Genomic DNA, 57,671 nt, shown 5'->3' on the forward strand with positions numbered 1-57,671 from the left:
TATTAGGTAAAGTTATTATAAACTCCGTGTAATTATTTTCTTCGGACACAAAACTAATTTCACCGGAATGTTCTTTAACTATTATATCATAACTAAGTGAAAGTCCAAGCCCCGTGCCTTCTCCAGTTGGCTTAGTTGTAAAAAATGGATTAAATAATTTGTCTTGAAACTTGAGTGGAATTCCATCGCCATTATCTCTTATTATTATCACAACTTTGTTACTTACATTTTTTGTTGAAACTTTTAGAATTGGCGAAAAATCTTTACCAACTTTTAATTTTTTCTGATTTGCTGCATAACATGCATTGTTAACTATATTTAAGAATACTCGACTTATATCTTGCGGCACAACATTTATTTTCTGAAGTAATTCATCATAATCTTTTTCAATGGTAATGTTAAATTCTTTATTCAGTGCTCGCATACCATGGTAAGCAAGATTAACATCCTGTTCAAGAAGTACATTTATATTCGTTAAAGTTTTTTCTCCTGAAGTTCCTCTAGAATGCAAAAGCATACTCTTAACAATTGAGTCTGCACGTTTTCCATGATGATTAATTTTCTCAATATTTTGTTTTAGAGTCTCAGCAATTGCTTTTACTTCCGTTTTGTTCTCTTTTTCAAATTCTTCAAGCATTTCTGCAATTAGATCATTGCTCACTTCCGAAAAGTTATTAACAAAGTTTAAAGGATTTTTTATTTCGTGTGCTATACCGGCAGTAAGTTCTCCAAGCGATGCCATTTTTTCGGAATGTATAAGTTGTGCCTGTGTGGTTTTAAGTTCTGTATATGCTTTTTCAATTTCTTTCGCCTGTTCAAGATCTTTTGTCTTCCTATCATTTTCAAGTTGAAGTAACTTTTTATTTTCTATTTCTTTTCTTCTATCAAGCTCAAACCTTCTAACTCCTCCAAGTATTCCTATGAATCCTAAAAAATAAAAAGTATACGCCCACCAAGTCTGCCACCAAGGCGGTAGAATTTTAAGATTTAGTGTAACTCCTTCTTCATTCCAAACTTCATTATTGTTAGAAGCTTTTAGATGAAAAACATACTCGCCATGCGGAAGATTAGGATAAATTGCACTTCTTTGATTACCAACATATCTCCAGTCATCTTCATAATTTTCTAATTTATATGCAAATTGATTTTTCTTAGGATCAACAAAATGTGCGGCGAAATAATCGAATTCAATATCATTTTCGTCATAGTTTAAAGTCAAATTCTGTATTTCATAAATTGGTTTTCTAAGTAAAGAGTTTTTGCCTGGTTTAATCGATTTACCAAATAATTTTAAATCAGTAATTGAAATTTTGGGAGGAATAAGGTTATTCTGTATTTCATTAGGATTAAAAACCGTAATCCCATTTGATCCTCCAAAAATAAATAAACCATTTGATGTCTTTAATGCAGAACCATCTGCAAATTGGTTTGAATGAATTCCATCAACAACACCAAAATTGCTGAATTTTTTTTTCTTCAAATCAAATCTCGAAATTCCATCAAATGTACTTAACCATAAATAACCATTTTCTTCATCCGCTAAGATTCCCTGCACAGAATGTGATGGTAATCCATCTTTTTGAGTAAATGATTCTATTGATCCGGTTTTTTGATTGTATTTATTTAAACCTCCTAACCATGTTCCAATCCATACGGTATTATCTTTATCGATATATAACGAATTTACATCTTGAGTTGTTAAAGAGTTTGAAGCATCTTTTGAAAATCCAATTCTTGAATACAATTTGGTGTTAACTTCATATTTAAATAAACCATTATTTGTTCCAATCCAAATGTTGCCATCTTTACCTTTAGTTAAAACTGTAACTGAATTACTTGTAGCATCACCAATCCCTAAAACCTCAAAATTTATATTAGTTGTTGTTTCATTTAATTCATTGTATATATTAAGTCCAGTAGCTGTTCCGAACCAAATTGCATTGTTATTTACCTCTAAAGCAGTAAATACCAAATTATTACCCATATCTATGGGTAATCTTAATTTTTCAAATTTCCACTTAATCGGATCAACTTCATAGAATCCATTGCTTCCTCCCAAAAGAATTTTACCTTTTGATGTTTTTATGATATTGAATATTTCAAAATTTTTTGGAAGTACCTCTCTCTTAAATGTTCCTTCATTAGGATTAAATTTTACTATGGTTGCTCTATCACTTTTAAGCCATATTTCATTTTCTTTATATTCGAATATTGTACTAACCCATCCTGGTGATATACTATTATTATCGTCAACTTTTCCGGTGTATGATTGGAAATTATTTTTTACAATATCGTATTTGCTAATTCCGGCATCACCATTTGCTATCCAAATTGATCCTGAATTATCTAATATGACATCATTAGTATTGGGTGAATGTAACGCTGAGTTGTTTTGCGGATTTACTTCAGAAACCGATAATTCTTTTGTTTTAATATTAAAATACATCAATCCATAATTAGTTGCTAAATAGAGATTTTTTTTCTGATCATAGGTTATTTTATTAATATCTAAGGATTTATTTTCATTCAAATATTTATTAAATACTGAAAAATCTTTATAAGTACTGTCTTTAACATTATAATAAATAAGTCCATTATAATAAGTGCCCAACCATAAATTATCATTATCATCTTGTAAAAAAGATATTACAAGGGTCCGCTCTTTCAACGGATACCATTTAACATAATTTTTGCCATAGTCATATTCTGCAATTCCTTTTTCACCTGAAATCAAATACTTATCGTTCCCAAGTACTGAGATTTGAGCAATAGCTTTTGTTGAATCATCATTAACCGGTTGAATTTCCTTTACTGAATTGGATTTTGTATCAATTAAAAATAAACTGTTTTTTATATTCGAATAATGAAAATCAATAGTACAACATAAAATATTCCCATCCGTAGTTTCCACCATATCAAAAATTGCAAACAGTCTTTGATATTTTTGTGAAAAATTAGAAAAGCTAAATAGTCTAAAAGAATTTTGGTTCCGATCATATTTTGTAACTCCTCCTACAGAACCGATCCATATATTTCCTTTTGAATCTTCATATAATGAAGTAGTTAACGGTTCCTGTAAAAAATTTGTATCCGTTGGTACAACTGTAAAATTCTTAAATTCATAACCGTCATATCTCGTAACTCCATTAGAGGTTCCAATCCAGATGTAGCCAAGATGATCTTGCATTATACATCTTACAACATTAGAAGAAAGTCCGTCCTGTTCTGTAAAATGAGTAAACTTATCTTTTATTTGTTGGCTATAAAGTTGAGATATTATAAGCCAAATTATTACGATATATTTTTTGGATATCAAATTGCTTAAACTCACTATTTATTATTTCTAATCTTTTTATTATCAAATATTTCTGTTACCGATAAATCTTAATTTTCACGATGACTTGAGCTCATTGAATTTTATATTCTTAATGTTATTTTATTCTAAAGGTAAATGAATTTTAAACTCTGTGCCTTCGCCTTGCTTTGTTTTTACGCCAAGCTCGCCATCGTGTACTTTTTTTACAATATCATAACTAAGTGATAATCCTAATCCTGTTCCTTCTCCGGTTGGTTTGGTAGTGAAGAAGGGTTGGAAGATTTTATCTAAAATATCAGCAGGTATTCCATTTCCGTTATCACCTATTCTAATTTCAACTTTATCCTTTAAATTCTTTGTTATAACTTTTAACATTGGAGAGAAATCTTCTTTGTTCTTTTTCTTTTTATCATAAGCTGCATAACAGGCATTGTTAATAATATTCAAAAAAACTCTGCTGATATCCTGTGGAATTACATTTATCTTTTCCAACTTTTCATCATAATTTTTTTCTATTGTAATGTTAAATTCTTTGTTTTGTGCCCTCATTCCGTGATAAGCAAGATTAACATATTGATCTAGCAAATCATTTATATCAGTTAAAGTTTTTTCTCCTGATGATCCTCTTGAATGCATTAACATTCCTTTGACTATGGAATCTGCACGTTTTCCATGCTGATTTATTTTATCAAGATTTTGCATTAAAACATCTGCTATTGATAAAGCTTCACCTTTATTGTCATTTTCCAATTCTAACTTCATTTCTTCAAGTAGTTCTTGACTAATTTCAGAAAAGTTATTTACAAAGTTTAAAGGATTTTTTATTTCATGTGCAATGCCTGCCGTTAATGCACCTAATGATGCAAGTTTCTGCTGCGTTACAAGCTGCTCCTGCGTTTTGATAATCTCTTCATTTTTTTCCTGAAGAGTTTTTATTAACTGTGCCTTCGAAATTGCAGATACGGCATGCTCACGGAATTTATTAAGTATTCTTGCAGTTGAGGGATTAAATGCATTTTTATCAGCGAAACTGTCAAATACCACGTAAGCCTCTAAACTATTATCCCACTCTACTGCCATTGCAAGCATTGACTTTGCTTTACTAAATGCTGAGAGTCTTTCATCACCGAATAAATTATCTGTGTTGCTAATAATGTAAATACCTTTTTCAATTTCCTCAGAATTATCAGAGTATCTTTTTTTCAAATCTTCAGGAAAGAATGTTATTTTTTCCAAATCATTTACCTGATACCCAGTTGTAAAAGCAACATGAAATTGATTGTCTTTATGGTCAAGCAAGAATACCGCTGCTTTCTCTGCCTGAGGAATAAACCTAACGGTTTGCTCAAGCAGTGAATTGAACAATGTTTCAAGATCTTCAGCAATATTAATAACGCGCACTAACTTATCAACAGTTTCAAGCTCTTCAGCTTGTTTTTTAATGAGATCAGCTTCACGTAATTTTGCTTTATTACGTTCAATATTTATCAGCCTTTTACGTTGGATTCTATCAACAATAAAAATTCCCAATGCTATAATGAAAGTATAAATAAGAAATGCCCACCAAGTTAAATACCAAGGCGCTAATATTTTGAAAGCGAATAAATCTTCCTGTCCAATTTTTCCGTAAATATTTTTAGATCGAACATGAAAATTGTAATTGCCATTTGAAAGATTTGTATATACTTTCTTTGTTTCATTAGTCCAATTAGACCAATTCTCATCATTACCTTCAAGAAAATATTGATATTCATTAAATTCGGATTTTTCGAAACTCAGTGCTGAAACTTCAAAGGTTACATTATTTTTTGAAAATGGAAGAATATTATTTTCGTGTAATTTACTATGCGTTCCGTTATAAATAAGTGAATCATTATTAATCTGTACTTTACGTATTAATGTTTTGAATTTATAATTAATATTTCGATGCAGAGAAGGATCATAAATTATCAATCCTTCGTCATTACTTATCCATAATATTTCTTTGTTTGAGGTTGAGTCATAATCAGAATATATTTCAATAATGGAATTCAGATCAATGCCTTTGAGCTCTGGTTCCGGCTTCCAAACATATTTATTTATTTTATCCGGAATGGCTTTTCCCATTTCCAATTCGCCATTTATTTCAGCGACCACCCATAAATTATTTTCTAAACCATTTTTTATATACTGAATTGTCGTTGTTGAATTTGATAATGTTCTGCCAAGTGTTGTATCTGGAATAAATTTTTTAGTAATTTCCGAATACGTAAATGTTCCTCGATTTGTCGTTAAGATCATTTTATTGTTAATGTCATATATTTCCCAAGAATCAACTTGGAAGCCGGTTTTATCATCAAAATATTTGTAAATTAATTTTACGTCGGAATCAGTTGCTAAATTTTCAAAATCACCGGTAATATGTATTATTTTTCCATGAACACTCCTAAGCCATAGACTGTTTTTATTATCTTCAACAAGCGAGTATATTTCTTCATCAACAATTGGCGTTAGCAAAATTTTATATTTTCCATTACTGTTTTTTTGAAGAATTGAAATACCGGTTCTGTGACAAATATAAATTCGATTAGGAAAGTATTTGGATTGTACTAATTTATATGAATCATTTTCTGTTAACATTTTGGAAAACTTTTCTTTATCAACTATTGCAAGTCCCATATTTGTACTAGCCAAAAGATTACCATTATCAATATAAAATGAATTGCCAGGTTTGTTGCTGCCATTTACAAGTTCAAAAGCTGCGTTCTTATTATTAAAATACATTATGCCCATACTGTTTGAAGCATATATTCTATCTTTAAAATTCACAACAGAATTAATTGAGGTATTGAAAAAATATTTAGGAGAAATAAAATAGAATGGAGCATTAATTTCACAAAGTGCAATTCCATTATCTGCAGCTATCCATAATCCATCGTCAAAATCCGAATAAACATCAAACACAACATTTGTCGGAAGTTCGGAGTTTTGATTAATTATTTTGATTAATTCACCTTTGTTACTTACAACTACTACTCCACCACGTTGTGTTGCAAAAGCTATTGCTCCGTTTTTAAGAATGCAAGCATTATAGATTTGGTTATTAATTAAATATTCATCAACACTTGTTTTGAAGTTCGATACGGTTTTTCCATCATAAATGAAAATTCCGTTAAAATTTGTTGTTATAAGAATTTTATTACTTTGATTTGAATTTTCATCAGTAAAAAGAAGCATATCAAAAACACCGATTGATGAAAAATAATCTCCATTAGAAATTAATCTTAATGAATCACCCTCAATTTTCATTAATCCAACATCTTGATTTCTTGAATATATTTTATCATCAATATTATATAATCTGAATGCATAAACTGAATCCCAAGATGTAATTTTATTATTATCCCATCTATAAATTTTATTTTTAGTTTTGAAAAAGACACCTTCTGAGTTTACTGCAACATCCCAAATCTCATCATTTTGTTGATATTGATTTCCGAATGATTTTAACAAAGATTTGAACTTCATTTTTCCTATTGAGTCGGGTTCAAGAAAACCAATATCAGTACCGGCAGTAAGATATATTTTGCCATTATTATCTTTAACTATTGCTCTAACTATTTGCGATCGCGGAGTTTTTATATTGCGCCACGAAGCACCATCAAATTCCAGAACGCCTTCATTATTTCCAAAATACATTACGCCCCTATTATCTTGAACAATACTCCAATTCGCCGGATTTGATTTGTATTCTTTAGGGCTGTAATATTTTAGAAAAGGTTGTGCAATTAAATATAATTTGTTACTTTCATTTTGACCGAATGATGTTAAGAATAACGGAATAATAATTAGTATTAAATTTAGTAAATAACGTTTCTTAATAATCATTTACTTCTCAAGTTCTATAAATTTGATTGGAAGTTTACAGTAATTGTTTTTTTGTAGAAAAAAATTAAGATGTCACCTCAAAGTAAAATGACATCTTTATTAAGTAATAAATTTATTTGCTCAAAATTATTTCAATGGTTTAAGAGTTATATCACGGAAATATTTTGTTCCGATATAAGTTCTCATATCAAACCGCATATCTGTCATTTCACGCATTTTTTCTTGATCGGAAGTTTTATAATGCATTTCACTTATTTTATCCATTTTATCCTCGTCGGCTTGGTTATAATCAAGTGCAACACCAAAATTCTTGTACAATGCTGCAAATGCAATATCCCAATCTTCAGGACTTGATGGTGTATTTAGAAGAATATAATAACCTTCAAGTAATCCTTGCTTTTTTGCTTCTTCCTGAACTGGTAAAAAGTGAGTGCGAAGATATTTCATGTAGTTATCAAACTGCCCAGGTTTTGTTCTATAAAAACTTACAACACGTACATTGCCCTCTGTATAATGCTCTTGTCCGAATAAACTAACGGAGAATAGAATCATGATTAACGATAGTAGAGTTAAGATTTTTATTTTTTTCATTTTTTCCTCTTTGTGAAATATTTAATTAATTACGATTAAGAATTTTTAACAAAATTTAGTTCAACATTATTGTGTTTTAGATGTTCTTCCGCCATGATCTCCGACTAAAAACCATTTACCGTCTTTTTTCATCAATATATCTGTCCATTTTCCAGCTGTTGGCTCTTCCTTTCCGGTTTGATTATTTTTTTCTATTTGTGAATAAAAATAATTGGCAAATGCAAAATCACCTTTAACCCAAACAGTTACTGGAGTTAAAGTATATAGTACAGTAGTATTATTTTTAAATTCATTTGTTATCCATTTAGAAGTATTAGATTTATTTTGAGGAACAACTATTTGATAGCTCCACCCAATATAACTTTCATCAAAATATGACAGAAATCCTTGTGCATCTCCCTTTGATGAAACTTCCCAATATTTTTCTACTCCAGCCCAAACTTCTTTTTGCTCCGAAGTCCAAGATTGTCCATTTATACTACTTATAATTCCAATTAAAAATATGCTTAGTATAATTATGTTCTTTTTCATTTAATTTCCTTTAAGATATTTTATTAAAATTTCTATTTACTAAATTTTACTTCTCTGTAAATTTCATCCGAGTGTTTTCCGGTAAAATATTTATTATAAGCTTTGTTAAATTTTTCTCGATCTTCTTTAGTCGTCCAGCTTTCTTTAAATAGTTCTTCTAATTTCTGCATTGCTTTGGGTATATCTTCCCAAGTTTTTATTTCTGTTATTTCTAATATGTCTCGGTTGTTATTTCCCCACCAATGTCTTATAGTTTTGTGACTAATTACATATGGGTTTTTATCCCAAACCTTTGTTTGAAATTGATGAGTAAGTGAATCAAATTCAGTGGCGCTTCCATCTTCGGGGAAAGCTGCTTCAAGATTTTGAATTATAAAAGCATTTCCCGTTTGTTGGGCAAATGTTGATTTACTCGAAATTGAAATAATTAAAAAAAGAGTGATTGTAAGAATGTGTTTCATAGAACTATCTCCTTTATTTTTTGGATTTTTTCTTAATTTGTTTAATCTTTGCATCTAATCTTTAAGTTTTATTGATCCATTTGCTAATTCAATATTTCCATCATTTTTATATAAAATGGAATGCGTATCACCTTGATAGAAATCTGCAAACATAACAACTAACGTACTATCAACTTCTACCCAAGATTTTATTATTGTTTTATTATCAATATGAATTGTTTTGGTTTTTTCATTATTTATTTTTTTACTTTTAGAATCCTTCCAAGAAAGTGTTGAATCAGTTGTGATCATTATTTCAACGGTAAATAGGTCATATTCAATAATCATTTCTTTGCCAATTATATTTTGATATGTCAAACTCAATTCTTTGTTTTCTAACTTTTCAATTGAGTTATTTTCCTCAGCTATTGCATCATAATATTCCCATTCAAACTCAGTATTTTGTTTATAGAAAGGTTTTCCAAACATTATAATTTCGGCTAATTTTCTTTCATCGGTTTGTGCAGATAAAGTGGAAAATATTGCTGTGATTACAAATATTATGAATAAAGTTGAATTAACTAATTTCATTATTGTACCTTTCGTATTATTTCTAAATATTTATTTTAAGAATTTTAATTACCGCTTAACCACTGCTCAAAACTTTTATTTGTTTCACCAAAAGAATAACTCCAGTCCGGCAGAAGTCTTAAACCGCTATTACTTTTCCAAATAAAATTTACAGCTTCATTAATATCTTCAGTATTTACTATTTTGATTAAAAACATTTCGAATTCAGATAGGTTTTCATTTTTCATCTCACAATTAATATTTTGAGCAACTAAAGTATTTTGAATTATCTCAGCTTGTCTTAAATCATAAGTCGCCCAAACAATTCCATTATTTCCGTTTAGATAATCTTTTTCATTATATGAGATAACAAATTCTATTTTACTGCCAAATGGTAAAATTGGCGGATTTTCATTACTAATTGTTTTCCATTCAATTGATTTTTGAGGATCAATTTTAATTGTTCCGAAATTGCTATAAATTCCATTGATTGTAATTGATTTCACAATTTTCTATCGATTCTTACATGTTGAATGTTGGAAAACTCATTACAAAAGTAGCTTGAAATATTACGGATATCTTGTACTATTTACGCAAAAGTGTGGATTATTTGTTCAAATTGTTTTTTTTTGTAGAAAAATCTTTGTTTGGAAAGGAATTTAAGTTCAAATGATGAAGCAATAATTTTTATACTGTACTTTTTTTATATTCTGATGGACTAAAACCAAATTGTTTTTTGAATGAACGTGAAAAATATGCTTGATCGCTAAATCCGACCATATAACATATTTCTGCTACATTTCCGACATTATGTTTTAACAAATCCGCAGCTCTCTGCAAACGAAGTGATCTTATTAATTGTCCAGCTGGTTGATCAATTAGTGCATTTAATTTTCTATTTAGTTGCGAAATACTCATATTTACTTTAGATGCAATATCTTCAATTGTAAAATTTTCATTTTTAAAATTGGATTCAATAAATTTTAATACATTTTCCAAAAATTTTTGATCTACAGAAATTTCTGTGATTTCTGAAGGCTTTAGAATTGTGGATTTACTAAATTTCTTTCTTAATTGTTTGCGCTGATAAATTAAATTTTTTACTCTAACAATCAATTCTTTAGCACTAAATGGTTTGGTTAGATAAGCATCAATTCCGGTTTCCAAACCTTCTATTTTATCATCTAAAGCAGCTTTTGCTGTCAACATAATTATTGGAATATGGCTTGTTTTATCATTACTGCGAATTTTTTTACAAAATTGATAACCATCTATTTTGGGCATCATTACATCTGTAATTATTAAATCGGGAATTTCAGCTTCAGCTTTTTTAATTCCCTCTTCTCCATTTGATGCTTCAAAAATTTTATATTCATTTTCAATTTGCTCTTTTATATATGATCTCACATCTGAATTATCATCAACTATTAAAATAATTTCGGAATTTTTATTTTGTGAAATATTTTCCATCTGTGAATTAATTATTTCAACTTTTCCTTCTTTAAGAATTTCAATATCATTTTGATTTATAAATTTTGTGGAAAAATCGACCAATTGTTCTTTTTTCAAATTTAAATCGCCTATAGGAAGTTCTATTGTAAATTCCGTCCAATAATTTTCTTCACTTTCAACATTAATTTTTCCGTTATGAAGTAGAATTAATTCATTTGCTAAAGCTAATCCAATTCCGGTTCCTTCAAATTCGCGAGTGTTTGAACCTTCAACTTGATAAAATCGATCGAAAATATGAGGTAAGTGCTTTTTACTAATTCCTTTTCCGTTATCTTTAATTTTTATTAAAACTAAAGAATTTCCTCTTAAACTTAAACTAACCGAAACTTCGCCACCGGATTTTGTAAATTTTATTGAATTCGAAATAAAATTATAGAAAACTTTTTCCATTCTATCCGGATCAAAAATTACTGGAATGTTTTCTAAATCAGATTTGAATTTTAAACTAATTTTATGTGTTTCTGCAATAGATTCAAATGAATAAAATAAACTTTTTAGAAAAGAAACAATATTATGTTGTTTTGCTTCAAGTTTCATACTTCCGGCTTCAATTTTTGATAAATCCAATAACTGATTTATTAAATCTAAAAGTCTTCGTGCATTCCTATTTGCAACGTGAAGTTTTCCTTTTTCCTTAGTTTCAATATTTGAAGAAAGAACACTTTCTATTTGTCCCAAAACTAATGTAAGTGGAGTTCTAAATTCATGAGAAATATTTGCAAAAAAGTAAGATTTTAGCTGATCGAGTTCTTTTAGTTTTTCAAAAGCTGCTAATTCGAGTTCCAAAGAATGTTTTTTGCGAATTCGTTTTAACTCATAATTTCTAATAAGAAATAATATTCCCAAAAATATAAATGCATAAATAAGATATGACCACCAAGTTAAATACCAAGGAGGAAGAATTGAAAAAATATATGAATCTTCGGTTCCAATTTTTCCATAAATATTTTTGGATTTAACACGAAAAGTATAATCTCCGCTTGAAAGATTTGTATATTCCTTTATATTTTCATTACTCCATTCCGACCAGTTTTTTTCATATCCTTCAAGCAAAAATTGATATTCATTTTGTTCAGGTTTATCAAAACTTGTTGAAGTAAATTGAAATACCAAATCATTATTTCTAAAAGAAAAAATATTTTTTTTCGAAGTTTTTTTATTTTTTGTACCGGCATGAACTAATGAATCATGATTAACAATTACATTTCTGATAAATGTTGCAAATTTATCTTTCAGAAATCTATTATTTTTCGGAGAATACTGAATTAAACCTTCATCCGAACTTATCCATAAAATTTCTTTTTCTTCAATTGGATTGTAATCCGAATAAATTGTAAAAATTCTGCTTAAATCTAATCTTTGAAATTCCGGAGATGGTGTCCACAAATAATTATTGGAGTTTTGTTTTATAGCTTTACCAAATTTTAATCCATCTTCAGTTTTTGCCAAAATCCAAAAGTTATGATTTATGTCTTCTTCATAAAACTTTATTAAATGTGTTGAATTTGTAAAAGCTGCACCCAAAATTGAATCCGGATTAAAACTTTTTGTTTTTTCATCAAAATTGAAAAATCCTTTATCTGTTGCAAAAAAAGGTTTTTCATCAATTAATAATATTGATGCTAAATTTCCCGGAAGTTCCTTGTTGTTATCATAATAATCTATATTTATTTTAGTTGAATCAACAGCATCAAATAAATAAGTATCTTTGCACGAAATTTGAATCGCACCTTGGTAATAAGTTGTTAGCCATAAACTTCCATTTTCGTCTTCAATAATATTTGCAATTTCAAAAGGAACTTGAGGTAGTTTTATTAAAAGTTGAAATCTGCCATTTTTGTATTTTAAAATATTTATTCCTTCTCTATGGTTTACATAAAAAATATTCGTATCGATATTTGATTTGCATCCAACCGATGCAGTTAAATCAAATAATTTTTCAATTGTATTATCATCATTAACTTTTGAAATTCCATCCATTGTGAGAACAAAAAGTGAATTTCCAAATGAGAAAAAATTATAACCGCTTGAAGTAATTCCTTTAAATGTTTTGAATGTTAAAGTAGTTTCATCATAATGGAGAAGTCCGAATGAATTTGTAGCATAAATTTTATTTTTAAATCTATAAATTGATGAAAAATAATTTTTACCGGTTTTTTCAATTGGAAGAATTTTAAATGGTGAATCAATTTCAATTCTTGCAATTCCGTCTGTCATTGCCAACCATAAACTTCCTTGTTTATCGGGAAAAACATCATACACAATATCTGTTTTAAGTCCGTTTTTAGAATTAATATTCTGAATAAATTTTCCATTTTTGTCAATTATAATAATTCCGCCTCTTTGAGTTGCAATTGCAATATTTTCATTAAAAAGTTTACACGCATTATAAATTTTATTTTTAAATAAAAATTGATCGGCTTCGGTTTTGAATTTTGTAAAATTATATCCGCTATAAAGAAATAATCCGTTTGTGTTTGTAGTAATTAAAATTTTATCATTAAAAGGAATCATATCATAGACTCCAATACTTGCAAAACTTTCGCCATCCGGAATAAATTTAACTGAGTTACCAATTATTTTTTGTAATCCGATTCCATTATTTCTAACAAATATATCATCTCCAACTTTATATAATCTGTATGAAAAAACGGAATCAATAATTGTAATATTATTATTGTGAAAACGAAAAATTTGATCTTGGGTCTTAAAATAAATTCCATTTGAATTTTCAGCAACATCCCAAACATCTCCAAAATTTGGAATGTTTGAACTAATTTTACGAAGCGAAACAAATTGAAGTTGACCAATTGAATCTGCATCTAAATAACCAAAATCAGATGATGCAGCAACATAAATTCTTCCTTTTGAATCCATACACATTGATCTGACAATTGAATTGTTGCTGGTTTTTATTAATCTCCAAGAAGTACCATCATATTCAAGAATTCCCGAATCATTTCCAAAATACATAAATCCTCTTTGATCTTGAAGAATACACCAGTTTTGAAATCCAGAATTGTATTCATTTGGACTAAAATTTTTTACAAAAAACTGCCCAATTTTGCTTGAGTTAAAATTTTGAGAATAGTTGGAGTTGATGTTAATTAATAGGAGAAAAATAATTGCGTAGTAGAAGCAATGTATTTGAAAATAATAAAAAAACTTTTCGAAAATTATTTTCCCCAAAAAATAATTTCCTTTCTGTGCAATTTGCACTTTAAATTAATTTTACAAATACATAATGGAAAAATATTTATTCAACAAATGCGGATTCAACAAATTTTCTGAGTTGTTTAACTTCATTTTTACTTAGTTGCTGCCCAATTCTTGCAAGCATATAAACGCCGAGAATTAAAATTATTGTAATTGGAACAAGCCATAAAATTTCTGCGGAATAATCAAGACTTAAACGCGAAAGTCCCCAAAAAAGAAAAACAAAGGATGCTAATCCAAGTAGGAAAAAAGTGCCAGCAAAAGCCATCCAAATACTTTCACTTGGACCAATTACACCGCGAACTTCCGTTCCTTTTTCGGTTTCATCAATTTGGAGATTTAATTGAGGAGTCCAAATATGTTTTTCATTTTGAGGTGCACAAATTACAGCATAACCTTCTTTCGCCCAGCCTTTGCATGGTGAATTTGGATCTTCAATTTTTTGTTTTATTATTTCCATAACTTCAGTTTGACTAAGTTTAGAAATAATTTTTATTCTTGGTCGTAATTCTGCTGACATAAATTATAAAAAGACAATGTGTGCTAATAATATTAGTAAATATTTTACAAAAAGTATAATTAAATATTAAAAATCAAAATGGATTTAAGGTAAGTATTATTCTATTTGTTAATCAATTTCATGAGATAAATTATCATTCATCTTCATTCTTATCTTCATCTTCTTCCTTTAAACTAACTCCCATAAAATTCAGTTCAAAATCTTTAAGTAGTTCTTTAACATCTGCCAAATCATTTTCATTTACCATAAGAATTGCGGGCTCTAATAAAGGACGAATTGACATAAAATTTTCACCGTGAAAATAATAATCTATATTTCCATCAAGAAGACTTTTGATCATTGCAATATCTACTTGACTATATGTTTTTAAAACTTCTACATAATTAAAATTTTTATCCAATTTTTCTTCATCATCTCTATGAACCATATTGGGTGAAAATGCTGGAAGACAAATTGCAATATATTCGGTTTCTTCAAATGGAGTACTGTATCTGATCCATTCGTCTTTTTCCGTTAATATTGCTTCACCGGCTTTAACTTCAAAAATTTCATTTTCCGTTTCAACTTTTAAAATTCCCTTTAAAACAAAAGTATATTCATTAAATTCCGGTTTTTGTCCGGGCTCAATCCAACCTTTTGGACTTGTCATTTTGGCAATGCTTACTTCTTCGGTTTGCGAATTAACCCTTCCAAAATATTCTCTAATAATTTTTGGTTTATTTCCGGCAGATTCAATGATTGACGGCGATTTAATAATTTTTGGCATGTTTAACCTTTTTATTTTCAAAAGGAATTTAATAAAATATTATCAAAATAAAATTCTTCTGCTTGAGTGAAATCAAATTTTAAATAATTGTTAAATTTTATTTCATACCGGAAAGGATCTTTAACTTTGTTTCAAATTAGTTATTTTTCATTTAATAAAATCAAAATAGAATTGCTATGAAACTCAAAAATATTATCATATACATTTTTTTATTTTCAATAATTACTTATTCGCAAAATGATAAAAAGCCCAAACTTGTTGTTGGTATTGTCGTTGATCAAATGCGGTATGATTATTTGGAAAAATTTTATAATGAGTTTGGAAATTCCGGTTTTAAAAGATTATTAAATAACGGAACAAATTTTACAAACTGCAAAATTAATTATATTCCAACTGTAACCGGCGCTGGACATGCTTCAATCTATACCGGAACGGTTCCTTATTTTCATGGAATAATCGCAAATGATTGGAAAGACAGAAAAACATTTGAAAATGTAAATTGCGTTACGGCTTTAAGTCCCACAAACAAAATGTATGTTGAAGGAATAAGCAAAGAACTTTCTCCAGAACAGCTTTTAAGCTCAACAATTGGAGATCAAATAAAATTAAATAATTTTGGTAAATCCAAAGTTATCAGTCTCTCGGTTAAAGATCGCGGTGCAATGCTGCCAGCTGGAAGAAGTGCCGATGCAGCTTATTGGTTTGATGAAAATGCCGGAAAATTTATTTCTTCATTCTATTATTTAAAGAGATTACCGGATTGGGCGGCAAATTTTAATAATTCCGGAAAAATAGATTCATACTTAGAAAAAGAATGGGATTTATATAAACCTTCTGATGTTTATAAAAATTTACCGGATGATAATTCTGTTTATGAAGAAGATGTTTTTAACGAAGGGAAAACTTCTTTTCCGCATTCATTTAAAAATGTTGAGCAATCAAAAAAATATCAAAAACTTACTCACACACCTTTTGGAAATCAAATATTAATTGATTTTGCAAAAGAAATTTTAGTAAATGAAAATCTTGGGAAAGGTGAATTTACTGATCATTTGGCAATTAGTTTTTCATCTCCGGATAAAATTGGTCACGATTACGGCGTGCAATCTTATGAAGTTATGGATACTTATTTGAGATTAGATCAACAGATTTCCGAATTATTAAATATGCTTGATTCACAAGTTGGAAAAAATAATTATCTGCTTTTCTTAACTGCAGATCATGGCGGAATGGAAAATACACAACATCTTAAAGATATGCATTTTGATGCGGGTGTTTTGGAAAATACAAACTTTTTTGAAAAACTTACAGATCATTTGGAAAAAGTTTTCGGAAGTAAAAATTTAATTAAAACTAGATTTTCAAGAAATTTATATTTAAATCATGATGAAATTTCTAAACTCAAATTAGATAATGTAAAAATTGAAAACGAAATTAAAAATTATATGTTAGATAGTTTTCCGGAAGTAGTAGAAGTTTTTACAAAATCTGAACTTGATAAGATGACAGCTTCAAGATCAACAAATAATTATTTGCTAAATGGATATAACAAAAAAAGATCGGGTGATATTTTATTTTCTCTAAAATCTTATTATTTGGAATATGAAAAAAAACAAGGAGCTCAACACGGCTCACGACACATTTATGATAATCACATTCCATTAATTTTCTACGGAAATAAAATTAAATATGAAACTAGAAATGATGAAGTATATATTGAAGATATTGCTGCAACTATTTGTGATTTAATTGGAATTACTCAACCAAGTGATTGTATTGGAATTCCTTTATTGAAAAAATAAATTATGTATTTATATTTTTCTTAACAGATCATAAATAATCTGCGTAATCTGAGTTCTATTTTTTTAATTATTCTCTATCAATTTTTAGATCAAGCCAATTTTCTAAAGTTGAATAAATTTTCTCTTTTTGTTCACCTTCAAAACTTTTTATTCTGGTTTTGTGATCTCCGCCCTTTTTTATCATTTTAACTGCGTTTGTATTTGGACCAATATTTACGCCGGTTGCAGACCATGGATCATTTTCTCCATAAATATAAAGCATATTATTTCCATGATTAAAAATGTAATCATTAATATTCTGCATTAATTTTTTATCAAATGACAAATCAACATTCTGAGGTGCAAAATAAATATTACTTGCATATTCTTCATTTACACTTTCCAAGAGATTGGAAAAATCACTTGTTTCGTAATTGTAATAACCAATTTCAGTATATGCTTGATAGAAAAACGGTTGAAAATAGCTCATTGATTTTCCGTCAAAATAATCAAAAGGAGAAGCAGTATAAAGATGTTTAAAAAGTTCTTCCGGCGATGATTCAGAGATTGGAATATCATCGCAAGATAAATTTCCCCATTGCCAAAATGCAAATGAATATTCCATAACAGAATATTCAAAAGTTTTTTCTAATCCCAAAGGAAAAGTATAATTCATTTCCTTCATATGATTTTCAAGCATCGGTAAAATTTCATTGCGTTTTTTTAATAATGATTTTTGAAAATCTTCAATTTTATTTCTGCATTCTTCGGTTCCAACATTTTCAAGAAAATTATGAATTCTATTATCCTCTTGCTCTAGATTAAGCGGTGCAACATAAGGAACCCAAACATCAACAGCATTTGGATAATAATATTTGAAAAATATTGAAGTTTGTCCGCCTTTGCTAATTCCGGTATTTATCCATTTTCCTTTGTAAATATTTTTAAATATTTCAACAATTCTGTTATGATCTGCTGCAGCTTGCGCAGTATTTAAATACTTCCAAATTATACTATCTGGTTTCGATTCTCCAAAATATCTATGTTCAACTATTAGTTCATTGCACTTTAGAATTTTTGCCAATTCAGTTTTTCGTGCTGAATTTATTGCGTATCCATCCGTTTCAATAACAATTGGTTTGGTAAAATCCGTATGATGTAAATAAATTCGCTGGGAAAATTTTGGTCCATTTATGGGATTAAGATGGTCAACTGGTTGAGTGATAAAAATTTCAAAAGATTCCGCAAACTGATTATCCGATTGTAGTTGAGTAAATTTAATTTCCGGAATTTCCAAAAGTCTTTTGTGTAGTTCAGATTTAATTTCATCTTCTTGCGCAAGTATATCTATTGAAATAAAAAGAATAAATATTTTTGCAATGTTGTAAATATTATTTCTCATTTGTTGACTTATGTTTTTTTCTAAAGAGTTAATAAATTTTTCTTTCGCAAAACAAAAAAAGATTCCGGTTTTCCACAAATGCAGAAACCGGAATAACGATTCATTTTAATTTTATCTTTACGTGTCCCCTTTCACATTTTTATTCTTCTTGCATAAAAGGATATCTATAATCCTTTGGTGGAATAAAATTCTCTTTTATTGCTCTTGGTGAAACCCAGCGTATTAAATTTAGATAACTTCCTGCTTTATCATTTGTACCGCTCGCTCTTGCGCCACCAAAAGGCTGTTGACCAACAACAGCACCGGTAGGTTTATCATTAATGTAAAAATTTCCGGAAGCATTTTTTAAAATTTTATCTGCTACAATTATCGCCTCTCTATCTTTTGCAAAAATTGCACCGGTTAATGCATATGGAGAAGTTTGATTGCAAAGTTCTAAAGTTTGTTCATATTTATTTGTAGGATAAACATAAATAGTTAGAACCGGACCAAATATTTCTTCTTCCATTGTTTTAAACTTTGGATTTGTCGTAACAATTACTGTTGGTTCTATAAAATATCCTTTTGAATTATCAAAATTTCCTCCGGATATAATTTCCGCATCTTTAGCTTTTTTAGCAAAGTTGATATATTCTGAAATTGTATCAAATGCACCTTTATCAATAACTGCATTCATAAAATTTGTAAAATCTTCCGGCGAACCCATTTTTACAGTTTTCAATTCGCTAATTATAAATTTCTTTAATGAATTCCACATTGATTGAGGAATGTAAGCGCGAGAAGCTGCAGAACATTTTTGTCCTTGATATTCAAATGCACCTCTAATTAATGCTGTTCCAACTTCTTTAACATCTGCACTTTTATGAACAAAAATAAAATCCTTACCGCCAGTTTCACCCACAATTCTTGGATATGATTTATACTTTGCAATTTTTTCGCCAATTGTTTTCCACATATTTTGAAATACCGGAGTGCTTCCAGTAAAGTGAATCCCAGCTAAATGAGGAGAATCCATAACCGGATCACCAACTTGCCTTCCGGATCCGGGAACAAAATTTATAACTCCTGGAGGAAATCCAGCAGCTTCAAATAATTTCATTAACCAGTATCCTGTATAAACTGCGCTTGATGCTGGTTTCATTAAAACTACGTTTCCCATTAAAGCAGGCGAAGTTGGTAAATTTCCAGCAATTGATGTAAAATTAAACGGAGCAACTGCAAATACAAATCCTTCTAAAGCTCTGTATTCCATTTTATTCCATTGCCCGGCTGGTGAATGAGGCGGCTGCTGCTCATAAATTTGCTGAGCATAATAAGCATTAAATTTGAAGAAATCTATTAATTCACAAGCTGAGTCAATTTCTGCTTGAAACGCATTTTTACTTTGTGAAAGCATTGTTGAAGCATTTAAAGTATTTCTCCAATAGGGAGAAGCTAGCAAATCTCCTGCTTTCAAAAATATTGCTGCTCTATCGTGCCAATCCATAGAAGCCCAAGATTCTCTTGCTTTTAACGCTGCATCTATTGCCATTTCAACTTCTTTCTTTCCGGCTTTATGATATTTTCCAATTACGGTTTTGTGATCGTGAGGAATTATACAATCTTCCATATTTCCGGTTTTAATTTCCTTACCACCAATTATCAATGGAATTTCTATAACTTGTTTTTTTAATTCTTCAATTCTTTTCTTTAGTTCAATTTTTTCTTGTGAACCTGGAAGATAATTCTTCACCGGTTCATTCTGCGGAAGATTAATTCTAAATTGAGCATTACTCATTACACATCTCCTAAAACTTTTATTTAATAATTTTTCTAATAATCAAAACTAAGAAATTATACGCAGACCAAAAAGTAAAATGGGTGAATTGAGATTTTATTAAGAAGTGAAAATAGCTTCTTTAAAACCTAGGTGATAAATTTCTAATAAAAATAAATAAAACTTAATTTGGAGTTAAGATGAGCTCAATCATAAAAATTTTATCCTCAATACTGTTATTTTATTCAATCCCAACTTTTTTATCGGGATTAGACATTTACAAAGGAGTTGAACCGGATTTAAATTCTGAATGGATTATTTTAATCATTTTTTATTTTCTCAGTATATTACTTTTCATATTAAATTTCATTGTGAACATTAAATTTTTCAAAAATATTTAGTAAAATATTTTTCATGAATGTGTAAATTTTGATGTGTTTATTAATATTACTTAGAAATCTGAAATAAATATTTATGACAACTTTTCAACTGAAAATTTTAAGATTTATATTGGGGTCATTACTTCTATTTGTGGCACTTAACGCATTTGGCGGCGGATATTATGGAATGTCTGGTGCAGATGGAATTCCAATCGAATGGCTTGAAAATAGTCCTTTTCAAAATTATTTCATTCCAAGTTTATTTCTATTTATTATTGTTGGCGGATCAAGTTTATTAGCATCAATTTTTGTTTTTCGAAATTTAAATTTTGATTTAACATTTTCATTTTTAGCAGCCTCAATAATTTTGACTTGGATAATAACTCAAGTATCTATAATTGGTTATGTTTCTTGGATGCAGCCGACAATTTTTATTATTGGTCTTATCGTTTTTTTTCTTTCATTTATTTTATTCAAGCAAAGAAACAATAATAATTGATTTATCTTTTCTTTCGCCCGAAAATTTAAAATGACAAATCATAGTAATTTTAATTCACATAATGCGTTTTTGTTTACAGATGAATGGAATGATTTCAGCAATAGAAATTCTTTGGTTTTTTACGGAACTTCAGATTTAGGAACAGTAAAATTAATTTTCAAAAATAAACCGGTTTTTTTTATTGAACGAAAAAATCAAAATATTGAAATTCCTTATCCGCATTTACGAAAACAAGTAAACTTAAAATCCTTTGATTTTATTGATGTTGATGCAATTTATTTTAATACTCAAAATGATTTGCTGAAATGTTCGGAATATTTTGATTCGCAAAAAGTTAAAACTTTTGAAAGTGATGTAATTCCCACGCGCAGATTTTTAATGGAAAAAGGAATTAATGCACAAGTTAAAATTGAAGGAAATTTTTCTCAGCAAAAAAATGTAATGGTTTTTGAAAATCCGAAAATTTATTCAAATGAATATTCTCCCAATTTTAAAATTGCATCGATTGATATTGAAACAAATTCAGAAAACAATAACATTTATTCATATGCAATTCATCAAACTGAAAAATGCGAAGAACAAAATATTGTTAGAATTTTAGGAAACGAAGAAATTCAATTAAGTGAAAATGTTTATCAACATAAATCAGAAAAAACAATTTTACAAAAATTTATAAATGATATTTCCAAGTTTGATCCCGATATTATTATTGGCTGGAATGTTCTCGGTTTTGACTTGAAAATATTGGAAGAACGAGCAAATGCAAATAACGTAAAATTTATTTTGGGAAGAGATAATTCAATTTCAAAAATTATTCAAAAATCCAGCGGAAATTATTTTGCTAAAATTTCTGGAAGAATTGTTTTAGATGGACCAACAACATTACGTTCTGCATTTTTCACTTTTGAAGATTACAAACTTGAAACCGTTGCGCAACAATTATTGGGAAAAGGAAAAACTATTGAAAGTAATTCTAATAAAGTCGCTGAAATAAATTTTCTTTTCGCAAATGATAAATTAAAATTAGCGGAATATAATTTAACAGACTGTATTTTAGTTTTTGAAATATTTGCGAAAATTGGAATTATTGATCAGCTAATTACGCGTAGTAAACTTTCCGGATTGTTTTTAGATCAGCTAGGACAAATGACTGCGGCGTTCGATCATTTTTATTTACCTCAATTACACAAAAATGGATTTGTTGCGCCAAATGTAAAGGATATAAAACAAACTCAACATTCTGCCGGCGGCTATGTATTTGATCCGCAGCCCGGTTTATATAAAAATGTTTTTGTGCTGGATTTTAAAAGTTTGTATCCATCAATAATTGAGACTTTTAAAATTGATCCTCTATCAAGATTGCTCTCAAATGAATACACTTTGCAAACTCCTAACGGAATTAAATTTTCGCAAACGAATCATATACTTCCTAATTTTATTGAAGAATTAATGCATCACCGCGAAATCGCAAAAAAAAATAATGATAAAAATCTTTCGCAAGCAATAAAAATTTTGATGAACAGTTTTTACGGAGTTATGGGTTCTTACGGTTGCCGATTCTATCATCCAAATTTGCCAGATGCAATTACCGGAACCGGTCAGTGGCTACTTCAACAAAGTAAAATATTCTTGGAAAAAAATAATTTGAAAGTTCTCTACGGCGATACAGATTCTTTGTTTGTAAACGTAACGACTGATTTTGCTGATGCAAATGATTTAGGAAAAAATATTGCAAAAAATTTAAATGAATATTGGAACGAAAGAATTGAAAAAGAATTTTTACTAAAATCATATTTGGAAATTGAGTTTGAAAAATATTATTCAAAATTTATTTTAACTTCAATGCGCGGAAGAGAAGGTGGAGCTAAAAAACGTTATGCGGGTTTGCTAGAAGATAAAATTGATTTTGTGGGAATGGAATTTGTTCGATCTGATTGGACAAAACTTGCAAAGAATTTTCAAGAGGAATTGTACTTACGAATTTTTAATAATCAAGATTATGAAAATTGGATTAAAGAATTTGTTTCAAATTTACTTTCCGGAAAATTTACCAACGATTTAACTTATAAAAAACGTTTACGTAAAGGTTCGGAAAATTACACAAAAACAATTCCTCCGCATGTAAAAGCTGCGCGATTGATAAATCAAGAACGTGGAACCGTAAATTATTTTATTACTAAGCGTGGACCAATTCCCACCGAATTAAATCCCATGGATTTTGATTATCAACATTATATTGAAAAACAGTTAAAGCCAATTGCAGATTCGGTTTTGGCGCTTTTCGGAAAATCTTTTGATGGAATTGTAAAATCAACTCAAATGAATTTGTTTTGATAAAAATATTCTAAACTCTATTTTATCATAAACCAAATTATTACATAAATCACTTTTCTAAATTCAACAATGAATGTAAAAAATCTCCAGCGAAAGGAATATCTTCAAAGAATTAACAAAGTACTTGATTATATTGATAATAATCTCGATTCTAAATTTTCTCTTGATGAATTATCTTCGGTTGCAAATTTTTCTAAATTTCATTTTCACAGAATATTTAAAAGTATTCTCGGAGAAACATTAAATAACTATATCCTAAGAATCCGACTTGAAAAAGCTGCCACAATTTTAATTAACAATCCAAATTTATCAATAACAGAAATTGGTTTTGAATGCGGATTTTCTAGTACATCAATTTTCGCAAGAGCGTTTAAGGAAAGATTTAAAATTACTGCGACCGAATGGCGAAATAAATATTCGAAAGAATTTAGCAAGATAAGTCAAACGGTTAGCAATCAAAGTGAAGTTTCAAATTTTTTGAATGAATATTTTGGTGATGTATTTATAAATAAAACGGAGTTGAAAATGAATCACCAAATTGGTGAAGTTACACCAACTAAAGTTGAAGTAAAAGAAATTTCAAGTTTTATTGTTGCGTATATAAGGTATATTGGTCCTTATAAAGGTAACGCAGAATTATTTGGAAATTTGTTTGGCAGACTTTTTAACTGGGCTGGACCAAGAAATTTGTGTCTTCCTACATCAAAAGTTTTAGCAGTTTATCATGATAATCCGGAAATAACAGATGAAGAAAAATTACGTTTAAGTGTTTGTATTTCCGTTCCAAATAATACAGAAGTAACAGACGAAATTGGTAAAATGGAAATTGCTGGTGGAAAATATGTTGTGGCAAGTTTTGAGTTAACCGAGAATGATTATCAGAAAGCTTGGGATTATGTTTACAGCGAATGGTTTCCATCAAGTCGTTATCAGCCAAACGATAATCCATGTTTTGAACTTTATTTAAATGATCCCAAAGAACACTCCGAAGGAAAACATATTGTTGATATTTACGTTCCGGTAAAACCTCTTTAAAATTTTAATCTCAATTAAGATGCGATCTTTATGAAAAGATCGTATCTTTTTTGATGGAGAATATCTAAACTTTTTCTTAATCATATTCTTAAACTTAATCTTTGAATTAAATTTTCTTAAAGTTTGCTATTACAAATTTCCAAGTGGAAAAATAATTCATTGTTTGTTATACTTACGAAAAATATTAACAAAGAAAGGGATATAATGCTCACTTCACAATTATTTAAAAACAGACTTTTAACTTTATTTGTATTGCCAATTTTACTTTTAATATTTTCATCTCAAATTTCTGCTCAAATTGATTTAAACAAGGTTTTGAAAAAAACAAAAAAGAAAGCCGAGAAAAAAATTGAAAAAAGAATAGAAGATAATATTGATAAAGGTGTTGATAAAACTTTGGATGGTGTTGAAGATGGTATTGAGGATTCCGTTGAGGGTGATGAAAATACTGAAGAATCTGCTGATGAAATTCCAGAAGAAAATAAATCCGCAAATAAAAAAGTTAAGGAAACCAACCCTCAACAAGTTGAAAATAAAACTCCGCAGTTAAATTGGGCAAAATATGATTTTATTCCCGGTACGGAAATTATTTTTGAAGACAATCACGAAGGAGAACAAAACGGTGAGTTTCCATCAAAGTGGGATTTAGTTAAAGGAACTTACGATAATGCAAACGTCGATGGTGAAAATGTTATAATGTGCAGAAAAACCAATGCAAACGGCGGCGGCGGTATTGTTCCATTGATTAAAAATTCATCCGAAGATTATCTTCCCGATGAATTTACTGTTGAATTTGATGCTTATTTTCCCGATCAACATTTTTCTTATCGCGTCTTTTTTGCTGATTATAAAAATCAAAAGAAAATTTTTAGAAATCCCGAATATAATACTGCTGAACAAAATATCCGTTTTTATCAAAATGCTGCCGATGGAAAAAATATTGAAAAAAATTTTCTGCCCGGAACTAATTATGTAACAAATATTGCAACTTGGCGACACATAGCAATTTCTTTCAATAAACGTGCGCTAAAAGTTTATTTGGATGATACAAGAATTTTAAATATACCCAATGTTGATTTTAATCCCACCGGTATTGGACTTTCATCGCACAATCCAGATGGAAAATCTGCTGGATATTTAAAAAATATTAGAATTGCAAAAGGTGCAGTTCCACTTTATGATAAATTTTTAACCGATGGAAAATTTGTAACAACCGGAATCAAGTTTGATGTAAACAAATCAACTTTAAAACCGGAAAGTATGGGAACAATAAATTATGTTGTTAAAATGATGCAAGATCATCCCGAATTAAAATTTTCCGTTGAAGGTCATACAGATAGCGATGGAAATGATGATTCAAATCTTAAGCTTTCTGAAGACAGAGCAAAATCTGTTGTTGCAAAAATGATTGAGTTAGGAATTTTTTCTGATCGGTTAACATCAAAAGGATTGGGCGAAAGTAAACCTTTTACAAGTAATGATTCTTCTGAAGGCAAAGCTCAAAATAGAAGAGTTGAATTTGTGAAAATGTGATAAATTCAGTTGTGAAAAAATTGCAAATATTTTGGAAATTCAAAATAAAGACAGCTTAAAATAATTTCAGAAAAATCAGTTGAAGATCGGAGAAACTGGTTAACAGATAATTGTGAAAAAGAATAATTGTTTGACTAATTCTTTATCACAAAAAATAAAATTGAAAGTGGAAAACTTAAATGGCTTACAATGAAAAATTAGCAAATAAAATTAGAGAAGCTCTTTCAGAAATTCCAAATGTTGAAGAGAAAAAAATGTTTGGAGGATTAGCATTTTTAGTAAACGATAAAATGTGCATAAATGTCAGCGGCGAAAAATTAATGTGCAGATATGATCCAAAACTGGAAGATAAAATTTCTGCGAAAAATGGATTTGAAAAAGTTTTAATGAAAGGAAAAGATTTTAAAGGTTATTGTTATGTAAAACCGGAAGGTTTTAAAACAAAAAAGGATTTCGATTTTTGGATAAAACTTTGTCTAGAATTTAACAAAGAAGCTAAATCTTCTAAAACAAAAAGTTAATATAATCATTACTTTATTTTGTCATTCACACGAAAGTGGGAATCCATAAAGATTAAAATATCATGAAAAAACTAAAAATCATTACAAATAAATCGGTTAAAGAAAAATTCGGAAAATATCCTAAAAATATAAAACCGAAAATAAATCATCTTAGAAAATTAATTATGGATGTTGCTAAATCCGATGAATCAATTTTAGAAATTGAAGAAACATTAAAATGGGGCGAACCAAGTTACTTATCAAAACACGGCAGCACTTTAAGAATTGATTGGAAAGAGAAAAATCCAAATCAGTATGCAATGTATTTTAAGTGCACAAGTAAGTTAGTTCCAACATTTAAAGAAGTTTTTAGTGATTTATTTAAATATGAAAATTCTCGGGCAATTCTTTTTGATTTGGATGAAGCAATTCCGGAAGAAAAACTAAAAATCTGTATTTCACTAAGTTTGAATTATCATAAAGTTAAGAATCTACCTAAATTGGGTTTGTGAAAAAACTCAGTTTAATCTTATTCTTAATCTTAATCTTTTTCTTAATCTAATTTTTAAAAATTCCGTAAATATTAAATATGTGATTTTTTGAAAAGATTATATCTTTATTTACTGAAATATCTCAAAAAAAATTTCAGTAATTCTTAAGTTTTGAGATTTCTCGCCCGATAAAAAACATCGGGATCGAAATGACAATTGCAAGTTTGAGTCATGTCGAATCGCTTTTTGCTGAGACATCCCAAATTTTTATAAATATGAATTTTATTGTTGACGAATATTAAATCTTTTTCTTACTCTTAATCGCTTTTAAAAGATAGAGTAAGAATAGGATTAAGAACAAGATTGAGAAAAATAAAAATCAGCTAAATTTATTCTTATAATCAACTGGAGACATTCCGGCAAATTTCTTAAAAATATCTCTAAATGATTTACTATCCGTATAACCGACATCATACATAATTTCAGAAACGGTTTTCTTCCCTTTTTCCAAATCAATTTTTGCAGCTTCTATTTTTACGCGCTGAATATATTCGATGATTGTATTTTTAGTTGCGGCTTTAAATCTTCTTTCAAAAGTTCTTCTTCCTAAATTAAATCTTTCTGATAATTCTTCAATCGTAATTTTCTCTTTATAATTTTCCTCAATATAGTTTTGTGCGGAAAGAATTAAACTATCCTTATGCTCTTTTTGTCCCTTAAAAATTCTAAATGGTAATTGTGAGGTTTTTTCAGTATCAAGTAAAAAAAATTTCGATGCCATAATTGCCATTTCTTTACTTGTATATTTTTCCACCAAATACAAAAGTAAATTCCAGTAAGAAGTTGCACCGCCGCTTGTGTAAATTCTGTTTTGATCCGTAATAATTTTATCTTCTGCAAATTTTACGTTTGGAAACATTTCTCTAAATTGATTTGCAAAAAGCCAATGTGTAGAACATTGTTTTTCATCTAACAATCCTGTAGAAGCCAATAAAAATGCACCTATGCACAAACTTGCAATTTCTGCTCCACCGTTGTATTGATCTAAAATAAACGGAATAAATTTTTCGTTAACCTCAATTGCGTTTAAAATATTTCCGCTGATTGCCGGAACAATAATCAAATTTGCTTGCTCTGCATTTTCAATTGTATTATCTGTGTGAATTTCAACAGTATCAAAATTTAATTTTACTTCTTTTGTTAATCCGATTAATTGAACATTAAAAAATGGCTCGTGACCAGCTTCTTTAAAAAAATTATTTACTGCAAAAAACATATATTGCGGATCAAATATTGCAGATGGAATTGCTGTTTCTGGAACAATTATAATTACTTTTTTCATTGCGAAAATGTAATAAAAGACGTTGTCGCAATCAACCCGTATGTTTGGCGTATTTACACATTAGAAAAAGATAAAATATCTATTATATTTGTTGAATATTTGAAATAAATAGAAGGGGGCATCAAATGAGATCTATTAATCCTCATATTAATTTTAATGGAAATGCTGAAGAAGCATTTACCTTTTATAAATCAGTATTTGGTGGTGAATTTGGAAAAATTATTCGATTTAAGGATATATCAAGTCCTGAATTTCCAGTACCTGAAAATGAGGAAAATAAAGTAATGCATATTGCTTTGCCTATTGGTAATAATATTTTAACGGCGAATGACATTCCAGAAAGCATGGGCAAAGTAAATGAAAACGAAAACAGATCTAAAATATCAATTAGCACAGAAAGCAGTGAAGATGCTTCCAAATTATTTAAAGGGCTTTCGGAAGGAGGGAATATTGAAATACCTATTGATGACAGCCCCTCGGGTTCATGCTTTGGAATGTTTTGGGATAAATTTGGTATTGAATGGATGGTTAACTTTGATCCTAAAAATTAAACAAAGTTAACTGATGAAAAACAACGAATGCTAACAGATAACAAGCTAATTTTTTTTATTAACACTCAAATGAATTAATTAGCAAAGCAAAAACTGATATTTTAATACACTTCTGTTGTGGAAATTGCGGTTTCAAGAATTATTGTTTTTACATTTTTTATGCTAAAATGTAAAAAATATTATTGACGCAATAATCCCGTATGATTGGCGTATTTACACATTAGAAAAAGACAAAATATCTATTATATTTGTCAAAGATTTCTGAAATTTATTATTGGTGAGAAATTAAAATGCAAAAATTAAGAGTGCAAAGTTTTTCAATCTCTATAGATGGCTTTGGTGCAGGTCCAAATCAAAGCCTTGAAAATCCACTTGGAATTGGAGGGCCAAATCTACATAAATGGTTTTTCCCGACAAAAACTTTTCAAAAAAATGTGATGGGAAAAGATGGCGGCACAACCGGCATTGACAATAGCTTTGCCGAACGAGGATTTGATAATATCGGCGCATGGATTTTAGGCAGAAATATGTTTAGTCCATATCGCGGACCCTGGCTTGATGAAAATTGGAAAGGATGGTGGGGCGATAATCCTCCTTATCAAGTTCCGGTTTTTATACTAACAAATTATCCTCGCAAATCAATTGAAATGGAAGGCGGAACAACTTTTCATTTTATTACAGACGGCATTCATTCTGCACTTAAAAAAGCTTTTGATTCTGCAAATGGAAAAGATGTAAGATTGGGCGGCGGAATTAATGTAATTCGCCAATATTTAAAAGAAAAATTAATTGATGAAATGCACATTGCAGTTTCTCCGGTTTTTCTTGGATCTGGAGAAAATCTCTTTTCACAAATTAATATTGTCGATTTAGGATATAATTGTGTTGAATATATTTCAACAGAAAATACAACTCATTTAGTTTTAAAAAAATATGAAAGGAAATAATTATGAAAAATATTCATCCTTACTTTAATTTTAACGGAAATACTGAAGAAGCGTTTAATTTTTACAAATCTGTTTTTGGCGGCGAGTTTAATGGTGTAATGAAATTTAAAGATTTACCGGATGCTCAGAATTTCCCCTCTGAAGTTCAAGAAAAGATTATGCATATTTCTCTGCCGTTGTGCAACGGAATTATTATGATGGGAACTGATTTAATTGAATCTATGGGACATAAATTTGTACCCGGAAATAATATGCACATTATGATTACTACAGATACTAGAGAAGAAGCTGATAATTTGTTTAACCAACTTTCCGTTGGTGGAAAAATTGAAATGCCGATGGCTGATCAATTTTGGGGTGATTATTATGGTAATTTTACAGATAAATTTGGAATAAATTGGATGATTGATTTTTCCAAAGAACAATAATCAACAAAATAAGGAGTATGAAAATGGCAAAGGAAAATTCAGATTTATTAACTGCCGGAAAAATTGCAGCTCAGCTTGGTGTTTCGGGATCGATTGTTTCAAAAACTATTAAAACTCTAAACCTTAAGCCAGATTTGGTTAAAGCTGGTTGCAATTATTTTGGCAAAGATAATATTGAGAAAATAAAAAAAGCATTGAAATAAGTTAATAAAAAACCATATTGCTTAATTATTTAAGTGAGATTCCCGTGATCAGTTAGCTAACTGACAGGAATCTTATAATTTTATGGATTCCCAGTTTCGTGGGAATGACTTATTTTTTCTGACATTTTTTGCAAAATCATTGATTAGATATATTTTAATAAAAATAGTTATGGAAATAGTAAATTCAAATCTAGAACAAGAAATAATTACTTCTCGAGAAATTAATTTTCCGGTTGATTTGGTTTATCAAGCATTTGAAAACCCTAATCATCAAAAAAATTGGTGGGGACCAAAAGGTTTTACAAATACCTTTAATTCATTTGAATTTAAACCCGGTGGTAAATGGAGTTTCATTATGCACGGTCCTGATAAAGGAAATTATGTTAATGAATGCATATTTATAATTGTTGAAAAAAATAAATTAATTGTCTGGGATCGTATTTCAAACCCAATATTTTATGTGATTTTTCAATTTCAAGAAATTTCAGTAACTAAAACAGAAATAATATTTAAACAATTATTTGATTCAGTTGAATTGTGCAATAAAATTAGATCATATACCGTTGGGAAAAACGACGAAAATTTTGATCGGCTTGAAGAAGAATTAATTAAAATGAGAAAGGATTCAAAATGAATTCAATAACACCAAATTTGTGGTTTAATAAAAATGCAGAAGAAGCTGTAAACTTTTACACTTCACTATTTGAAAATTCTAAAATTGGAAACTCGCAAAGATACGGCAAAGAAGGATTTGAATTTCATCAAATGCCGGAAGGCACAATAATGACAATGGAATTTGAATTAGCGGGACAAAAATTTCTTGCATTAAACGGCGGACCAATTTTCAAATTCAGCGATGCGGTTTCATTTTATGTTTATTGTAAATCAGAAAACGAGATTGAATTGCTTTATGAAAAATTAAAACAAAACGGAAGCATCGTTTGGCAATTGGGTAAATATGATTGGAGTGAAAAGTATGCTTGGGTAAAAGATAAATTCGGAGTTTCTTGGCAGCTTGATATTAATATAATGAATTCTCCCCAAAAAATTTTACCAACACTTTTATTTACAAATGACAAATTTGCTCATGTAAAGGAAGCTATAATTTATTACACAAATATTTTCCCAAATTCAAAAATTAATTTTGAATTTCCTTATCCGCCTTCGGAAAATATTCCGCAAAATGCTCTTTTATTTGCGCAATTTAATTTATCAAATTATTTATTTAACGCAATGAGTAGTTCGCAAAAACATGATTTCGATTTTAACGAAGCAATTTCTTTTATCGTAAGTTGTGAAACTCAAAATGAGATTGATTATTATTGGGAAAAACTTGGCGAAGGTGGAGATCCTAATGCGCAGCAGTGCGGATGGCTTAAAGATAAGTTTGGAGTTTCTTGGCAAATTGTTCCAGCAAAACTTGGTAGATTATTAAGCAGTGGAAACAAAGAACAATCTTCTTCCGTAATGAATGAATTATTAAAAATGAGAAAACTTGATTTAAATATTTTGGAACAGACATTTCAGAAAAATTCATAATATTTATTAAACAATTTCGAAAGGATTAAAAAGTGGAAAAATTAAAATTTAATATTCATATAAATGCATCAAAAGAAAAAGTTTGGAAAACTCTTTGGGATCATGAAACATATAAAAAATGGTCTTCCGTATTTTCAGAAGGTTCGAGTATGGAATCAGACTGGAAAATTAATGGCAGAACATTATTTGTTGATGGAAAAGGCAACGGAATGATAAGCACAATTGCCGAACTAAAGGAAAATGAATTTTTATCGTTTAAACATTTGGGTTTTATTAAAGACGGCATTGAAGATTACGAAAGTGAAGAAATAAAGAAATGGTCGGGAATTTTTGAAAATTACACATTAAAACCTAGCGGAAATAATACTGAATTATTTATAGAGATGGATATGAATGATGAATACAAAGATTTTTTTCTTAACACATGGCCTTTAGCATTGAATAAAATTAAAGAATTGAGTGAACAATAAAAATAGTGAAACGTCAGAAGTGTAATAAAAAATAATTCTTCTTGAATTCGTAGCTAAACGTATATTAACTATTATTTTATGAATTAAATTTGTAATCAAAAAGATGATGGGAATATTTAAATGGATAAAACTAAAATTAAAATAGAAACTTTTGTATCGGCAGATGAAAACAAAGTATGGGAATATTGGACGCAGCCGGAACATATTACAAAATGGAATTTTGCATCTGACGATTGGCATTGCCCAAGCACAGAAAATGATTTAAGAGTTGGTGGTAAATTTAGTTCAAGAATGGAAGCAAAAGACGGAAGTTTTGGATTTGATTTTTGGGGAATTTATGATGAAGTTATTCCACAAAAAAAAATTTCTTATACAATGGGCGATGGCAGAAAGGCAATTACAGATTTTGAACAGCAAAATGATGAAATAAAAATTACCACAATTTTTGATGCTGAAAGTGAAAACTCGATAGAACTACAAAAATTTGGCTGGCAATCAATTTTAAATAATTTTAAGAAACTTGTTGAGGAAAATTAATTTTTCAATTTAATTCTGAAAACTTAAACCTGAATTTTTAATTTGCTAAAAATATTTCAAGCGGAAAAAGAAAATGAATCCAAAAGTGGATACATATTTAAGTCAAGTTGGTAAGTGGCAAAGAGAATTGGAAAAAATTAGAACTTTAATTCTTGATTGCGGCTTGATTGAAGAATATAAATGGATGCATCCATGTTATACTCTAAATAAAAATAATGTATTATTAATTCATGAGTTTAAAGATTATTGTGCAATTTTATTTCATAAAGGTGCTTTACTAAAAGATGAAAAAAATATTTTAGTTCAACAAACCGAAAATGTTCAATCTGCAAGACAAATTAGGTTTACCAATATTTCTGAAATTGAAAAATTAGAGACAACAATTAAGGAATATATATTCGAGGCAATAGAGATTGAAAAATTCGGACTGAAAGTTGAAATGAAAAAAACTTCCGAATTCAACATGCCGGAGGAACTAAAATTAAAATTTGAAATGGATCCGGATTTTAAAACAGCTTTTGAAAATTTAACACAAGGACGACAAAGAGGTTATCTGTTACATTTTTCACAACCAAAACAATCTAAAACTCGCAGTGAAAGAATTGAAAAAAATATAGAGCGAATTCTTACGGGGAAAGGGCTTCAAGATTGTATTTGTGGACATTCAAAAAGATTTCCTAGTTGTGATGGTTCACACAGTAAAATAGAGTAAAAAAATAAAGCTTTAAGAATGGTTAAACTGCCATATTAATAATTTTCATATTTTAATAAATACTTATTAGAAAATTTTATGAAAACCCAAAAAACAGAATTTAAAAATATTGATGAATACATTTTAACTTTCCCGGATGAAGTTCAAGAAAAATTAACCGAACTTCGTAAAACAATAATAGAATCCGCTCCGGAATCTATAGAAAAAATATCTTATCAAATGCCAACATTTTATTTGAGCGGCAATTTAGTACATTTTGCGGGTTATAAAAAGCATATTGGTTTTTATCCAACTCCAACTGGAATAGAACAATTTAAAGATGAACTTAAAAATTTCAAAACTTCTAAAGGGGCAGTTCAATTTCCAATTGATGAAACACTTCCGGTAAAATTAATTTCCAAAATTGTGAAATTTAGAGTGAATGAAAATTTATCCAAATCAAAAAAAGGTAAATAAATATATCTAAGGAATTTTATGAATCGACCACAAGCAAATGAATATAATCCGTATTTCCATAAATATATTGATCTTGTTGAAGAAGGAAATTTTTTTCAAATATTTACAACTGATACCGAATCAACATTTAATTTCTTTATAAATATTCCGGAAGAAAAACATAATTACAAATATGCACCGGAAAAATGGACAATTAAAGATGTTCTTATGCATGTAATTGATACCGAAAGAATTTTTTCTTATCGTGCATTGGTTTGTGCAAGAGGAGATGATAAAACTTTATTACAAAGAGCAGATGAAAATTTATTTGCCGCTAATGTTAATGTAACAAATAGATCTATGGAAAGTTTACTTGAAGAATTTTTGGTTGTAAGAAAAAGTATGGAATTTTTACTCAAAAACATTACTGATGAAAAATCTGAATTTTTAGGCAATAACGGAGAATTTAAAATTTCCGCAAGAGCTTTGGGCTATATTTCACTTGGTCATACTAAGCATCATATAAAAGTTATTAAAGAAAGATATTTGTAATTTCAAATATTTTGCGTCAACAATTTATTTACTAATCTATTTTAAAATAATTAGAAAACAATTTTTTTGGAAACACTTTCATCTCAAAAATCAATCTGGCATGAATTAAAAGAAGCCATTCAAGGAAGTGAAGCTGATTACACCCAAATTCCACTTGGCAAAGCAATTTTTCTTTTGGCTATCCCAATGATTTTAGAATTAATAATGGAATCAACTTTTGCCATTGTTGATATTTATTTTGTGGGTTCACTTGGAGCTTCAGCAGTTGCTACTGTTGGATTAACAGAAACTTACATGTTTCTTCTTTATTCTATCTGCATGGGTTTGGCAATGGGTGTAACTGCTTTAATTGCAAGAAGAATTGGTGAAAAGAACAAAGAGAAAGCCGGAATTACTGCAGTTCAGTCAATATTTATCGGTGTTATGGCTTCCATTCCATTTTCAATTGCTGGGATTTTTTATAGCAAAGAATTATTGGAATTGATGGGTGCTGATAGTTGGATTCTCGGGCATGGTGTTGGATATGCTCAATGGATGCTTGGCGGAAATTTAGTAATAATGTTAATATTTGTTATTAATGCCATTTTTAGAGGTGCCGGCGATGCGGCAATTGCGATGCGTGTTTTATGGATTGCAAACGGAATCAATATTATTTTGGATCCGCTTTTAATTTTTGGCTACGGTCCTTTTCCCAACTTAGGAATTGAAGGTGCGGCAATTGCAACAAATATTGGAAGAGGCGTTGGAGTTTTAATTCAGTTGTGGTATCTGTACAAAGGTGTAAAACATATTAAAGTAGAGAGATCACATATTTTCTTAAATTTTAAAATAATTTCTTCAATTATAAAAACTTCTTTGGGTGGAATTGGACAAAATATTATTGCAATGACTTCATGGATTTTTATTATGCGAATTTTTGCCGAGTTTGGAAGTCACGTTGTTGCCGGAGCCACAATTTCAATAAGAATTATGATGTTTACAATGATGCCGGCTTGGGGCTTATCAAATGCGGCTTCAACATTGGTGGGTCAAAATCTTGGTGCAAATTCTCCGGATCGTGCAGAAAAATCCGTATGGAAAATTGGAACTTATAATATGATTTTTTTAATCGGCGTTTCAATAATTTACTTTTTCTATAGTGAGAATTTAGTTTCAATTTTCACAGATGATTTGGGAGTAATTTCTGTTGGAACAATGTGGCTAAAAATAGTTTCATATTCCTATTTTGTTTACGGATGGTGGATGGTTTCTGTGCAAGCGTTTAATGGTGCTGGAGATACTATTACACCAACTAAAATTAATTTAATATTTTTTTGGGTGTTGCAAATTCCATTTTCATACTTAACCGCAAAAACATTTGGTTTTGGATATGAAGGAATTTTCTGGACAATCTTTGCAACCGAAACAAGTGTTGGACTTTTCACTTTATGGCTTTTCAAAAAAGGTTCATGGAAAAAAGTAAAAATTTAAAAATGAAATGAATCAAATAATTTATTTAGAAAATTATGAGCAAAATCATTAGTGTAACTGAATATATGGAAAACCTTGAACATCCTTTCAAAGAAGGATTTGAAACATTACGTGATGTAATTAAAAGTTCAAATAAAAATATTGTAGAAGAAATTAAATGGAATGCACCGAGTTATAAATTAGAAAATCACTTTGCAACTTTTAAACTATATCCGCCGAAAAATATTCAAATAGTTTTACACACTGATACAAAAGAAAAAGAAAATCCAAAACAATTTCATTTAGATGATCCGCATAAATTGGTAAAATGGGCAGCACCTGATAGATGCACAATTGCAATTAAATCAAATGAAGATGCAAAATAATTAAAAAATAAAGTCTCTAAGATTATTAAAAGCTGGATTAAGCAATTATAAATTTTTAAATATAAACCACATTTCACAATTCTCTCAATTAAAAAATACTTGTTAAGTTTTCGGTAGCGAAGAAAACTGCATCGATATATTTTACTGATATCAATTTTTGAAAGGAAAAAATAATGATATCACAATATGAAATTTTTACACAATTACATAAATCAGACAAACCACTTTTACTTGGGAACGTCTGGAATGTTCAAAGTGCAAAAGTTTATGAAAAACTAAAATTTAGCGCAATCGGAACTTCGAGTGCGGCAATTGCCAATTCTCTTGGTTATGATGATGGAGAAAATATTTCGTTTGAAGAATATTTTAATTTAGTGAAGAAAATTTCTAAAAATACAAATATTCCTTTATCGGTCGATTTAGAAGCCGGTTTCGGAAATGATATTGATACAATATTTTCTAATATTAAAAGACTTTCAGAAATTGGAATTGCTGGAATAAATATTGAAGATTCAATTGTGAAAAATTCTAATAGATCAATTTTGCCTGCTGAAGTTTTTTACAGCAAACTAGATAATATTTGTAAAAAATTAGAACAAGAAAAAGTAAAAATATTTGTTAATGTTAGAACTGATACCTATTTGCTAAATCTAAAAGACAAATTAAACGAAACTAAAAAAAGAATTCGCCAATATGAAAGTGCTAAAATTGACGGAATTTTCATTCCATGCATTACTGATGAAAAAGAAATTAAAGAATTAACTAAATCAACCAAATTGCCGATCAACGTAATGTGCATGCCTAATTTGCCGGATTTTAAAACTCTTTCTAATATTGGTGTTAAAAGAATTAGCATGGGAAATTTTATTAATGATTTTGTTTACACCCAAATGGAAAGTAAAACAAATGAAATAATTTTAGACCAAAATTTTAACAGTTTGTTTTAGGATTTAATTATGGAACTTACTCATGAAATAATGTATAACGCTGCTGTTAAAAAAGATGTTTCATTTGAAGGTATATTTTTTACTGCTGTTAAAACAACAGGAATTTTTTGCAGACCAACATGCACGGCAAGAAAACCTAAAATAGAAAATGTGGAATTTTATAAAACTTCAAAAGAAGCAATATTGAAAGGCTACAGACCATGTAAGGTTTGTAATCCATTAGAAAAATTAAATGCAACACCAATTGAAATAAAAAATATATTAAGCGAATTAAATGAAAATCCATCGCAAAAAATTAAAGATTTTGACCTTGTTAAAAAAGGGATTGAACCAAATAAAGTTAGAAGATGGTTTTTAAAAAATCATGGAATTACATTTCATGCTTACCAGAGAATGTTAAGAATAAATAATGCATTTAAAAAAATTCGAGATGGAAAAAGTATTACGGAAACTGCTTTTGATTCTGGTTATAATTCTTTAAGCGGATTTAATGATTCATTTAAATCTGTTTTTGAAACTTCACCGAGTAATAGCAAAACAAAAAATGTTATTGAATTAAAAAGAATTGAAACAAAATTGGGAACCATGATTGCATGTTCAACAAAAGATGGAATTTGCTTGCTCGAATTTTCAGATCGCAAAATGCTTGAAACTGAATTGAAACAAATTTCTAAATTTTTCGATGCAAAAATATTACAAGGAGATAGCAATCATTTAACAAATTTGGAAAAACAGTTACATGAATATTTTGATGGAAATAGAAAAGAATTTACAATTCCGATTGCTACTTCCGGAACGGTTTTTCAAAATATTGTTTGGGAAAAACTGTTGCAAATTCCATTTGGAAAAACAAAAAGTTACAAAGATATTGCAGAACAAATCGATAAACCAACAGCTGTAAGGGCTGTAGCAAATGCAAACGGAATGAATAAAATTGCAATTTTAATTCCTTGTCATAGAGTTATTGGATCTGATGGAAATCTTACCGGTTACGGCGGAGGATTGTGGAGAAAAAAGGAATTACTTGAAATCGAAAGTAAATAAAAAATTTATGTTATAAATATTCTATCATTTAAGTAAAGTATTTATTTATCCAAAAAATTTTTGAACCACAGAAATGTTTTACCCATTCATTACTTATAAACTAGTACTTCTATAAAAATGATTTTAAAAATTTTCTAATAATTAAATCAACTATTTTTACTCGTTAATATATACGTGAATTGCATTTTGCATATTTATGTAAATTCATTAAATTAAAAATGAAAATCTCATTACTAATCATTTAGAAATTACACAAATATTGGAAACTTTATTAAAGAAACTAAAACAAGAAATTGAAAGTTATAATAAAACTTTAATTGCATTATCCGGAGGTGTTGATTCTTGTTTGACATCATTTTTATGTAGAAAATATTTGGGCAAAGAAAATGCGATTGCCGTAATTGCAAATTCACCAAGCCTTAAACGTAAAGATTTAGAAATTGCTGAGAAGTTTTGTAAAGAAAATGATATAAAATATTTAATTCTTGAAACCAACGAACTCACGAATGAAAATTATTCATCGAACCCAATTAACAGATGCTATTTTTGCAAAAATGAATTATACGATAGTTTACAAGAATTAATTACGAATAAATATTCCGGATTTAAAATAGTTAATGGAAATAATTTTTCTGACCTAGGTGATTATCGTCCCGGATTAAAATCTGCTTCTGAAAATAATATTTTAAGTCCGTTCATAAATTGTAAAATTGATAAAACAAAAATTAGAGAATTAGCAAATTATTTTAACTTATCGGTTTGGGATAAACCAGCTAGTCCTTGTTTGAGCAGTCGATTTCCATATGGAGAATCTATTACGACTGAAAAATTGAAAATGGTAGAAATAGCAGAATCAATTCTTAACGATTTTGGCTTTGAAGATATACGTGTTAGAAGTTCAAATAATAATGCAAAAATAGAAGTTCCTCAAGAACAAATAATAAAGTTAAAATCTATCTTTCATATTATTGAACAAAAAATTATTAATATTGGTTTTTCGCAATGTATTGTGGATGAAGAAGGTTTTATCACTGGAAAATTAAACCGGGTTTTAAATGAATTTTCAAATTGATCATAACAGAAAATCAAGAATTGGTTTTCCTGAAGTTATTTACGGTGAATCTAAAGATGTTAACACTTTACTTAATATTTTAGAAGAAGTTTTGAAACATCAAAAAAAAGCTTTAATTACCAAATTACAAGAGCACAAAGCAATTGAGATAAAAAAAAATCATAAAGATGTTTTTTATGATTTAAAATCCGGAATTTGTATTGTTGGAAAAATTTCTAAAAGTAATTTTAAAAATCCCGATGTAATAATACTCTCAGGTGGAACTTCAGACGAGTTTATCGTAAATGAAGCATTTTACACTTCAGAATTTTTAGGAATAAAAGTAAGAAAAATTATTGATGTTGGCGTTGCCGGCGTTCACAGATTATTAGAAAGAAAAGAGGAAATTAAAAAAGCAAAAGTTATTATTGTATGCGCTGGTTTTGAAGGCGCATTGCCAACAATTGTAGGTGGATTATTTCCGCAACCAATAATTGGAATTCCGATAAGCGTTGGATATGGTGTTGCAAAAGGTGGACATACTGCACTTAATTCCATGCTTTCAAGTTGCGCAAATGGATTATTAGTAACAAATATTGATAACGGTTACGGTGCGGCAATTGCTGCCTATCGTATATTAAAAGGTTAAAATAAAATGACAAAAATTTTAAAAATAGAAGCCTTTTCCGGTGCAAGCGGCGATATGTTTTTAAGTGCTTTAGCTCAATTATCAGACAATTTTGATGATTTAAAAACTTTACCATCAAAATTAAATTTTGATGATCATGCAGAAATTATAATATCTGATGTAAAAAAAAACGGAATCGCTTGTAAACATATTAAAGTTGTTGAAAAAGCAAAACAGCATCATCATAGACATCTCAAAGATATCATTTTAATGATTAAAAATTCATCACTAACAGAAAATGCCAAAAAGATTGCTATCGATATTTTTGAAATAATTGGAATTGCCGAAGCAAAAGTTCACAATATCCCAATTGAAAAAATTCATTTTCATGAAGTTGGTGCGGTTGATTCTATTATAGATATTTGCGGTGCAGCATTTTTTTTAGATAAATTAAAAATTGATAAATCTTATTTAACAACTCTGATTACAGGAAAGGGTTTTATTAATACTGAACATGGCAAATTGCCAATTCCGGCTCCGGCTACAAAACTTATTATTGAATCCATTCCATATTTAAATGGCGATGAAGAAGGCGAAAAGTTAACTCCAACCGGTGCTGCAATTATTAAATATTTAAATCCTTGTTTTGAACAAATTCCTACAATTGATATCAAAACAGCTTATGGTCCCGGAGAAAAAGATTTTATCACTCCAAATTTATTACGTTTATCAATTTCTGAAATCAATGAAGAAAAAGAAAATCTAATAAATATTGAAACAAATATAGATGATATCCAAAATGAATATTTGGGAATAGAATTTCAGAATAAATTATTTGAGAATGGAGCAATTGATTTTTACATTTCGCAAGTTATTATGAAAAAAGGTAGACCCGGAAATTTGTTAAGCATTATTTGCAAGAAAAATAATTTGGAAAATATTGCCAATTTTTTATTTAACTCAACATCTACAATTGGCTTAAGATACTATCCAATAGAACGGATTGAGCTTGAAAGAAATGTAAATGTTATCGACACAGAATTTGGAAAATTTCATGTAAAAATTTCTAAAGCACCAAATGGAATAGAAAAAGTTAAACCGGAATCTGAAGAAATCTTAAAATATGCATTAGAAAATAATATTGATCCAAAAATTATTTCAAATAAAATCATAGGTAATTATGAAAAAGATAATCGGAATTAGTACTGCTTTATTTCTTAAAATCCCAATTTCCTTACTTGCTCATGAAGGTCATGTTCATACCGGAACTTTTTGGGAAACAGCACTTCATTATATAATTACAAAATCTTGGGTAATAGTTATTGTAATTGCTGGCGCTTATTTTCTTCTTAGAAAAAAAGCTATATTCCAAAAAGAGAAAAATTAATATTTTATAATAGTAATTTAGTTTTCTCTTATTAAAAATACTTTTGTTGATTTCGGCAGTTTATCAAAGTTGCAGAATTGTAGAATGTTATTAATTTATTTTGATTAAAATAACTTTAAACATTTTTTTAAATTCATAAAATTCCATTAAATATAACTACATATTTTAGGAAATTTAATTATGTTAAATTCAATTGATATTCCGCAAAATCTAATTTCAAATATCGGTAATGAACAGATTGATTTTTCCGTTAAAGCGAAACGTGATAAACCCATAAAATCTTCATTGGGAATTATCATATTCGGAACAATTTGGACGGCATTTACAAGCATTTTTGTATTTGCGTTTTTAGGTCCTTTATTTATTGGCGAAGAAGTTCACTTCACATCAAACGGAACACCGACAGTTGCAAGTCCGGATAATTTAGGACCAATTACACTTCCCGCAATTATTATTGGACTTTTTGTTTTAATCGGAATAGGAATGTTAATCGGCGGATTTTATTCTCTTTTGAAAAAAGGCGGATATTTTGTTGGAACTCCTTCGCGGTTAATTAGTTTCCAAAATGGAAATATTAGATCAATTGATTGGGAACAATTTTCCGGTGATATTCAAGTAAACGGAAATGAATTGGAAGGAAATATTTCTTTGCAAATGAGAAGTGGAAAAATGGTAAGCAGCAAAAACAGCGGAAGCAGATATGTACCCGATACAATTTATATTTCCGGAATTCCAAATGTTTATGAAGTTGAACAAATTTGCCGAAAAAGAATTAAAGAAAATGATCCTACTCCTTCAATTGCACAACCTCAAATATTAAATTGATTCAATGAGTTTATTAAAGGATTTAGCTGAATTAGTTACTGCAAATGTTATTTCTCAAGAAACTGCTGAGAAAATTCAAAATTATTATAGCGAAAAAGGAAGTAAATCAAATAATAAAATTCTTATAATTTTTGGAATTCTTGGTGCGCTGCTTATTGGACTTGGAATTATTTTAATTGTTGCTCACAATTGGGATAATTTTTCCAAAACTTTAAAATTAGTATTTTCATTTCTCCCACTAATCATTGGACAAACTCTTAGCGGATATTCATTAATCAAGAAAAATGAAAGTGTGGCTTGGAAAGAAAGCAGTTCAACATTTTTATTTTTCGCTATCGGAGCAAACATTTCTTTGATCGGACAAATTTACAATCTGCATAATGAACTGAGTTTATTCGTCATCACTTGGATGCTGATTTTCTTGCCAATTATTTATTTATTAAAATCTTCAACCGGTTCGCTACTTTATATAATTGGAATAACATTTTACGCATGTGAAAATGGCTATTGGGCTTTTCCCACAAGCGAATCAATAAATTATTGGATTTTAATATTGTTAATTATTCCATTTTACTATTTACTATATAAAAGAAATCCGCAAAGCATTTTTTTTAATTTTCACAATTGGATAATTCCACTTTCAATAATTATTTCTTTAGGAATTATTGCAAATAAATTTGATGAATTTTTGTTCATCGCATATTTCAGTTTGTTTGCTTTATTTCAAATAATTGGAAAATCAAAATTTGCTCAAATTACAAATTCAAAAATAAATTCTTTTACTTTTTACGGCTCACTTGGAACAATAGTTATTCTATTAATTCTAAGCTTCGATTGGTTTTGGAATGAATTGCAAAATAAGATTTTCGTTTTCAAAGAAATATTTTTTTCTCCGGAATTAATTACTTCAATTTTGATTTCGGTAATTGCATTAATATTATTCTCCAAAAATTTTACAAAAGAAAAGAATTGGTTTCAATTAACATTTGTAATTTTTATTATCATTTTTTTGATTGGAATTCATTCAAGTTTTGCTGTGGTACTTATAAACCTTTTAACTTTGGCAATTGGAATATTCACAATTAGGCAAGGCGCAAATCAAAATCATTTGGGAATTTTAAATTATGGTTTATTAATAATTACTGCTTTAATAACTTGCAGATTTTTTGATACGGATTTATCATTTATAACTCGGGGAATAATTTTTATAATTGTTGGTATTGGATTTTTTGCTGCAAATTTTTGGATTCTTAAAAAGAGAAAATTAAATGGAAAATAAAAAAATCATTTTCTCAATATTTTTGTTAGTTGTATTTGTACAATTATTTGTTCCGGTTAAAATTATTTATGATAGTGAAGAAATTATTTCTAACGGAACTGAATTCAAATTTAGAACTGCTCCTATTGATCCAATTGACACTTTTAGAGGAAAATATATTTTTCTGCAATTCAAAGAAAATTCTGTAACTGTTGAAAGTGAAAATAATTGGAAAATTGGTGAATCGATTTTTGCGCTAATTGAAAATGATAAAAATGGATTTGCAAAAATTAAATCTATTGAAAAAACAGAACCTTTAGAAAATCTCAATTTTGTTAAAGTAAAAATTACATCAATCTTTCAAAATAAAATTATAATTCAATATCCATTCAACAGATTTTATATGGAAGAGACCAAAGCCGGCAAAGCTGAAATAGTTTATAACAATTCAATAATTGATACAACTAAAATTACTTACGCTTTAGTTTCCATAAAAAATGGAAATTCAATTATTCAAAATATTTTTGTGGATGATGTTCCAATCAATAATTTTCTTCAAAAATGATTTCCGTAAAAAAAATACATGAAGCTATTGAATTAACACTTCCTCGAAGAGTTAAAAAATATATAATAATATTTGTTACTTCCGGAAAATTGCAAATTAAAATTGATGATAAAGATTTTACTCTAAATGCAAATGATATTATCACAATTACTTCCGGTCAATATCACTTTGTAAAAAGTATTATAAATGTAAAGGGTTTTGTTCTGGATTTTACATACCATTTTTTTATAAAAGATGATGCAGATATTGAATTAATATTTCAAAACGGACTTTTCTGCCATTTTGATTTGAATGAAGTGAATAAAATTTCGAATACAAAAATTGTTGAAAATTATTTCAAAGAAATTGCTGATGAATTAATGAATCAACCTTTTCAATACTTTACAGCAATTCACTCGAAAGTAAAACTAATTTTAATTGAAATAAATCGTGCAAGAATTTTAAGCGGTTACGAAATTTGGAAACCAGATGCACTATTTCTAAAATTTCTTGAATTTGTCCGAGCTAATTTTGATAAAAATTTTAAATTAAGTGAAATTGCAAATAAATTAAAAACTACCGAATTGAAATTAAATGAATTATCAAAAAAGTTTGCGGGTAAAACTGCACAAAATATTATTTACGGATTAATTACTTCCGAAGCCCAAAGATTATTGATTTATGAAAATTTATCAGTTAAAGAAACTGCTTTCCGGCTTGGCTTTAACGATCCTTTTTACTTTTCAAACTTTTTCAAAAAGCAAACGAAACTTTCTCCGCAAAATTATCAGAAGAAATTTCATATCTAAATTTTACATTCTTTTCTCCAGTTTTTCTATTCTTTATTCAAAACTCCTTAAATAATTTTACATAAAAAAGGAGAAATAATGCTAAGTACAAATATGAAAGATTACACTGTTAACACAAATAATACTCAATGGAAACAATTGTATGAAAATGGAATTGATACAACTGGACTTTATTTTAAAGTTTTACGATTTGATGAAACAACAAAAAGACCGCCAAGTTTTTTATTAAAATTTGATGCCGGTGCAAAATATCCTTATCATAATCATCCGGGTGGTGAGGAAGTTTTTGTTTTGGAAGGTTCAGTATTCTTTAACGATACTGAACTTTTTGCGGGAGATTATTTATATACTCCGAAAAATTTTAAACATTCTGTGCATTCAAAAAATGGATGCGTATTGTTTTTTATTGTCCCGGAAGAAGTTGAAATAATATAAATGGGTTGAGAGAATTTTGTAAATTATGATGTAATTGAAAATGAAGAAAATCATTTTATGAATCATTCTGAAATTGCATCATTTAGAATTTTCAATCAGCAATTAATTAATCCAAAATTTACTGATGCAGAAAAATTAGTTGAATATTTTGCCGCAATTCAAGGTCAAGAATATATTCAAACAAAATGGGGAATTGGTTTAAGAATTCCTCATTTAAATAATGACGAAATTGAAGCTGAAATAAATTCCGGAAAAATTTTACGCACGCATTTACTCAGACCAACTTGGCATTTGGTAAACTCAAAAGATATCAAATGGTTGTTAAAGCTAACCGCTCCCAGAGTTCAACAAGTGAATTTAACAAGATATAATCAGCTTGAACTTGATATAAAGACATTAAAAAAATGTAATGTAATAATTGAAAAAATATTAACCGGCGGAAACGAATTAACAAGAAATGAAATTCGCGATTTGTTAAATCAAAAAAAAATAAATACCGATGAACAAAGATTACCTTACATTTTAATGAATGCGGAACTTTGCGGAATTATTTGCAGCGGTAAACCAAAAGGTAACAATCAAACTTATGCGCTTATTGATGAAAGATGTAAAAATACTTTTGAGTTGGAAAAAGATGAAGCATTAGCAGAATTAACAAAAAGATATTTTACTAGTCGCGGACCCGCAACTATAAATGATTATTCAACTTGGTCTGGATTAACAATTACAGATTGCAAAAAAGGAATTGAACTAAATAAAAAAATTCTGCAAAATTTTGTTTTACATAATATTAAATATTATTGCTCAAATGAATCAGTTCAAATAAAATCAGAGAATAAATTTAATTTGCTTCCACTTTATGATGAAATGATTTACGGATATAAAAACAGAGATTCTATTTTTCAATTCGGAATTTCAAAAAATATCAAAGTTGATTTAATTTATAAGAATGCAGTAATTTATAATAATCAAATTGTTGGTTATTGGAAAAGAGTAATCAATAAAAATAACATCCAAGTTGAATTTGAATTTTTTGATAAATTATCAAATCAACAAATTTCAATACTCAAAAAAGAAATTTCACATTTTAAAAATTTTTATAACAAAGAAATACTATTAAAAACTAAATTATGATTTCAAAAAAAATTAATATTTCATTATCTATATTATTTTTTGCATCAATAATAGTTTTTATAATACTCTTATTTACATCTCAATCATTTTTAGAATGGGCATTTGAACGTCATCAAAATCAATTGAGCTGGTATATTCGTCCATTATTTTTAATTCCATTTTCATATTTCGCATTTAGGAAAAATTTATTAGGAATTTCGTTAACAATATTTTTACTTTTTACGAGTATGATTTGGTTTGGCAAACCAGAAAATGTTAATCAACAAATAATTACCTTTTTAGAATTTGAAAAAAATTGGTTAACAAGTGAATGGAATTTTAATAAAATATTTTTTGCATCACTTGTTCCAATTTCTTTTTTCCTTTTAGGATTTGCATTTTGGAAAAGAAGTTTACTTTTGGGAATTTTAATTTTAGTAATAATTGCAACCGCAAAAATTTTGTGGAGTTTAGTAAATGCCGGTAATTCGGCAAAGAGTATTATTATTCCAGCAATTACGGGATTGATATTGTGCGTTGAAATTATTTATTTCTTTTGGAAAAAAGAACATATAGACTATTCATAGCTGATATTTCTCGAATAACATTTATCTAAATCTTTTTCTTAATCTTACTCTTAATCATAATCTTAATCAAAAATCAAAAGAAGATTTCTAGATTAAGTGTAAGATTATGATTAAGAAAAGATAAAAAAAAACAACTAAGCTGTAATATAATTATGAACATACTCCGCTGTTTTTCTTCCTTCATTAATTGCCCAAACAACTAATGATTGTCCTCTTCTCATATCGCCTGCAGCAAATATTCCCGGAATATTTGTCATTCGATGTTCATCAGTTTTTATATTACTTCTTTCATCTAATTCAACATCAAGTTCAGTAATTAACTTATTTTTTGTTGGTCCGGTAAAGCCCATTGCTAGCAATACCAAATCTGTATCTAAAGTAAAATCTGATCCCGGAATTTCATTCATATTTCTATATCCGGTTTTAGGATTTTTTTCACCAAACTGCAATTTTACCAAATGAAGTTTTTCTACTTTATTATTTTTACCCGAAAACTTTTTCGTCATTACTGCATAAATTTTTTCTGCACCTTCTTCGTGCGAGGTAGAAGTTCTTTCAATAAATGCCCACTGAGGCCAAGGATTATCTGCGTTTCTTACAGCCGGTGGTTGCGGTAATAATTCAAGATTAATTATGGATTTTGCACCTTGTCGTTTTGCCGTTCCAATACAATCAGAGCCGGTATCACCGCCGCCAATTACAACAACATTTTTTCCTTCCGCATTAATTCTATTTCCGTTAAAAGTCTGACCACAATTTGCTCTATTTTGTTGAGTAAGAAATTCCATCGCAAAATGAATTCCATTTAAATTTCTTCCTTCAACAGGAAGATTTCTTGGTTGTTCAGCACCGCCGGCCAATACAACGGCATCAAATTTTTCAACTAATTCTGAAAGTAAAATATCTTTACCAATTTCGGTGTTGGTTTTAAATATTACTCCATCCTCTTCCATTAATTTTATTCTTCTTTGAACAATAGTTTTATCAAGTTTAAAGTTTGGAATTCCGAGAGTTAATAATCCTCCAATAAATTCATTTTTCTCAAAAACTGTAACTTCGTGCGAGGCTTTATTTAATTGATCGGCACAAGCAAGTCCAGCTGGTCCGGAGCCAACAATTGCAACTTTTTTTCCACTGCGAACTTTTGGAATTTGCGGTTTTATCCATCCTTCTTCAAATGCTTTTTCTATTATTGATAACTCAATATTTTTTATTGTTACTGCATCTTTATTGATTGCAAGTGTGCATGAATTTTCACAAGGAGCTGGGCAAACTCTACCGGTAAATTCCGGAAAATTATTTGTACGTGATAATCTGTTGTATGCATCTTTCCAATTATTTCTAAAAACCAAATCATTCCAATCTGGAATAATATTATTAATTGGGCAGCCAGATTGGCAAAATGGAATTCCGCAATCCATACAGCGCGCACCTTGCTGTTTTAATTCATCTTCGGTTAACGGAATTACAAATTCATTCCAATGATTTATTCTTTCATCAACTTTTTGTTTGTGGAAATCACTTCTTTCATATTTGATAAATCCTTTTACTTCGCCCATTGTTAATCCTTGCTTTCAATTAAAACTTCTTCAAATTTATTTTCACTGTTTTTTTTCGCTAAAACTTTTTGATAATCTTTAGGAAAAACTTTTACAAACTGTGGTTGAACTTCCATCCAATTATCCAAAACCTTTTTTGCCACTTTACTTTTTGTATATTGATAATGTTTAATTATTAAATTGCGAACTTCATCTTTATCTTCTTGATTTTCAACCGGAAATAAATCAACCATTTCCATATTGCATAATGATTCAAAATTATTTTCAACATCCCAAACATATGCAATTCCGCCACTCATTCCCGCCGCAAAATTTCTTCCGGTTTTACCAAGTACAACAACTCTTCCACCGGTCATGTATTCACACCCGTGATCGCCAATTCCTTCTACAACTACACTTGCACCGCTATTTCTAACCGCAAATCTTTCGCCAGCTTTTCCATTAATAAATACTTCTCCTAAAATCGCACCGTACATTACAACATTTCCAACAATTATATTTTCTTCCGGAATTAGTAAAGAATCTTCTTGAGGTTTTATAATTAGCTTCCCTCCGGAAAGCCCTTTTCCCACATAATCATTTGCATCACCTTCTAAAAAGAAAGTTACACCTTTACTTAAAAAAGCTCCAAAACTTTGTCCAGCTGATCCTTCAAAATCAATTTGAATTGTATCTTCCGGCAATCCTTTTAATCCATACTTTTTCGCTATTACTGAACTTAACATTGTTCCCACGGTTCTATTTCCATTATTTATATCACAACTAAATCTCACCGGAATTTGTTTCTGAATTGCTTTCTTACAAGATTCAATTAATTTGTTATCAAGTGAATTTTCAAGATTATGTTTTTGTGATTCTGAATGATGAACTTTCATTTTTATTGGAACATCTGTTTTATGAAGTACACTTCTCAGATCTAAATATTTAGCTTTCCAATGATCAATCTTTTGTTTCTTTTCTAACAACTCGGTTTTACCTATAAGATCATCAAAATATTTAATTCCTAATTGAGCCATCAGTTCTCTAACTTCTTGGGCAATAAACATAAAGTAATTAATAACATGTTCCGGTTTCCCTCTGAACTCATTTCTTAATTTTGGATCTTGAGTTGCAATACCAACCGAACAAGCATTTAAATGACATTTTCTTAGCATTACGCAACCCATTGAAATAAGTGCAGAAGTTGCAAATCCAAATTCATCTGCACCAAGTATTGCGGCAATTACAACATCTCTTCCACTTTTAAGTTGTCCATCAACTTGAATTCTAATTCTTCTTCTTAAATCATTAAGTACCAAAACTTGCTGAGTTTCCGCAATGCCTAACTCCATTGGCAATCCAGCATGTTTAATTGAAGTTAATGGAGATGCGCCAGTTCCACCTTCATATCCGCTTATTAATAAATGATCAGCTTTTCCTTTTGAAACACCAGCCGCAACAGTTCCAACTCCAGCTTCCGAAACAAGTTTTACACTTACTTGCGCTGACGGATTTGATTTCTTCAAATCGTAAATCAATTGTGCTAAATCTTCAATAGAATAAATATCATGATGTGGAGGCGGTGAAATTAATCCAACACCGGGAGTTGTGTGTCGTGTCTTTGCAATTTCTTCACTTACTTTTTCACCGGGTAATTGTCCACCTTCGCCGGGTTTTGCACCTTGCGCCATCTTTATTTGTAGTTGATCGGCATTTACTAAATATTCAATCGTAACACCAAATCTTCCTTGTGCAATTTGTTTAATTCTGCTTCTTTTTAAATTTCCATTTTCATCAATTGCATATCGCTCGGGATCTTCTCCGCCTTCCCCGGTATTTGAAAATCCGCCCATTCTGTTCATTGCGATTGCTAATGTTTCATGTGCTTCTTTTGAAATTGAACCATAACTCATTGCGCCGGTTGCAAATCTTTTTACAATATTTTCCACTGGTTCAACTTCTTCTATTGGAATACTTTTTCTTTCTTTGAATTTTAAATATGAGCGAATCAATCCGTAATTTTTTTCCGTATCATTTACAATTTCTGAATATTTTTTATAAATGCCATAATCATTATTTCTTACTGCATGCTGCAAAAGTGCAATTGTTTCGGGATTCCATTGATGATTTTCACCATCAGCTCTCCAACTATAAAATCCTCCTTCATCTAAAACATCCTCACAATTATCATTTTCGCAAACTTTAAGTGCTGCTGCATGTCTTAAGTTTACTTCTTTTTCAATCATATCTATTCCTAATCCACCAAGACGTGAAATTGTTCCGGTAAAATATTTTTCAATTAATTCATCTTGCAATCCAACAGCTTCAAATATTTGTGCACCGCAATATGATTGAATTGTAGAAATTCCCATTTTGGAAATAACTTTATACAATCCAAGTGAAACTGCTTTTAAGTAATTTTGTTGAGCTTTTTCAAAACTGATTCCGTTTAACTCATTATTTTTAACTAGTTCTTCAATGCTTTCAAAAACTAAATAAGGATTTATTGCATTGGCTCCGTAACCAATAAGCAAAGCAAAATGATGAACTTCTCTTGCTTCGCCGGTTTCAATAATAATGCTGACTTTTGTTCTTGTTCCCTTCTTAATTAAGTGATGATGCAATCCGGAACAAACCAATAAACTAGGAATTGGAATATTATTTTCATCGGAATATCTATCAGAAAGTATAATAATTGTTTTTCCATTTTCAATCGCTTTATCGGTTTTAATAAATACATCTGATAATGCTCGCTCTAATCCACCAACTTTTCCTTTTGGATAAATTGTTGGAAATGTTTCAGCACGTAAATCAACTCGATCTAATTCTTTAATTTTCCAAAGCTGCTCATTTAATAAAATTGGTTTATCTATTTTTAATCTTCTGCAATGTTCCGGAGTTTCTTCTAAAAGATTTTTTTCGGGACCAAGCATTACTTGTTCGCTCATAATTATTTCTTCTCGAATTGCATCAATCGGCGGATTTGTAACTTGAGCGAATAATTGCTTGAAATAATTAAATAATAACTGAGGTTTTTTACTAAGCAAGGCAATCGGAGTATCAGCACCCATAGATCCAATTGCTTCTTTTCCTTCAATAGCCATGGGCTTAATAATGAATTTAATATCTTCTAAAGTGTAACCAAATATTTTCTGTTTAGTATTAATAGCAACTTTGCTTGGGATAAATTTGTTTTGCAATTCCGGTAAATCATTTATGTGAATTAAATTATCTTTAAGCCATTGTGAATAATTTTGCTGATTGCAAATTTGATTTTTTATTTCTTTGTTTCGTAAAATTTTTCCTTCTTGAGTATCAACCAAAAATATTTTCCCGGGTTGAAGTCTTCCTTTTCTAATTATTTCAGCTGGATTAATTCTTAATGTTCCAGATTCCGAAGCCATTATAACTTTATAATCTTTTGTTATCCAATATCGCAAAGGTCTTAATCCGTTTCTATCTAAAACCGAACCAATATATCTTCCATCGGTAAAAGAAATTGCTGCTGGTCCGTCCCAAGGTTCAATTAAAGTTGAGTGATATTCATAAAAAGATTTCTTAAATTCTGGCATATTTTTATCACCGGAAAATGCTTCCGGAATCATCATCATTATTGCATGAGGTAAAGATCTCCCAGATGCAACAAGAACTTCGAGAACATTATCAAATGCTGCGGAATCACTTTTACTTGGTGCAAGAAGAGGCATTATTTTTTCTAATTCATCACCAAAAATTTTACTTTGAAATTGTTTCTCTCTTGTGTTGAACCAATTTTTATTTCCTTTTAATGTGTTGATTTCTCCGTTATGTGCAATAATTCTATATGGATGTGCTAAAGCCCAAGTTGGAAATGTATTTGTGCTGTATCGCGAATGAACTAACGCTAATGCCGAAACGAAATCCGGTTCTGATAAATCCGGGAAAAATCCTTTTAGCTGTTCCGCCATTAACTGACCTTTATAAACAAGTGTCTTTGAAGACAAACTGCAGATATAAAAATAATTTTTTTGTGAAAGATCGGCACCACGAATTTTTAAACCAATCCTTTTTCTAATTATTAATAATCTTTTTTCAAATTCTTCTTTAGGTGTATATTCGCTGCGTGCTATTAAAATTTGTTTCATAACCGGCATTACGGAAAGTGCAACTTTTCCTATATCATAATCATTATATGGAACATCTCTTAATCCAAGAAAATGCTGATTTTCATCTAATGTTATTTTTTCAATTATTCCCTCAACTTTATGCCTATCTTCAGCAATTGTTGGAAGAAATACTAAGCCAACTCCATAATCACCAATCAGTGGTAGTTCAATATCAATACTATGACAAACACGACGTAAAAACGCATCGGGAATTTGTGTCATTATTCCAGCACCATCTCCGGTTTTGGAATCTCCGCCAACTGCGCCTCTGTGTTTTAAATTTTCGAGAATCTCAATTCCATTTGTTACAATTTCGTGAGTTTTCTCACCTTTAACATTTGCAACAAATCCAACGCCGCAGCTTTCGTGTTCAAAATCAGAATTATACAATCCAAAATTGCTGGGCATAATATTTTGTCCGCTCATTTTTTTTCCTAAAATTTATCATAAAATAAATCGGCAATCGATTGGTAGTTTTTTCCATTTTACAATTCTAAGATCATTAGAATGCAAGATAAGAGTACTTCAATTTGCGAGGGATCGTCCTCTAAGATAAATGAAGTTTTATTAACCCAAAAAGATAAAATTTTTTTGAATAATTACAACATATTAATTAAGAATTTTTCTAAAAAGCAAACATTTATTAAAATTTATCCAATTATATTGTATGTAATTTCTCCATTCAGCCTAAATTTATTAATTGATACTAAAATTTTGTATCATTTATTAAGTAATTAAAAATGATAAAGATTATAAAAAATCCCGAAAATTTTCTAAAGATTTACGAGTTTCCGGGATTATATTGATTGGCAATTTTGATCTTTTTACATTCCTAGGTTTACTCCAAAAATTAAATATCCAACTTCTTTATTTGGATTAAGAACATAACTGCTAAAAATTGGTAATGAAAAATCTTCTGTAATTTTAATATCTTTTGAAATTTTTGCACCAATGTTAATTAAATTAAATTCTGATGTTCCATAAATTGGGTTATCACTACCAGGAGTTCCTCCAATAAATAAATCTAATCCAACTTCACTAATTGATGTTGAATATCCGACTTCAAAATAAATATTGTTTTCCGGATCATTAAGAACATTTACAAAAGCAGCTACTGAAATTGGAAAACTTTCTGATCCACCGTAACTTAATCCAACTTCTAAATTATGTGCACCGCCTTCATCTTTGTAACTTCCATATTTTACTCCGGAATTTGGAAAGTAATAATCTGTAACAATTAATGAAAAATCTGAAACGGAATAACTTGCATACAAATCCATTTCTTCAGCACCGGATGCATCATTTGTAAATGGATAAGATCCCCAAAATCCAACTTCAAAATTTCCAGCAGCTAACGAAAGAGATGGTTGAATGCTACCCGAATTACCGAAATCTAAACCTCGCCAAACATATCTGCTAACGAAATCTGCTCCTCCGGATAAAGTTGTTTGAGCAATTGAAAATGATGATAGAAATATTATTATTAAAAATATGTTTTTAATTGATTTCATAATTTCTCCGCTATAATTAGTATAAGTTAAATTTATTTTTTTCTAAAATATTGGCAACATATATTTTTGATATTATACAATTTTTTCAAAATCCGGATAAGCTTCCATTGAGTGTTCACCTAAATCCAATCCGCGAATTTCTTCTTCTTCGGAAACTCTTAATCCCATTGTTTGTTTGAGAATAAACCAAAGTATTCCGGTAAAAATTAAAACAAACGCACCAACAGAAATAACTCCAATAAATTGAACCCATAACTGACCCATACTAGCTTTAGCACCAAAAATTCCTACTGCAAGAGTTCCAAAAATTCCGCAAACTAAGTGAACGGAAAGAGCGCCAACGGGATCATCAATTTTTAATTTGTCAAAAAATAAAACAGCTCCAACTACCAAAATGCCAGAAATTAATCCAATTATAATTGAAGAAGTAGGCCCCATTTGATCAGCACCAGCGGTAATTCCCACCAATCCTGCTAAAATTCCGTTAAGCAACATTGTAACATCGGGACTTTTTAGAAGAATCCAAGAAGTTAACATTGCTCCAATTGCTCCAGCTGATGCTGCTAATGATGTTGTAACAAGAACCAAAGATACAGCAGCTGGATCAGCAGAAAGTACTGATCCTCCATTAAATCCGAACCATCCCAACCACAATAAAAATACTCCAATTGCTGCCAAAGGCATACTATGTCCCGGAATGGGATTAACTCCGCCTTTTTTGAATTTACCAATTCTTGGTCCTAAAAATAGTACACCAGTTAAAGCTCCCCAACCTCCAACTGAATGAACTAATGTAGAACCAGCAAAATCATGAAAATTTAATTCATTCAAAAATCCGCCACCCCATTTCCACATTCCGGCAATTGGATAAGCTAATGCTACAAATATTGTTGAGAAAACCAAAAATGTTGAAAGTTTTATTCTTTCTGCAACAGCACCAGAAACTATAGTTGCTGCAGTTGCTGCAAACATTCCTTGAAATAAAAAGTCTGTCCAATATGTATAACCAATATTATATTCGCTTGTAAGCCCTGCAGCATCCGTAGAAATTCCAAATCCTGCAAATCCAAAAAAACCGCCAGCAAAGTCTTTTCCCGGATACATTAAGTTAAATCCAACTATAGCATAAGTTATTAATCCTATAGCCGGAATTATTGAATTTTTAAACAAAATATTAACAGTATTTTTGGAACGTGTTAATCCGGTTTCTAAAGTTGCAAATCCCAAATGCATAATGAAAACTAAAGCAGTAGCAATCATCATCCAGAGATTATTTACCGTAAATAGATTATTTGTAACTGATTTCACTAATTCATCTTCCATTGTAACTCCTTAAAATTATCAATTATTTAAAATTTCTTAAACGGCACTTTCGCCGGATTCTTCGGTTCTAATTCTTATTGCATCTTCAACCGGTATTATAAAAATTTTACCATCCCCAATTTTTCCGGTTTTACTTTTTTCAATAATAATTTGTATTGCTTTTTCCACAGCATCATCCGAACATATTAGCTCAACTTTTACTTTGGGTACAAATTCAAGATTATACTCAGATCCTCTATAAATTTCCTTATGACCCTTCTGTCTTCCATATCCTCTAACTTCGGTAACTGTAATCCCGGCAAAACCTTCTTCTTGAAGTGCATTATGTAATGCATCCAATTTTCCCGGTCTAATTATTGCTTCAACTTTCTTCATTTTATTCTCCTATTTGATAGAAATACTTAAAATTTATTCGTTGTATTTAGTTTTTTGCCTTAATAATTTAGAATTCTATACGCAAAGATATAATAAAATTTTATTTTGTCAAGTTTTTATCTAAATAATTATTGTATTTTAACAAAATCACATAGTATTATTAGACAATTTATATGAAATGCCTAAATAATTATTTTAAATTATAGAGTTAAATATTTATAATTAGGATAATTCTTTAATTAATTTGAAATGAAAATAATGCTGAGAAAGTTTGGGATTTTTAATTTTAAAATGTTGTCACTTTTGAAATGACAACATTTGTGAGAAGTAGAATTGTTAAATTTTAATTAAATATTTTTTGTCCAGCAATTTCTTCCAATCTTTTTATTCTTTCTTCTGTAGATGGGTGGGTAGAAAATAATTTTTGCATTCCGCCAAAAAATGGATTTATAATAAACATGTGCGAATCTGATTCTCTTCCGGTTCTCATAGGATTTTGTTGAACTCCGTTTTGTAGTTTATAAAGTGCTGTAGCTAAACCTATTGGTTTCCCGGATATTTCTGCGCCACCTTTGTCTGCAGCAAATTCTCTTACCCGCGAAATTGCCATTCTAATTATCATTCCGGCAATTGGAGCTAAAATCATCATAAATAATCCCGCCATTGGATTTTCTCTTCTATCAGAACTGAAGTGCGCTATTTGTCCCAATGTTGCCAAAGCTCCAGCAAAAGTAGCTGCAACTGCGCTAGTTAAAATATCACGATGCTTTACATGAGCCAATTCATGAGCCATAACACCTTCAAGTTCATCTTTAGATAAAATTCTTAAAATCCCTTGAGTTGCTGCAACAGCAGCATGTTGGGGATTTCTCCCGGTTGCAAAAGCATTTGGAGTTTGTTCGGGAGTAATATAAACTTTTGGCATTGGCAATTGAGCATTGTTAGCTAATTTTTCTACCATTTCATAAAGTCCGCTTGGATGATTTGGACCAATTTCATTTGCTTTATATCTACTTAAAACCATTTTATCACTAAACCAATAGCTGTAAAAATTCATTCCTGCTGCAATTACTAATGCTATAATAGTTCCACTTTTTCCGCCAATAATTCCTCCTATATATATAAATAGAAGTGTTAACCCCATCATTAGTAAAAATGTTCTAAAGTTACTTTGCATTTTTAAACCTTTTATTTTGTAATTTGTTAAAAATTAAACATTTTCTTAATTAAAATACAAGCAAAATCAAAATTGAATAATTTTTGTAAATATAAAAACCTGCTGATTTTTTAATTATGTTGTTTTTAAAAGTTTGAGAAATTTTACAATATTTATTTTAAAATGTTTCATTAACAAATTTCAACATTTACATTAATTAACCTGTGTTAAGATTTGCTCTTGAAAAGTTATTTCTTTTTTAATACAATTAATTGTGTATTGAAAAAAAATAAGGAATAAACCATGTTGATGGTAAAAGATGTTGATTTAACCCCAAATCCTCAAGCTCTGAAATTTATCTTAAGTGAAAAATTATTAAATAGAGAAACAAGAAGTTTCAAAAG

52 protein-coding genes and 1 pseudogene (2 of these 53 only partly in view) are annotated in these 57,671 nt (G+C 29.3%); 34 read left to right on the plus strand and 19 right to left on the minus strand.

Annotation, left to right across the window (positions count from 1 at the left end; all coding sequences use genetic code 11):
• From IPM32_03940 to IPM32_03985, 10 genes and pseudogenes are all read right to left on the minus strand, one after another.
• A protein-coding gene (locus IPM32_03940; protein ID MBK8944404.1) for a GHKL domain-containing protein crosses the window boundary here: on the minus strand, positions 1-3,316 show its 5' portion. It extends 5 nt beyond the left edge of the window; only the first 3,316 of its 3,321 coding nucleotides appear in the window; the start codon lies at positions 3,314-3,316; its stop codon lies off the left edge, out of view.
• Positions 3,317-3,436: 120 nt separating this feature from the next.
• Complete coding sequence (locus IPM32_03945) at positions 3,437-7,183, minus strand: hypothetical protein (protein ID MBK8944405.1); 3,747 nt, start codon at positions 7,181-7,183, stop codon at positions 3,437-3,439.
• A 126-nt stretch (positions 7,184-7,309) separates the two neighbouring features.
• Complete coding sequence (locus IPM32_03950; protein MBK8944406.1) at positions 7,310-7,735, minus strand: hypothetical protein; 426 nt, start codon at positions 7,733-7,735, stop codon at positions 7,310-7,312.
• A 105-nt stretch (positions 7,736-7,840) separates the two neighbouring features.
• Entirely contained in the window at positions 7,841-8,305 is a 465-nt protein-coding gene (locus IPM32_03955; protein MBK8944407.1) for a hypothetical protein, read from the minus strand.
• 32 nt (positions 8,306-8,337) lie between these two features.
• On the minus strand, positions 8,338-8,766 hold the full coding sequence (locus IPM32_03960) for a hypothetical protein (GenBank protein ID MBK8944408.1): 429 nt from the start codon (positions 8,764-8,766) through the stop codon (positions 8,338-8,340).
• Between the two features lie 54 nt (positions 8,767-8,820).
• On the minus strand, positions 8,821-9,336 hold the full coding sequence (locus IPM32_03965; protein MBK8944409.1) for a hypothetical protein: 516 nt from the start codon (positions 9,334-9,336) through the stop codon (positions 8,821-8,823).
• A gap of 44 nt (positions 9,337-9,380) precedes the next feature.
• A complete protein-coding gene (locus IPM32_03970) occupies positions 9,381-9,821 on the minus strand; it encodes a hypothetical protein (GenBank protein ID MBK8944410.1) in 441 nt (146 codons plus the stop codon).
• 181 nt (positions 9,822-10,002) lie between these two features.
• On the minus strand, positions 10,003-13,800 hold the full coding sequence (locus IPM32_03975; GenBank protein ID MBK8944411.1) for a response regulator: 3,798 nt from the start codon (positions 13,798-13,800) through the stop codon (positions 10,003-10,005).
• Between the two features lie 283 nt (positions 13,801-14,083).
• Positions 14,084-14,563, minus strand: coding sequence for a hypothetical protein (locus tag IPM32_03980; protein MBK8944412.1), 480 nt, complete (start codon positions 14,561-14,563; stop codon positions 14,084-14,086).
• A 409-nt stretch (positions 14,564-14,972) separates the two neighbouring features.
• Positions 14,973-15,329, minus strand: a pseudogene (locus tag IPM32_03985) (cupin).
• A gap of 176 nt (positions 15,330-15,505) precedes the next feature.
• Here IPM32_03985 and IPM32_03990 point away from each other — a divergent pair.
• Complete coding sequence (locus IPM32_03990; GenBank protein ID MBK8944413.1) at positions 15,506-17,131, plus strand: alkaline phosphatase family protein; 1,626 nt, start codon at positions 15,506-15,508, stop codon at positions 17,129-17,131.
• Positions 17,132-17,198: 67 nt separating this feature from the next.
• Here IPM32_03990 and IPM32_03995 read toward each other — a convergent pair whose 3' ends face one another.
• Positions 17,199-18,512, minus strand: coding sequence for a peptidase (locus IPM32_03995; protein MBK8944414.1), 1,314 nt, complete (start codon positions 18,510-18,512; stop codon positions 17,199-17,201).
• A 139-nt stretch (positions 18,513-18,651) separates the two neighbouring features.
• Complete coding sequence (gene pruA / locus IPM32_04000) at positions 18,652-20,289, minus strand: L-glutamate gamma-semialdehyde dehydrogenase (GenBank protein MBK8944415.1); 1,638 nt, start codon at positions 20,287-20,289, stop codon at positions 18,652-18,654.
• A 510-nt stretch (positions 20,290-20,799) separates the two neighbouring features.
• On the opposite strand from pruA, the gene IPM32_04005 reads away from it, so the two are divergent.
• From IPM32_04005 to IPM32_04030, 6 genes are all read left to right on the plus strand, one after another.
• A complete protein-coding gene (locus IPM32_04005; GenBank protein ID MBK8944416.1) occupies positions 20,800-21,147 on the plus strand; it encodes a hypothetical protein in 348 nt (115 codons plus the stop codon).
• A 30-nt stretch (positions 21,148-21,177) separates the two neighbouring features.
• A complete protein-coding gene (locus IPM32_04010) occupies positions 21,178-23,481 on the plus strand; it encodes a DNA polymerase II (GenBank protein MBK8944417.1) in 2,304 nt (767 codons plus the stop codon).
• A 69-nt stretch (positions 23,482-23,550) separates the two neighbouring features.
• Positions 23,551-24,516 (plus strand): AraC family transcriptional regulator, encoded by a 966-nt coding sequence (locus IPM32_04015; protein MBK8944418.1) that lies wholly within the window; start codon positions 23,551-23,553, stop codon positions 24,514-24,516.
• 204 nt (positions 24,517-24,720) lie between these two features.
• Entirely contained in the window at positions 24,721-26,049 is a 1,329-nt protein-coding gene (locus IPM32_04020; GenBank protein MBK8944419.1) for an OmpA family protein, read from the plus strand.
• A gap of 179 nt (positions 26,050-26,228) precedes the next feature.
• The gene (locus tag IPM32_04025; GenBank protein MBK8944420.1) at positions 26,229-26,570 is read left to right on the plus strand and encodes a TfoX/Sxy family protein; all 342 of its coding nucleotides are present in this window, start codon (positions 26,229-26,231) and stop codon (positions 26,568-26,570) included.
• 62 nt (positions 26,571-26,632) lie between these two features.
• Complete coding sequence (locus IPM32_04030; GenBank protein ID MBK8944421.1) at positions 26,633-27,061, plus strand: DUF1801 domain-containing protein; 429 nt, start codon at positions 26,633-26,635, stop codon at positions 27,059-27,061.
• A 358-nt stretch (positions 27,062-27,419) separates the two neighbouring features.
• Here the strand turns inward: IPM32_04030 and IPM32_04035 are convergent, their stop codons facing one another.
• A complete protein-coding gene (locus IPM32_04035; protein ID MBK8944422.1) occupies positions 27,420-28,382 on the minus strand; it encodes a helix-turn-helix domain-containing protein in 963 nt (320 codons plus the stop codon).
• Positions 28,383-28,507: 125 nt separating this feature from the next.
• Between IPM32_04035 and IPM32_04040 the strand changes: the two genes are divergently transcribed.
• The 26 genes from IPM32_04040 to IPM32_04165 all read left to right on the plus strand — a co-directional run bounded on the left by IPM32_04040 (position 28,508) and on the right by IPM32_04165 (position 47,219).
• The gene (locus tag IPM32_04040; GenBank protein MBK8944423.1) at positions 28,508-28,933 is read left to right on the plus strand and encodes a VOC family protein; all 426 of its coding nucleotides are present in this window, start codon (positions 28,508-28,510) and stop codon (positions 28,931-28,933) included.
• A gap of 290 nt (positions 28,934-29,223) precedes the next feature.
• Positions 29,224-29,880: a dihydrofolate reductase family protein gene (locus IPM32_04045; protein ID MBK8944424.1), complete on the plus strand. Its 657-nt coding sequence runs from the start codon at positions 29,224-29,226 to the stop codon at positions 29,878-29,880.
• 2 nt (positions 29,881-29,882) lie between these two features.
• Positions 29,883-30,308 (plus strand): VOC family protein, encoded by a 426-nt coding sequence (locus IPM32_04050; GenBank protein ID MBK8944425.1) that lies wholly within the window; start codon positions 29,883-29,885, stop codon positions 30,306-30,308.
• Positions 30,309-30,331: 23 nt separating this feature from the next.
• Positions 30,332-30,511 carry an HTH domain-containing protein gene (locus IPM32_04055; protein ID MBK8944426.1) on the plus strand — a complete coding sequence of 60 codons (180 nt, stop codon included), beginning with the start codon at positions 30,332-30,334 and terminating at the stop codon, positions 30,509-30,511.
• A 163-nt stretch (positions 30,512-30,674) separates the two neighbouring features.
• Positions 30,675-31,145 (plus strand): SRPBCC domain-containing protein, encoded by a 471-nt coding sequence (locus IPM32_04060; protein ID MBK8944427.1) that lies wholly within the window; start codon positions 30,675-30,677, stop codon positions 31,143-31,145.
• Positions 31,142-32,050 carry a VOC family protein gene (locus IPM32_04065; GenBank protein MBK8944428.1) on the plus strand — a complete coding sequence of 303 codons (909 nt, stop codon included), beginning with the start codon at positions 31,142-31,144 and terminating at the stop codon, positions 32,048-32,050. Before IPM32_04060 ends, IPM32_04065 begins: the two co-directional genes overlap by 4 nt.
• Before the next feature lie 32 nt (positions 32,051-32,082).
• A complete protein-coding gene (locus tag IPM32_04070) occupies positions 32,083-32,520 on the plus strand; it encodes an SRPBCC domain-containing protein (GenBank protein MBK8944429.1) in 438 nt (145 codons plus the stop codon).
• 120 nt (positions 32,521-32,640) lie between these two features.
• A complete protein-coding gene (locus IPM32_04075; protein MBK8944430.1) occupies positions 32,641-33,057 on the plus strand; it encodes an SRPBCC family protein in 417 nt (138 codons plus the stop codon).
• A 73-nt stretch (positions 33,058-33,130) separates the two neighbouring features.
• A complete protein-coding gene (locus IPM32_04080) occupies positions 33,131-33,769 on the plus strand; it encodes a YdeI/OmpD-associated family protein (protein ID MBK8944431.1) in 639 nt (212 codons plus the stop codon).
• A gap of 78 nt (positions 33,770-33,847) precedes the next feature.
• Positions 33,848-34,225 carry a DUF1801 domain-containing protein gene (locus tag IPM32_04085; GenBank protein ID MBK8944432.1) on the plus strand — a complete coding sequence of 126 codons (378 nt, stop codon included), beginning with the start codon at positions 33,848-33,850 and terminating at the stop codon, positions 34,223-34,225.
• 18 nt (positions 34,226-34,243) lie between these two features.
• Positions 34,244-34,756, plus strand: a complete 513-nt coding sequence (locus IPM32_04090) for a DinB family protein (protein ID MBK8944433.1) — start codon at positions 34,244-34,246, stop codon at positions 34,754-34,756.
• 66 nt (positions 34,757-34,822) lie between these two features.
• The gene (locus tag IPM32_04095) at positions 34,823-36,226 is read left to right on the plus strand and encodes an MATE family efflux transporter (GenBank protein ID MBK8944434.1); all 1,404 of its coding nucleotides are present in this window, start codon (positions 34,823-34,825) and stop codon (positions 36,224-36,226) included.
• 35 nt (positions 36,227-36,261) lie between these two features.
• A complete protein-coding gene (locus tag IPM32_04100) occupies positions 36,262-36,591 on the plus strand; it encodes a DUF1801 domain-containing protein (protein ID MBK8944435.1) in 330 nt (109 codons plus the stop codon).
• Between the two features lie 173 nt (positions 36,592-36,764).
• Positions 36,765-37,538 (plus strand): isocitrate lyase/phosphoenolpyruvate mutase family protein, encoded by a 774-nt coding sequence (locus IPM32_04105; protein MBK8944436.1) that lies wholly within the window; start codon positions 36,765-36,767, stop codon positions 37,536-37,538.
• A 9-nt stretch (positions 37,539-37,547) separates the two neighbouring features.
• Positions 37,548-38,582, plus strand: coding sequence for a bifunctional transcriptional activator/DNA repair protein Ada (locus tag IPM32_04110; GenBank protein ID MBK8944437.1), 1,035 nt, complete (start codon positions 37,548-37,550; stop codon positions 38,580-38,582).
• Between the two features lie 247 nt (positions 38,583-38,829).
• Positions 38,830-39,654 carry an ATP-dependent sacrificial sulfur transferase LarE gene (gene larE / locus IPM32_04115; protein ID MBK8944438.1) on the plus strand — a complete coding sequence of 275 codons (825 nt, stop codon included), beginning with the start codon at positions 38,830-38,832 and terminating at the stop codon, positions 39,652-39,654.
• Complete coding sequence (larB, locus tag IPM32_04120) at positions 39,638-40,282, plus strand: nickel pincer cofactor biosynthesis protein LarB (GenBank protein MBK8944439.1); 645 nt, start codon at positions 39,638-39,640, stop codon at positions 40,280-40,282. The genes larE and larB overlap by 17 nt, the downstream gene beginning before the upstream one ends.
• Before the next feature lie 6 nt (positions 40,283-40,288).
• Positions 40,289-41,464, plus strand: coding sequence for a nickel pincer cofactor biosynthesis protein LarC (larC, locus tag IPM32_04125; protein ID MBK8944440.1), 1,176 nt, complete (start codon positions 40,289-40,291; stop codon positions 41,462-41,464).
• Positions 41,442-41,648 (plus strand): hypothetical protein, encoded by a 207-nt coding sequence (locus IPM32_04130; protein ID MBK8944441.1) that lies wholly within the window; start codon positions 41,442-41,444, stop codon positions 41,646-41,648. Before larC ends, IPM32_04130 begins: the two co-directional genes overlap by 23 nt.
• A 180-nt stretch (positions 41,649-41,828) precedes the next feature.
• Positions 41,829-42,473, plus strand: a complete 645-nt coding sequence (locus IPM32_04135) for a hypothetical protein (protein MBK8944442.1) — start codon at positions 41,829-41,831, stop codon at positions 42,471-42,473.
• Positions 42,474-42,477: 4 nt separating this feature from the next.
• Positions 42,478-43,752: a DUF2157 domain-containing protein gene (locus IPM32_04140; protein ID MBK8944443.1), complete on the plus strand. Its 1,275-nt coding sequence runs from the start codon at positions 42,478-42,480 to the stop codon at positions 43,750-43,752.
• Positions 43,742-44,296 (plus strand): GDYXXLXY domain-containing protein, encoded by a 555-nt coding sequence (locus IPM32_04145; GenBank protein ID MBK8944444.1) that lies wholly within the window; start codon positions 43,742-43,744, stop codon positions 44,294-44,296. Before IPM32_04140 ends, IPM32_04145 begins: the two co-directional genes overlap by 11 nt.
• Positions 44,293-45,084, plus strand: coding sequence for a helix-turn-helix domain-containing protein (locus IPM32_04150; protein MBK8944445.1), 792 nt, complete (start codon positions 44,293-44,295; stop codon positions 45,082-45,084). Before IPM32_04145 ends, IPM32_04150 begins: the two co-directional genes overlap by 4 nt.
• A gap of 78 nt (positions 45,085-45,162) precedes the next feature.
• Positions 45,163-45,519 carry a cupin domain-containing protein gene (locus tag IPM32_04155; protein MBK8944446.1) on the plus strand — a complete coding sequence of 119 codons (357 nt, stop codon included), beginning with the start codon at positions 45,163-45,165 and terminating at the stop codon, positions 45,517-45,519.
• A 57-nt stretch (positions 45,520-45,576) separates the two neighbouring features.
• The gene (locus tag IPM32_04160; GenBank protein MBK8944447.1) at positions 45,577-46,653 is read left to right on the plus strand and encodes a winged helix DNA-binding domain-containing protein; all 1,077 of its coding nucleotides are present in this window, start codon (positions 45,577-45,579) and stop codon (positions 46,651-46,653) included.
• Positions 46,650-47,219 (plus strand): hypothetical protein, encoded by a 570-nt coding sequence (locus IPM32_04165; protein MBK8944448.1) that lies wholly within the window; start codon positions 46,650-46,652, stop codon positions 47,217-47,219. Before IPM32_04160 ends, IPM32_04165 begins: the two co-directional genes overlap by 4 nt.
• A 134-nt stretch (positions 47,220-47,353) precedes the next feature.
• On the opposite strand, the gene IPM32_04170 is transcribed toward IPM32_04165, so the two are convergent.
• From IPM32_04170 to htpX, 6 genes are all read right to left on the minus strand, one after another.
• A complete protein-coding gene (locus IPM32_04170) occupies positions 47,354-48,778 on the minus strand; it encodes a glutamate synthase subunit beta (protein MBK8944449.1) in 1,425 nt (474 codons plus the stop codon).
• A gap of 2 nt (positions 48,779-48,780) precedes the next feature.
• Positions 48,781-53,328 carry a glutamate synthase large subunit gene (gltB, locus tag IPM32_04175; GenBank protein ID MBK8944450.1) on the minus strand — a complete coding sequence of 1,516 codons (4,548 nt, stop codon included), beginning with the start codon at positions 53,326-53,328 and terminating at the stop codon, positions 48,781-48,783.
• Positions 53,329-53,726: 398 nt separating this feature from the next.
• Positions 53,727-54,413, minus strand: a complete 687-nt coding sequence (locus tag IPM32_04180) for a hypothetical protein (protein MBK8944451.1) — start codon at positions 54,411-54,413, stop codon at positions 53,727-53,729.
• Positions 54,414-54,485: 72 nt separating this feature from the next.
• The gene (amt, locus tag IPM32_04185; GenBank protein ID MBK8944452.1) at positions 54,486-55,736 is read right to left on the minus strand and encodes an ammonium transporter; all 1,251 of its coding nucleotides are present in this window, start codon (positions 55,734-55,736) and stop codon (positions 54,486-54,488) included.
• A gap of 36 nt (positions 55,737-55,772) precedes the next feature.
• A complete protein-coding gene (locus tag IPM32_04190) occupies positions 55,773-56,111 on the minus strand; it encodes a P-II family nitrogen regulator (GenBank protein MBK8944453.1) in 339 nt (112 codons plus the stop codon).
• 343 nt (positions 56,112-56,454) lie between these two features.
• Entirely contained in the window at positions 56,455-57,288 is an 834-nt protein-coding gene (gene htpX, locus IPM32_04195) for a zinc metalloprotease HtpX (GenBank protein ID MBK8944454.1), read from the minus strand.
• A gap of 282 nt (positions 57,289-57,570) precedes the next feature.
• Here htpX and IPM32_04200 point away from each other — a divergent pair, with 282 nt between their 5' ends.
• A protein-coding gene (locus tag IPM32_04200) for a NifU family protein (protein ID MBK8944455.1) crosses the window boundary here: on the plus strand, positions 57,571-57,671 show its beginning. The gene runs 442 nt beyond the window's last position; only the first 101 of its 543 coding nucleotides appear in the window; the start codon lies at positions 57,571-57,573; its stop codon lies off the right edge, out of view.

This window comes from Ignavibacteriota bacterium (genome assembly GCA_016716225.1).
Taxonomy (GTDB): domain Bacteria; phylum Bacteroidota; class Ignavibacteria; order Ignavibacteriales; family Melioribacteraceae.

Coding starts and splice junctions, on each gene's coding strand:
- IPM32_03955 (MBK8944407.1), bottom strand. CDS start 8,305: ATGAAAAAGAACATAATTATACTAAGCATATTTTTAATTGGAATTATA.
- IPM32_04190 (MBK8944453.1), bottom strand. CDS start 56,111: ATGAAGAAAGTTGAAGCAATAATTAGACCGGGAAAATTGGATGCATTA.
- IPM32_04025 (MBK8944420.1), top strand. CDS start 26,229: ATGGCTTACAATGAAAAATTAGCAAATAAAATTAGAGAAGCTCTTTCA.
- IPM32_04145 (MBK8944444.1), top strand. CDS start 43,742: ATGGAAAATAAAAAAATCATTTTCTCAATATTTTTGTTAGTTGTATTT.
- IPM32_04075 (MBK8944430.1), top strand. CDS start 32,641: ATGGATAAAACTAAAATTAAAATAGAAACTTTTGTATCGGCAGATGAA.
- larC (MBK8944440.1), top strand. CDS start 40,289: ATGACAAAAATTTTAAAAATAGAAGCCTTTTCCGGTGCAAGCGGCGAT.
- IPM32_04110 (MBK8944437.1), top strand. CDS start 37,548: ATGGAACTTACTCATGAAATAATGTATAACGCTGCTGTTAAAAAAGAT.
- pruA (MBK8944415.1), bottom strand. CDS start 20,289: ATGAGTAATGCTCAATTTAGAATTAATCTTCCGCAGAATGAACCGGTG.
- IPM32_04010 (MBK8944417.1), top strand. CDS start 21,178: ATGACAAATCATAGTAATTTTAATTCACATAATGCGTTTTTGTTTACA.
- IPM32_04055 (MBK8944426.1), top strand. CDS start 30,332: ATGGCAAAGGAAAATTCAGATTTATTAACTGCCGGAAAAATTGCAGCT.
- IPM32_04105 (MBK8944436.1), top strand. CDS start 36,765: ATGATATCACAATATGAAATTTTTACACAATTACATAAATCAGACAAA.
- IPM32_04015 (MBK8944418.1), top strand. CDS start 23,551: ATGAATGTAAAAAATCTCCAGCGAAAGGAATATCTTCAAAGAATTAAC.
- IPM32_04180 (MBK8944451.1), bottom strand. CDS start 54,413: ATGAAATCAATTAAAAACATATTTTTAATAATAATATTTCTATCATCA.
- IPM32_04035 (MBK8944422.1), bottom strand. CDS start 28,382: ATGAAAAAAGTAATTATAATTGTTCCAGAAACAGCAATTCCATCTGCA.
- IPM32_04065 (MBK8944428.1), top strand. CDS start 31,142: ATGAATTCAATAACACCAAATTTGTGGTTTAATAAAAATGCAGAAGAA.
- IPM32_04100 (MBK8944435.1), top strand. CDS start 36,262: ATGAGCAAAATCATTAGTGTAACTGAATATATGGAAAACCTTGAACAT.
- IPM32_04155 (MBK8944446.1), top strand. CDS start 45,163: ATGCTAAGTACAAATATGAAAGATTACACTGTTAACACAAATAATACT.
- IPM32_04130 (MBK8944441.1), top strand. CDS start 41,442: ATGAAAAAGATAATCGGAATTAGTACTGCTTTATTTCTTAAAATCCCA.
- htpX (MBK8944454.1), bottom strand. CDS start 57,288: ATGCAAAGTAACTTTAGAACATTTTTACTAATGATGGGGTTAACACTT.
- IPM32_04020 (MBK8944419.1), top strand. CDS start 24,721: ATGCTCACTTCACAATTATTTAAAAACAGACTTTTAACTTTATTTGTA.
- larB (MBK8944439.1), top strand. CDS start 39,638: ATGAATTTTCAAATTGATCATAACAGAAAATCAAGAATTGGTTTTCCT.
- gltB (MBK8944450.1), bottom strand. CDS start 53,328: ATGAGCGGACAAAATATTATGCCCAGCAATTTTGGATTGTATAATTCT.
- IPM32_04085 (MBK8944432.1), top strand. CDS start 33,848: ATGAAAACCCAAAAAACAGAATTTAAAAATATTGATGAATACATTTTA.
- IPM32_04040 (MBK8944423.1), top strand. CDS start 28,508: ATGAGATCTATTAATCCTCATATTAATTTTAATGGAAATGCTGAAGAA.
- IPM32_04160 (MBK8944447.1), top strand. CDS start 45,577: ATGAATCATTCTGAAATTGCATCATTTAGAATTTTCAATCAGCAATTA.
- IPM32_03960 (MBK8944408.1), bottom strand. CDS start 8,766: ATGAAACACATTCTTACAATCACTCTTTTTTTAATTATTTCAATTTCG.
- IPM32_04135 (MBK8944442.1), top strand. CDS start 41,829: ATGTTAAATTCAATTGATATTCCGCAAAATCTAATTTCAAATATCGGT.
- IPM32_03950 (MBK8944406.1), bottom strand. CDS start 7,735: ATGATTCTATTCTCCGTTAGTTTATTCGGACAAGAGCATTATACAGAG.
- IPM32_03990 (MBK8944413.1), top strand. CDS start 15,506: ATGAAACTCAAAAATATTATCATATACATTTTTTTATTTTCAATAATT.
- IPM32_04045 (MBK8944424.1), top strand. CDS start 29,224: ATGCAAAAATTAAGAGTGCAAAGTTTTTCAATCTCTATAGATGGCTTT.
- IPM32_04080 (MBK8944431.1), top strand. CDS start 33,131: ATGAATCCAAAAGTGGATACATATTTAAGTCAAGTTGGTAAGTGGCAA.
- IPM32_03995 (MBK8944414.1), bottom strand. CDS start 18,512: ATGAGAAATAATATTTACAACATTGCAAAAATATTTATTCTTTTTATT.
- IPM32_03975 (MBK8944411.1), bottom strand. CDS start 13,800: ATGTATTTTGGAAATGATTCGGGAATTCTTGAATATGATGGTACTTCT.
- IPM32_04090 (MBK8944433.1), top strand. CDS start 34,244: ATGAATCGACCACAAGCAAATGAATATAATCCGTATTTCCATAAATAT.
- IPM32_04050 (MBK8944425.1), top strand. CDS start 29,883: ATGAAAAATATTCATCCTTACTTTAATTTTAACGGAAATACTGAAGAA.
- IPM32_04150 (MBK8944445.1), top strand. CDS start 44,293: ATGATTTCCGTAAAAAAAATACATGAAGCTATTGAATTAACACTTCCT.
- IPM32_04170 (MBK8944449.1), bottom strand. CDS start 48,778: ATGGGCGAAGTAAAAGGATTTATCAAATATGAAAGAAGTGATTTCCAC.
- IPM32_03980 (MBK8944412.1), bottom strand. CDS start 14,563: ATGTCAGCAGAATTACGACCAAGAATAAAAATTATTTCTAAACTTAGT.
- amt (MBK8944452.1), bottom strand. CDS start 55,736: ATGGAAGATGAATTAGTGAAATCAGTTACAAATAATCTATTTACGGTA.
- IPM32_04165 (MBK8944448.1), top strand. CDS start 46,650: ATGATTTCAAAAAAAATTAATATTTCATTATCTATATTATTTTTTGCA.
- IPM32_03965 (MBK8944409.1), bottom strand. CDS start 9,336: ATGAAATTAGTTAATTCAACTTTATTCATAATATTTGTAATCACAGCA.
- IPM32_03945 (MBK8944405.1), bottom strand. CDS start 7,183: ATGATTATTAAGAAACGTTATTTACTAAATTTAATACTAATTATTATT.
- IPM32_04140 (MBK8944443.1), top strand. CDS start 42,478: ATGAGTTTATTAAAGGATTTAGCTGAATTAGTTACTGCAAATGTTATT.
- IPM32_04030 (MBK8944421.1), top strand. CDS start 26,633: ATGAAAAAACTAAAAATCATTACAAATAAATCGGTTAAAGAAAAATTC.